Here is a 52158-nt window from a genome sequence, read left to right as displayed (position 1 = left end):
GAACCATCGACCTCACGCTTATCAGGCGTGCGCTCTAACCAGCTGAGCTATAGGCCCCTATTTTTTTGAGAAAAAGTATTCTTTGAACACTCAAAACTAAACGAATTCCCCAACATATCCTTTTTTCCTTAGAAAGGAGGTGATCCAGCCGCACCTTCCGATACGGCTACCTTGTTACGACTTCACCCCAATCATCTGTCCCACCGTGACCGGCTCCTCCCTTTCGGTTAGGTCACCGTCTTCAGGTGTTACAAACTCTCGTGGTGTGACGGGCGGTGTGTACAAGACCCGGGAACGTATTCACCGCGACATTCTGATTCGCGATTACTAGCGATTCCAGCTTCATGTAGTCGAGTTGCAGACTACAATCCGAACTGAGAATAGTTTTATGAGATTGGCTTACTTTTACAAGCTCGCTTCTCTTTGTCCCTATCCATTGTAGCACGTGTGTAGCCCAAGTCATAAGGGGCATGATGATTTGACGTCATCCCCACCTTCCTCCAGTTTGTCACTGGCAGTCTATCTAGAGTCCCCATCTTACTGCTGGCAACTAGATATAAGGGTTGCGCTCGTTGCGGGACTTAACCCAACATCTCACGACACGAGCTGACGACAACCATGCACCACCTGTATCTGTGTTGTCTCAAAGAGACAAACAACGTGATCTCTCACGCCCTCACAGTATGTCAAGACTTGGTAAGGTTCTTCGCGTTGCTTCGAATTAAACCACATGCTCCACCGCTTGTGCGGGTCCCCGTCAATTCCTTTGAGTTTCAACCTTGCGGTCGTACTCCCCAGGCGGAGTGCTTAATGCGTTTGCTGCAGCACTGATCTCTTTTGAGACCAACACTTAGCACTCATCGTTTACGGCGTGGACTACCAGGGTATCTAATCCTGTTTGCTCCCCACGCTTTCGCGCCTCAGTGTCAGTTGCAGGCCAAAAAGCCGCCTTCGCCACTGGTGTTCCTCCTAATCTCTACGCATTTCACCGCTACACTAGGAATTCCACTTTTCTCTCCTGCACTCAAGTTTATCAGTTTCCAATGACCTTCCACGGTTGAGCCGTGAGCTTTCACATCAGACTTTCTAAACCACCTGCGCGCGCTTTACGCCCAATAATTCCGGACAACGCTTGCCACCTACGTATTACCGCGGCTGCTGGCACGTAGTTAGCCGTGGCTTTCTGGTTAGGTACCGTCTGTTTTGTGTATAGTTACTACACAACCTTTCTTCCCTAACAACAGAGCTTTACGAACCGAAATCCTTCTTCACTCACGCGGCGTTGCTCCGTCAGACTTTCGTCCATTGCGGAAGATTCCCTACTGCTGCCTCCCGTAGGAGTTTGGGCCGTGTCTCAGTCCCAATGTGGCCGTTCACCCTCTCAGGTCGGCTATGCATCGTCGCCTTGGTAGGCTTTTATCCCACCAACTAGCTAATGCTCCGCAAAGCCATCTTATAGTGTCAGCATGACCGACTTTTAAATATCTCCCATGCGGAAAATACTGTTATCCGGTATTAGCTACAGTTTCCCATAGTTATCCCGGTCTATAAGGCAGGTTCTTTACGTGTTACTCACCCGTTCGCCGCTAAGAATTATCGGTGCAAGCACCAATAATTCTTCGCTCGACTTGCATGTATTAGGCACGCCGCCAGCGTTCGTCCTGAGCCAGGATCAAACTCTCCAAATATTTTCTTATTTGTTTGCTTGATTTAGCTCTTTTTAAAGTTTTATAGTTCCTTTTTGAACTGTCCTTTTTTGGAATTACGTTGACTTAATTCGTTTAGTTTTCAATGTTCAATTTGTTGCTTTAGCAACTTTTCTATCTTATCATTTTATTTCAGGTTTGTCAAGTTTTTTTCTTTTCCTTAACTTTTCCTACTTTAAAATCTTTTACTGTTCGTCTTCTTTCTTGAAGACCTTATTATTCTATCATTTACTTTTTATTATGTCAAGGTCTTTTTCTACTTTTCTTAAAAAGTTTATTTGATTTGAATATTTGTTCCGTCTTCGTGCGAAGACGTGTATTAGTTTATCATCTTTGTTTATTATTGTCAATACTTTTTTATAAAAAAATATATTTTTTCACGGTAAATTTGGCAAATAAAATGATTAAATGTCAAAATATAATTAATCAGAATAAAGAAGGGGGATTTTGCCAAGAAAACATTATATATTTTCTTTATCTAACCCCCATCTTTTTTAATGCCTACATATTATAAAAATCAAAAACAGTAACCGGTAAATTTCTCTTATGTTCTGATTTTAAATAATGTTGTTCTATTTTTTCTCTTATTTTATCTTCGAGAATTTTCCCTTCTAAATAATCATCTATATTATCATAAGTAATACCCAATGCAACTTCATCTTCCAATGCAGGACGATTTTCTTCTAAATCCGCTGTAGGTTTTTTTAAATAAAGATGCTCCGGACATCCCAATCTTTTTAACAATGCTTTCCCTTGACGTTTATTTAATCTATATAATGGAACTATATCAACGCCTCCGTCACCATATTTTGTGTAAAATCCCGTTATGGCTTCTGCAGCATGGTCTGTCCCAACCACTAATCCATTATTCATAGTAGCAATAGAATACTGTACTTTCATTCTTTCTCGTGCCTTTTCATTTCCTTTGGCAAAGTCAGTAATTTCTACCCCTGCCAATTTTAACGATTTAACACTTGCATCAACTGCATTTTTTATGTTTACAGTATATACTTTATCCGGCTTTATAAAATCCAAAGCGTCTCTACAATCTTCCTCATCAAATTGTTCTCCATAAGGTAATCTAACAGCAATAAACTGATAATCTTCGTTTGTTTCCTTACGTAATTCCTCCACAGCAAGTTGGCATAATTTTCCGCACAAAGTAGAGTCCTGCCCTCCGGAGATTCCCAACACTAAACTTTTTAAAAAACTATTTTCCTTTAAATAATCTTTCAAAAAATTTATAGTTAACCTTATTTCCTCATCAACATTTATTTCAGATTTACATCTTAATTTTTTTATTACTTCTTCTTGAAAAGTCATAAATTCACCTGTTAATTTTCTTTATTTGTTATTTTTCTCAATATATTGTTTCTATTTTCCCAACATTTTGGACTAAGGTCTACCGGATAAAATTCGGGATTTAACAACCTTTGGTACTCGTTCCATAGCAATTTTTTATTTTCTTTAAAATACTCAGCACTTTCCCAGACTGTCGGTACTTCATATACTTGCAATCCATTTTTAAAAACATCTACGTGCAAATCTCTTGCTTCAAAATTTTTCACTTCTTTTGCTAAATAAGTATGAGTTGGGTGAAATAGTTTTATAGTTTTTTCCGAATTAACATCTTCTTCTTCCAAAGCAATATAATCTCCCGCTGCCATTTCGGTTGCTTTATTAATTATTCTATAAACTCTTTTTATACCGGGTATTGTTAATTTCCCCGGGTTTTCAGAAATTTTCAATCTATCTATCATATTTCCATTTTCATCTTCTAAACATGAGAGTTTATATACTGCCCCAAGTGCCGGATTGTTATAAGCTGTTATCAGTTTTGTGCCGACTCCCCAAGCATCTATTTTGGCCCCTTGTTGTTTAAGGTGGGTTATAGTATCTTCATCTAAATCATTTGAAGCCACTACCTTGGCGTTTGGATAACCGGCATCGTCCAATATTTTTCTAGCTTCTTGTGATAAGTAAGCTATATCCCCTGAATCCAGACGTATCCCTAAAAAGTTTATTTCATCTTTCAGCTCATTTGCCACAGCTATTGCATTAGGTATTCCTGAACGCAATGTATCATAAGTATCTACTAAGAAGTAACAATCCTTATGGGCAGCCGCATATTTTTTAAAAGCAATTTTTTCATCTTGATACGCTTGAACAAATGAATGTGCATGCGTTCCGCTACACGGAATATCAAATAATTTAGCAGCCTTAACATTACTTGTTGAATCAAAACCACCAATTATAGAAGCCCGTGCTCCCCACACCGCAGCTTCAAATTCATGGGCACGTCTTGTACCAAACTCCATACAAACTTCATTAGGGCAAACATGTTTTATCCTAGCGGCTTTTGTAGCAATTAATATTTGATAATTTATTATATTTAATATCGCAGTTTCCATAAGTTGCGCTTGTATAAGTGGAGCTTCTATTCGAATCAACGGTTCATTCCCAAAAATAATCTCTCCTTCTCTTACAGAACGTATACTACCTGTGAATTTAAGATTTTTTAAATAATCTAAAAATTCTTTATCATAATACCCTAACTTATCTAAATACTCAATATCAGCTTCTGTAAATTTAAAAGAATTTACATACTCTATTATTTTGGCTAAGCCTGCAAAAACAGCATATCCTCCACCAAACGGAATTTTTCTAAAATAAGCATCAAAATAAGATTTTCTTTCATGAATTCCGTCTTTAAAATACGCATACCCCATATTAATTTGATATAAGTCTGTATGCAGAGCGTCACCTTCATATTTATTCATAATTTCCTCCAAAATTACCTTATTTCTAAAAATTTAGTTACCTATATATTAACACTTTAACACATATTTAACAAATATTATAATTATTTTCCAACAAGATAATTATTTTTATACATCGCTATAATATTATATTTAAACCCATCGGAAGATACTCCATAGCGTGTATCCGGATATTCTACTCTTTCACACGTCTTAACACATTTTATCTTAAATCCATAACTTAACGCATAATATTACCCCTTTCGCCGGTTTGTCCGATAAAAGGGGTACATATCATTCTTGATCTTCTTTATTTTTAGTATCTTCTGATTGTTTTTTGTCGTTATTTTTGTCTTCTGAGTTAGCTGTATTCTTATTTTTGTCATTAGAATTTTTACTATCAGTTTTCTCGTTATCTTTTTTATTTAATTCAGGAATTTTACTGTCATCTATTCGACCGTTTTTATCTTGTGATTTTTTTAAATCACTCTGCATAATCGAATTAATAGTAGTTTGTAAAAATTTTTCTCTTAATGGTAAATTAAAGATAATTTCTCCGTTATAACTAAGACCATACTCTTGTCTTACCATGTCACTTATAAAATATGGATCTTTTAATTTATCAATAACAATTTCATTAACTTTATTTTGTTTTTCAAGTTTTTCAATAGCTTTATTTTGTTCAGAAAGTTGTGTGTTCAACTCTTTTTTTTCACGAGTATATAAAAATGTTTGTATCAAGGTCACAACGAGCGTAAGGGTCATAATACTTAATATTAAAAACTTACGGCGCTTTCTATATTTTGCTTTTGCTTTCAGTACATCTTTACGAAATTGTTTTTCTGTACTTTGTTCCATCGTTTTATTCTTTTCTCAATGTTTCTGATAAGATTTTAAACATTTTTGTCGCATCTTCTTTTTTTGTGCTGTCTTTTAATTGCAGCACCTCATAAACAATTTCTTTTTTCGCAAAATATATGGTGATTTTATCCCCGATTTTTAAAGGACTGGACGGTTTAGCCTGCTTTCCATTTATAGAAATATGCCCACCTGCTGAAATTTCGTTAGCAACTGTCCTTCTTTTTATTATTCTCGATACTTTTAAAAATTTATCTAAACGCATATTATTACTCCTGAATTTTTTACTTATAATATTATCACATATTTATTTACTTAACGCAAATATTTATCGCTTATTCTTCATAAAAATTCGCGGTGAAATTACATCATAATAACACCGCAAACAATATTTTATTTTTTCTAAGCCCAATTTCCATCTTTAAAGATAGCTACTTCTTTTCCATCCGCAGTAAATCCTATGATATTCGTTGTGCTTTCTCCTATCATAAAATCAACGTGTACTAAGCTGTCATTAGCACCAACTTCTGCCAATTCTTCATCACTCATCTCGCTTCCGCCTTTAACGCAAGTTGGGTACGCCTTACCTAAAGCTATATGACATGCAGCGTTCTCATCAAATAATGTTTCTAAAAATAGTATCCCCGTATTTGAAATCGGTGAATCAAATGGTACTAATGCCATTTCGCCAATTTTTACCGAACCTTCATCGGTTTCTAATATATTTTTAAGAGCTTCATAGCCACGTTTAGCACCATAATCAACTACTTTACCTTTTTCAAATTTTAACCAGAAATCATCTATTAGAACACCACCATGATTTAACGGTTTTGCATTATAAACTATTCCACTGGTTTCTTCTTTATGTGGCATTGTAAATACTTCTTCCGTCGGAATATTTGCAACAAAACGCCCTGCTTTTTTCGCATAACTTCCGGCACTTTGCCAAATATGTCCCTTAGGTAGTCCCACATATAAATCTGTTCCTAAGTCATTAGTTATATGTAACTTAACTAATTCATTCTCATGTAAAAATTTCGCTTTCTCATCTAATACTCTAATGTGTTCTTCCCAATCCGCTACCGGATCTTCACCTTTCGCACGACAAGCACTAAGTATCTCATCCCATAGTTTTAAATATGCTTCTTCATCGCTTAATTCCGGAAACAGACGTTTTGCCCAACCGACTGTTGATGCACTAACAACGCACCAAGGACACTCATCACTCATTATAGCTTTCATATATTCTCTCAATGCTTTTGATCGTCCTACCATAGATGCTTTCATCTTAGCACTATCTACACCTGCTAAACCGTCCGGATCATCTCCTATAACTGATAGAAAAGCCGTCCCTTCATCTAATAATTCTTGGTAATGGTCAACATAGGATTTACTTATATTACTCAAAGTTTCTTCTGTTTGATATTTTAAATTTAACTTCGTCAACTCTTGATCACGCCATTCGACTTCAACTTTTTTTGCACCCTGTTTATAACATGCTTCCACTATTTTAGCTACAAAAGTTCTGCTTTCTGTACTGGCTCTTATCAAAACGGGTTGATCCTTTTGAACGTTAAGTCCGACCTTAACCATTAATTTAGCATAATTTTCCAATCTTTTATTTAAATCCATAGTATCGCTCCTTATTTTTATTTCCAACTTTAACAATTAAAAGTTCTTACACACTATTATACCAATGATTCAAAAGTTCTACAATAAAATTTAGTTAATAAAAAGGTTTCGAGAGAACTCAAAACCTTTTTGCTTTATTAAACTTCTCTTGTAGCTTCTTTTAACCAAGCAAGTTCATCACCCTCAAAATGCGGCGCTAAAACTTCAAACACTTTTTTGTGGTATTTGTTAAGTTCATATTTATCTTCGCTTGTTAACATTGAAACATCAACAGCTTCTAAATCCCAAGGAACGAATGTCATTACTTCAAATTCCATAAATTGACCATATTCATTTTTAACGGTGTTACGAATAATTAACTCATTTTCTAATCGAATACCGTGAGAACCTGAAATATATAATCCCGGTTCATTTGTCATAGTCATACCATGTTTGAACGGTTCACTTGAACGTTGAATTCCCCAATGGATACCTTGAGGTCCTTCATGAATATTACCTAGGTAACCTACACCATGCCCTGTTCCATGATTAAAGTTTTCATAATCATACCACAACGGAGCACGTGCAAATAAATCGACATTGGCACCTGAAATACCTTCCATAAATTTAAGTCTTGACAGGCGAAGATGACATTGTAATACACGAGTATAATCATGTTTTAATCTATCACTTATTTCTCCCATTGCCGTAGTTCTTGTTATATCCGTAGATCCTTCATCATAGTGGGCACCGGTGTCTGTTAAGAAGAATGTTCCCGCACGTAGTGGAATAGATGTTTCTTTCGTAGAAGAATAGTGAACTATAGCACCATTTTCCGCATGTCCACAGATCGGTGCAAAACTTGGGCAAATAAATCCGCCTTGTGCTTTTCTAAATTCGACAAGTTTATCAGAAGCAGAAAGTTCATCTTCTTGTTCACTGGTTCCGTTTTTAACCAGCTGTTTTAACCAATAGATAAATTTAGTATGAGCGATACCGTCTTTAACATGTGCTTGAACGGTATGTTTCAATTCTGTTTCGTTCTTAATAGCTTTCATCAACACTGTAGGATTACGTTTTTCTACTAGTGTTGTTTCTTTAGGGATATTATTAAATACAGCATAGTTTAAACGAGCAGGGTCGACTAAAACAACATCATTTTTTCCAAATTTTTTAACATCTTCATAGACGTTATTGTATGGTTTAATGTTAACATTATCTTCTTTCAGATGCCCTTTAATTTCATCAGAAAGTTTTCTTTCATCAACATATAAATCAACTTTATCTTCACATACCACCGCATAACTTAATAATAGCGGGAAGAAATCAACATCCATTCCTCGAATGTTTAACAACCATCCAATATCATCAAGAGTAGTAATTACATGAATATTCGCCCCCGCTTCTTTCATTTCACGACGAACTCTTTCCAACTTGCTGGCAACTGTTTCTCCGGCACGTTCCAAGTTCAAGTAAAATGCAGGTGCTTCTGATAAAGGTGGTCTAGCAGTCCAAATTTCATCTACTAAATCTATTTCGTATTTAACTGTAGCATTTTTTTGTTTTAATTTAGTCGCTATTTCTTTTCCTTCTCCAAACGTTACAACACGCCCGTCGAATCCTACAACACCATTTTCCGGTGTGTTTTCTATGATAAATTCTACAATTTTAGGTACCCCCGGTTCTCCCATTCTTTGCAACTCAATTACAGTATCTTCTAATTGTTTAGCACCTTGCAAGAAATATCTCCCATCAGTCCATAATCCGGCAAAATCTTTAGTTACGATTAAAGTACCTGCCGAACCTGTAAAACCGCTCACAAATGCACGTGCTTTAAAATGCTCTCCCACGTATTCACTATTGTGAAAGTCCGCCGTAGGAACCATATACACGTCAACCCCATTTTTCTCCATCAACGCTCTAAGTTGAGCTACCTTTTCGTTTACTGTCATTTTTCATACTCCTTTTTTCTATATTTTTCATAATTATAAATTTTAATTATCTTAATTTTAATGTTTCTTTAAAATTATCGGTCGCACGCACCAATGCATCCACAATCGCCGGTTCCGACGATGCATGTCCGGAAATAACAAACTCCAACTCACAATTATTTAGTCGTTTGCTTAACTCATACGCATTAATCGGACGACAATCCACATCGTAACGACCATGCACGATAAATGTTGGAATATCTTTAATCGCTTCTACGTTATTTAATAACCAGTTATCGTCACCGCCCCAAAACATATTATTCATCCAAAAATGGCACTCAATAGTTGCCACCGATATAGCGAAATTAATTTCCCCCGCACTCTCTTCAACGTTTGGTATTGGGTATAATGTCATTACACTGCCTTCCCAGATACTCCATTCACGTGCAGCTTCTTCACGTATTTTTCTATCAGCACTTGTCAAGCGTTTATAGTATGCACCTATTATATCATCACGTTCTTCTTGTGGAATAATTGATGTATAGCGTTCAAAGGCTTCCGGAAAAATCTCGCTTACGCCTCCTTTTTCATAAAGCCACTCAATATCTTCTCGACGTCCTAAGAAAATCCCTCTTAACACTAGTCCAAGCATTTTTTCAGGGTGTTTAACAGCATAACATAATGCTAATGTTGTCCCCCAACTACCACCAAAAACAAGCCATTTATCAATATTCAATACTTTACGGACTTTTTCCATATCGTCGATAATATGCCACGTATCGTTATTCTCTAAACATGCACGTGGTGTCGATTTTCCACTTCCACGTTGGTCTAAGAGAATAATTCTATACGCTGTAGGGTCGAAAAACCGTCTTCCTGTCGGCGTCGTGCCTCCGCCCGGTCCGCCATGCAAAAAGATTACCGGTATTCCCTCGGGATTACCGCTTTCTTCATAATATATCGTATGCGTATCATCCACCTTGAGCATTTTTGAAAAATTCTCTTTAATTTCTGGATATAACGTCCTTAGCTCCCCCATAATTAGAACTTCCCCCAATCTTTATATTTTTTACAATATTATTTTATCACAAAATAAAGCGTTTTTCATTATTGATTTTAATGAAATTTTATTATTTAGTTTTGTTAGTATAAATATATTTGTTTTATACCTTATTTATCACTATAATAAATTAATAATTCAGCACTTGTTTTCACACTTTCTTGGCGTTTTATACAACAAAAGTCGATAAAAAATATTTTTAATTTAATTTTTTATAGCAATAATAATGTTTAGATTTAAGGGGAAATTATAATAAGGATATTACATATATTATTTACATTTCCTTAATAACTACTATTTTAAAACTTCTCTGAATTTATCAGTAGCTCTTATCAGCGAATCAACAATAGCCGGTTCTCCTGATGAATGTCCTGATATTACTATATCTAAATTACAATTATTTAATTTTTTACTTAACTCATAAGCACCAACAACACGACAATCCATATCATAACGGCCATGAGCAATCCATGTTGGAATATCTTTAATTACATCAACATTATTTAAAATCCAATTATCATCTTCCCAGAACATATTGTTCATCCAAAAATGACATTCAATAGTTGCCATTGAAATAGAATAATTTATCTCACCAAAACTTTGTTCCAAATTAGGATCCGGATACAACGTTACCAAATTACCTTCCCACATACTCCATTCTTTTGCAGCTACTTCACGTGTTTTTTTATCATCACTTGTTAAACGTTTGTAATATGCACGGATCATGTCATGACGTTCTTCTTGCGGAATAATGCTTTCATAACGTTCAAACACTTCTGGATGAACGTTGCTGGCTCCTCCTTTTTCGTAAATCCACACTATATCTTCACGACGTCCCAAGAAAATACCACGAAGCACTAACCCTGTCACACACTCCGGATGTTTAATAGCATAACATAATGCCAGTGTAGAGCCCCAACTTCCGCCAAAAACCAACCACTTATCTATATTCAATTCTTTTCTGATTTTTTCAATATCTTCGATTATATGCCACGTATCGTTATCTTTTAAACAAGCATGCGGTGTTGATTTCCCACTTCCACGTTGGTCAAATAATATAATTCGATAAAACTCCGGATCAAAATATCGTCTACATGTAGGCGATGTCCCACAGCCGGGTCCTCCATGGAAAAATACTACCGGTACTCCGTTCGGATTCCCACTTTCTTCATAATAAATTGTATGCGTATCGTCTACTTTTAAAAATTTTGAGAAATTCTCTTTTATTTCAGGATAAAATACTCTAAGTTCAGCCATGATATAACCTCCTATGTTAATAATTTATATACACTATAATTTTAACATAAAACATAGTATTTTTCATTACTAATTTGAAATAAATTTTTTCATTTTAGTTTTTATAAAAAATATATTTATTTTTTACACATAATATACACTATAACAAAATTTATTATGAGCAGCAGTGAATTATTAGAAATAAATTATTTTAAAATTTTACTTTACTAAAACATTAATCATATTTTTAGAAACAAATATATTTGTTAATTATTTTTCACAACAAAAAAGAGCGACTCAAAAATCGTGATTTCGTTAAAAATCGATTCTACAGAGCCGCTCACACGGTTTACTAGATTTGAGAGAGTTTTTTAAAGTAAACTCCCAAATTAATAAACCGGTACGTCCAACCGCTAATATGCAAATTCTATTAGAATTTTTAGCTTTTAGTCAGTTTCTATTAAATTATTATTAATTAATCTTCTACTAAAGTTTCGCCTTCTCTTAATTCTACAAGGCTAGCAAGTTTTTTCTCAAAAACAAATATTAATACTGCAACTATTAAACAGAACGCACCAATACTTAATGATAATTTTACAGTTGGGATATCCGCGATATATTCATATAATATACCATACCCTTTAGCTGCTCCAAATGTTGCTACAATCCAAACTGCCATCATTATTGATAAGATACTCTTAGGCGAATATTTAGAAACAAATGATGCTCCTAGTGGAGAGAAGAACATTTCAGCAATACTTAGTACTACGAAGAATAAGATAACCCATAGTATGCTTGCTTTTTGGCTTTCAGGAGCCCCTACTCCACGAGTAAATTCTGTTAATGCTAAAATACCAAAAGTCGCACCTAGCAATAATAAAGCAATTGATGCTTTTTTATATAAGCTCCAGTCTCCTTGCGGACGTTTAGAAAGTTTGTACCATAACGCACCCAAAATAGGCCCCAGAATAATACAACATAGTCCATTAACAGAATCCAGCCATGAAGTAGGAACTGTGAAACTTCCTAATTTAGTATCAACAAATTTAGGCATATAATCATAAAGAATTACATAAGTTAGGTACCAGAAAGTCCAAAAGATAACTGATAGCAATGAAATAATAATAATTGAATATACGCGACGAACTTCGTATTTTTGTAACGGTCTTTTCTCTTTAGGTTTTTCCTCGTGTTTAACTTCACCTTCAGCAAAAGGACGTTTCCCTACTTCACCAAGAGATTTATATCCTAAAATAAACCAAATCGCACCTATCAGGCAAAGTAACCCTGCTATTTTAAAACATTGTAAGTATCCGTTAGCTCCCGCTGTAGCTAATTTAACATACAATATTCCTACAAACGTAGTTCCTACAAACGATCCGATATTAATAAATGAATACATCGTTGAAAACGCATCGTCTTTACGAGATTGATCACCATCAAAAATACGACCTACTAACGCTTGAATATTCCCTTTAAAGAAACCTGTACCGATTGATACCAAGACAATCATAACCCACATTGCTGAGTATGTTCCGACGTAACCTGCATATCCATAGCCAAGAGCCATTAATAATAATCCTACCGGAATCAAATATCTCGCTCCCAAAAACCTATCGGCGATAAAACCGAACAACACAGGTGCTAAATAAGTAAAGGCAACAATATTGGATTGCATTGCCGCACCTTCAACTTTACCTAACCCTAAACCGCTTTCTCCCATTCCTCCAGATATTACGGCTACGGTTACATATGTAAATAATAGCCAACGCGATGAATAGTAAGCGGCACGTTCAAATGAGAACGTAATAGAGCTCATATAAAAACTCCACGGTTTTCCTTTTTTAACCGCAACTTCAGACATAAAAAAACCCCTTCTTTCTTAAATAATTATATTACATATTATAACACAGCAGTATAAAAACTACAACTGTCTGTGTAAATGTTATCATTATTTATTGTAGTGTTACAATAGATGTGAGACATATAATAAAAAAAAGAAGAGTAAATCCTGTATAATGAAGTTACCTACAAATCAAAAAAAGGAATTTACTCTTATGAAAACTATTATAACAGAAAATATAGAAAAAACACAACGATATATACCTCATACTTTACAAACAAGAATAGCTGCAGTTAAAACTTATAGAAACGGTAACTCTATTCGTTTTGTTTGTAGGCGCTATAAAATATCAAAAGCCTCTCTTTTGCGTTGGAATAAAAAATATGACGGTACTAAAGAGTCTCTTATAGATAAGTCTCATAGACCTCATTCCATTCACCCTAACGCCCATACAGTTGAAGAATTGTCTTGGATTAAAAATCTTATTAAACGTAATCCTAATATTTCTATGATTGAATTATATGCTAAACTTAAATTCAACAAAGGTTATAAAAGACATCCTTGTTCTTTATTTAGAGTGCTTAGAAAATTAGGTTTTTATAAAGATACTAAGAAAAAAGTAATTCCTTATAAACCTAAACCCTATAATACACCTACTGAAATTGGTAAAAAATGGCAACTTGATGTGAAATATGTTCCTAAACGTTGTTATGTAGGAGAAATTCCTGATAAATTTTATCAATATACTATCATTGATGAAGCTACTAGGGAAAGATTTATTTTCCCTTTTAAAGAACAATCATCATACTCTACTGTTCAATTTGTTAAAATGGCTATTGATTATTTTGGGTATAAACCCAAGATAATTCAAACTGATAATGGTTTTGAATTTACACATTTTAAAGATACTAAACGAATACACCCTTTTGATGTATTGTGTAATAATCTTGGCATTAAACATCAACTTATTAGACCTAGAACTCCTAGACATAACGGTAAGGTTGAACGTAGTCATAGAAATGATAATGAACGTTTTTACAGGCGTTTATCTTTCTTTTCGTATGATGATCTTATATCTCAGATGAAAAAGTATCTATATCGCTCTAACCGTCTTCCTATGCAGACTTTAAATTGGCTTTCTCCTGTTGAAAAAAGAAAAGAGTTACGGAAAGAGTCTATAAAAATATGCCGGCTTTAATTCCTTGTTAGATAATAGATTTCACAACTTATTTGTCAAGGACAAGGGCTACGCCTTTTTCAAATCCTTGACAAATAAGTTTTAGAAATCTGAAATGTTCTCTAAGGAATTAAAGCTGGCAAATCTAATCAAATAATGTAATTTACGTCGGGGGCTTCATACGGTTTACATAGAAGCTAGCTTCTATGTAATTCTATTATATCCGGTATTTATTTTTTACTTTTTTTGTCTCACATCATTTACAAATGTACACTGTGTAAATGTTATCATTATTTATTTTATGGGTATTGTATTTGTATTTTAGTAGTGCTATAATAAAAATAAAGTTCAGAATATTTTAAAGGAGTTGTATAATATGAAACTTTCAAGAACTAATAAGATTCTATCTAAAATGAAAGAACAAGGCATTTCACAAGCACTTGTTAGCGATCCTTATTCTATTTTTTATCTAACAGGATTTTTAGAAAATCCGGGGGAAAGATTTTTTGCTGTTTTATTAGATGAAAATGGGGATCACAAATTGTTTTTAAATATCCTGTTCCCGCTGGATAAAGATTTAGGCTTGGATATAGTAAGCATTTCAGATACCGATGATATTATCAGTATCGTTGCCGATCATATAAAAGCCGGTACTAAATTAGGAATAGATAAAATTTTCCCTGCTCGTTTCTTATTACCGCTAATGGATAAACTTCCGGATAATAAATTTGTTGATGTATCTCTTCTTGTTGATACTACTCGTATGCTTAAAGACGAAGAAGAAAAAGAATTAATGCGAATTTCTTCTGAATTAAATGATAGAGCTTGTCAGTTTGTTATCGACAACATTACTGAAACTACTTCTGAAAAAGACATGGTTAAAAAACTGCTTGCTTATTACGAAGAAATCGGTGTTGAAGGAACATCATTCCCACCTATTATAGCTTATGGTGATAATGGAGCTAATCCGCACGGTTTGCCTGGTGACAGACTTCCAAAACCGGGGGAATCTATTATTGTCGATATTGGCGGAATTAAAGATAAATACTGCTCAGATATGACTCGTACTGTGTTCTTTAAACAACCGACACCGGAAGATAAAGAAGTATTTGAAATTGTTCTTGAAGCAGTAAAACGTGGTACAGAATTGGTTAAACCCGGAGTTAGATTATGTGACATCGACGCCGCTTGTCGTGACTATATTACTGAAAAAGGTTACGGAGAATACTTCACTCACCGTACCGGTCACCAAATCGGTCTTGAAGATCACGAATACGGCGATGTATCAAGTACAAACGAAATGGTTTGTGAACCGGGTATGATTTTCTCTATCGAACCCGGCATCTACCTACCCGGACGTATGGGAGTTCGTATCGAAGACTTAGTTCTTGTTACTGAGGACGGTGTTGAAGTCTTAAATAAATTAAACAAAGAATTTGTAGTTATTGGAGAAGATTAATTTTCAACTTGATCATCTTTCGAAAATACTTTTTATAACTACAATACTTTTGGGGCGATGTTTTTATCGCCCTTTCTTTATAAAAAGGGGCGGCTCAAAAAATTGATTTCTACCGAAATCATTATTTTTGAACCACCCCTCATAGTTTATTAAGTTTGGGAATAATTCTTCAAAACATATTCCCAAACCAATATATATATATCTAACTGTTAACTAAATAAATTATATAATAAACTTACCTTTTAAGTCAGTTTCTTTTATAATTATTAAGCGATTATTTAAAATATTTATTTAAAAATTTTTCTATTATACTCCAATACTCTTTACGATATTTGCGTTCTGCTTGGACGTGTTTTGCTCCGGCAAAACTATGAAATTCTTTTTCAGAACTGATCAAATTATACGCTTCTTTTCCATGCTCGATCGGTACAAAGCCGTCTTTTTCACCGTGCAAAATCAACGCCGGTAATTTTGTATTCTTTAAAGCCGTTGTTGCGTCGACATCTCCAAAAAAATATCCCGCTCTAATTTTTGTCACCGTATTAGCTGCCGGTATAATGGGAAAACTCGGAAGATTAAATAATTTTTTCAACTGATATGTAAATTCCTGTTTTAAATTTACATACCCGCTATCTTCGATGAACGCTTTAACATTCGTCGGCAAATTTTTGCCGATAGCATTCATTACCGTTGCAGCCCCCATGCTAATCCCAAATAATACGGTATCGGCATTATTATTTTCTGCTGAGATTTTTTTCACCCAGTTTACTAAATCATCTGAATCGTAGCCACCCATGGAGATAAAATCTCCGGCACTTTTCCCATGTGCTATTAAATCAGGAGCAAAAACATTGTATCCTTTATCGTAAAACTGTTTGATATAGGTTACCATTTTTTTAGCTTCACTAGTATAACCGTGAACGACAAAAATCCATTTAGTTGCTTTCGGATTAATAAACTTATAACCCACCAATTTGTTTTTTGTAACAGAACTCATCGTTACTTCTTGCTTATTACTTTCAAACCACTGATTCAATACAGCTTTATCTTCTTTATTGCCATCATTATCCTGACTTACTATCGCACTTTTATCTACCTTTGGGTTTAATGCAAAATTATAAAAATAATTACCTGTAAAACCAAAACCTGCAACCATAACAATAAGCACCCCAATCAATATTTTTTTAAACCGTTTTTTCATTGTTACGTTCCTTTCTTCATAATAAAACATATTGTTGATTATACTATGTTATCAAAGGAAAGTAAATAAAAAAAATCACTAATATAGACTTTAAGTATCTCTAATTAACTCAATAGTTCAACTTTTACTCGTTCTATAACTCCGAACCTACACTTCAAAACACTGAACTCTTTTTATTATTTTGTTATCAAATCTTATTAAATATTGGCTCTGTGTCAAATACGGGGCATGAGAAAAAATAAGGATAAAATGCTAAGCAATGCAGTGTTGCTTGGCATTTTTCAAAACGCCCTTAAAAGAAATATTATTTTTATACTCAGAAACAAATAACCTAGAAACAACTAAAATGCGTAATCTAAAGTTATAAAAGCTATTATAACCATAAGAAACTCTCTTTAAAACCTTTATCTTATTATTAATACCCTCCAAAGAACCATTAGAGATAGAATACCTAACACTATTAAGCATATACTCTTTATGTTTTCTCATAGTATTAATAGCCTTACTAACACCATCAGATAAATCGATAGTAGATTTTTCAATTAATTCTTTAAACTCCAACTCATTTCTATACCTTATTGCATATCTAATATCCTGAACTCTCTCATAGCTAGCCTTAAATATACAATCTAATCCTAATAAATAATCTAAAATATCACGTCTAGTAACTAAACTCCTAAAACTCCTATTAAAGAAAAACCTACCATGAGTAACATTACTTTCATCTTCTAATATTAACTTCCAATTATTTTTTAAAAGAGTATAATTAATACCTTTTTGTTTTTTGTAAATATTCATTAGCTTAACTCTAGTTCTATTAAGTTCTCTATTAACATTTTGAATAAAGTTCTCTATTAACATTTTGAATAATATGAAACCTATCTATAACAATTTCAGCATTAGGAAACTTATTTCTAATCAACTTCATATAAGGAGTATAAATATCAATACAAATAGCCTTAACATTACTTCTAGCCTCTTTAGAAAATCTGGAAAAATAATTATTTAAAATATACTCAGTTCTACCATCAACTATATCAATAATCTCATGAGTTAAAGCATCTAAAAAAATAAAACTCATACCATTTTTACTATCTTTAGTAAACTTTAACTCATCAAAGCATAAATACTCAGGTAAGGTATTATAGTTAAGAATGTCTACATGGGATTTACATTTATAAAGAGTTCTTATAACAGTATTAACCGATACATTATTCATTTTGGCTATTTGTTTAAAAGATAAAGTATCAGCTAAATCACTCATTATAGAAAACTTAACATTTTTAGAAATACTACAGTATTTATCTACAAAAGAAGTAGTAGCTACAAATTTTTTATTACAAGTTTTACACTTGAAACGTTGCTTTCTTAGTTCCAAATAAGCAGGGATACCTGATATTTTTAATAGATTAATTCTAGTAAGTTCATTAAAGCCGTTTTTAACTACAGTATAACCTTTATTAAGACAACCACAGCATTTACACTTCTTGGGTTTATATGTTAAGGTACCTTTGAATACAAAGTACTTTTGATTGTTTTTAATGATTTCTCTATGTGTTTCCTCTATAGTAATGTTTTTATCTTTTATTTGTAGTAGGTTTTTAATGAATTCTCCCTCTTTTATTTCTTTTGTTTTTGTGTTAAAATTATTCATGACAGATATCCTTTCATAGTTTATTTTTTGCACTTTAATTATATTGGATATTTGTCTTTTTGTATATTAAAGAACAATACGAGGTATGGATTTTTCCCATGCCCCGTATTTATTATACAACCTAAATATTCAACACTCATTCCATCAAAGTTTATTTTTGTATCTCTAAATTTAATTATAACTTATTTAGAGTATTTTTCAATATTACGATAAATAAAAAATTTATTAAATATTTTCTTTTATATCCATATCTATGCTTATAAATGTACCAATTATATTTTTTAACCCTTATTTTTCGTCTTTTAGCCATCTATAATTTTTTATTTGATAATTAATTTCCATATTTTAACACTTTAGAATTATTATTAATAACTTAGCATTCATTTATTATTGTTCTCTTAATTTCTGATAAATTTTTATTACAACAATCAAAAAGTTACCGGTAAGGTTCTATATTTTTTCTAAGAAAATAACATTTTTAAAATGTAAATGATAACCATTATCATTGTAAGGTAATAAATGTGTAATATTTATACATTTATTTATAAAAATATAATTGAATGCCCTATTATTTTATAACTGTTATATAGTATCTATAATTAGTATAGATCCTTTTTTACTGTTACATTGTTCTTATCGCTTATAGTTATATCAACTGTACTTTTACATAAACATACATATATTTTTCAAAACATATCGTGATTATTTATATATATAATTTAGTTTATTTTACAAGCATTTTCTAAACCTTTGTAAGTGTTTGCTTCTGGGTTGTGTATGTGCTACACTTAAATTGCAAGGATAAATATGTCGACATTCCATGCAATTGTTTCAAACGATTCCTAAGTAACTTGAGCACCTTAGATGTAAACGATGTAATTTTTGTTATATCTACTCAATTATTACACCATATTGAAACTCTGTACTGAAATATACAATTATTCAGAATCATCTAAGATTATGAAGTTACGTGATTGCACAGTTAGTATTATTGGTATTATTGATAATATACAGGAGGTAATTATTATGGTAAAAGAAAAAGAAACTGTTGTAAATCCAGAAGAAGAAGTTGATGTTCTTGTCAAGAAAGCACTAGTTGCACTTGACGAATTCATAAAAATAGAAGATCAGGAAAAAATTGACTCAATTGTTCAAGCCGCCGCTGTTGCCGCTTTAGAAGAGCACGGTCCTCTTGCTATTGCAGCAGTTGAAGAAACAGGTCGCGGTAATGTAGAAGATAAAGCTATTAAAAATTTATATGCTTCTGAATATATTACGAATAATCTTCGTGGACTAAAAACTGTCGGTGTTATTGATAGAGACGAATCGGACGGTCTTGTTGCGATTGCTGAACCGGTCGGTGTTATTTGCGGTATAGTACCTACCACCAACCCCACCTCTACCACTGTTTTCAAATCTCTTATTTGTTTGAAAACTCGTAACCCTATAATCTTTAGTTTCCACCCTGCAGCGAACGAATGTTCTAAAAAAGCTGCAAGAATCGTTTATGAAGCTGCCGTTAAAGCCGGAGCTCCTAAAGATTGTATCCAATTTATCGAAAAACCTACACTAGACGGTACAAACGCTTTAATGAAACATCCCGGCGTTTCTACTATTCTTGCTACCGGTGGTGGCGGAATGGTTAAAGCCGCTTACTCTTGTGGAAAACCTGCTCTTGGTGTTGGTCCGGGTAACGTACCTGCTTATGTTCATAAAGATGCTAAACTAAAACAAGCTGTTAACGACATAGTTTTAGGAAAAGCTTTTGATAACGGTATGATTTGTGCCAGTGAACAAGCTGCTATTGTAGACAAAGAAGTTTATGATGAGTTTATTAAACTTATAAAATCACATCGTGTTTACTTTGTTAATAAAGAAGAAAAAGCTAAATTAGAAAAATTATTATTCGGAGTTGAGGCATATTCTGAAAATGTTAATACCGCTAAATTAAATTCTGTAATCGTTGGTAAATATGCTGAAGATATTGCTAAAATGGCAGGCTTTGAAGTTCCGAAAGGAACCGTTATACTGGCTGCTGAATGTGAGGAAGTTGGGGTAAATGAACCTCTTACACGTGAAAAACTTTCACCGGTACTTGCTATTCTTAAATCAACCAGCACAGAAGACGGTATTGAAAAATCTCGTCAAATGGTTGAATTTAACGGTTTAGGACACAGTGCCGCTGTCCACACTCAAGATGCAGATGTTGCTGAAAAATTCGGTAAGGTAGTTAGAGCTTGTCGTATTATTTGGAATTCTCCAGCTTCATTCGGTGGTATCGGAGATGTGTACAACGCATTTATTCCATCACTTACATTAGGTTGTGGTAGCTTTGGCGGTAACTCTGTTTCTGGAAATATCGGCGCAGTAAATCTTCTTAACATCAAGTTAGTTGGACGTAGAAATAACAATCTTCAGTGGTATAAAATTCCACCAAAAGTTTATTTTGAACCCAATGCCATCAGATATCTAAGTGAAATGGAGGGTTTAGAAAAGGTGATGATCGTAACTGACGAATCTATGGTTAAACTTGGATTTGCAGCTCGTATCATCGATCAACTTAACAGACGTAAAAACAAAGTTCAGTATGAAATATTCGCAGGCGTTGAGCCTAACCCTGATATTACAACCGTACGTCGCGGTTTGGAAATTATGAACTCATTTAAACCTAATGCTATAATTTCTCTTGGTGGTGGTTCTGCTATTGACGCCGGTAAAATTATGTGGTTGTTCTATGAAAGACCTGATGCAGACTTTAAAGAACTTGTTCAAAAATTCATGGATATCAGAAAACGTACTGTAAAATTCCCGCATTTAGGAAATAAAGCGAAATTTATCGCTGTTGCTACTACATCAGGTACAGGTAGTGAGGTTACTCCTTTTGCTGTTATTTCAGATAAAGAACATGGTAAAAAATATCCATTAGCTGATTATGCACTTACACCGCATGTAGCAATCGTAGATCCTAATTTGGTTATGACAGTACCTGCCAGACCTACAGCATCTACAGGTATGGATGTTCTTACTCACGCAACAGAAGCCTATACTTCTATACTTGCTAATGATTATACCGACGGTATCGCTCTACAAGCAATTAAAATTGTTTTTGAAAACTTGGAAAAATCTGTTAGAGAATTTGATAAAGATGCACGTGAAAAAATGCACAACGCTTCTTGCTTAGCCGGTATGGCATTCGCTAATGCGTTCTTAGGTATCTGTCACTCTATGGCACACAAAATCGGTGGTAAATTCGGTACTATTCACGGTGAAACAAACGCTACTTTACTTCCATACGTTATTCGCTATAACGGTACTCGTCCCGGTAAAGTGTCTATTTGGCCAAAATATGAACACTATAAAGCTGCAGAAAGATTCCAAGACATTGCTCGTATGTTAGGACTTAAAGCCGATACTCCTGAAGAAGCTGTTGAATCTTATGCACAAGCAGTATTCGAATTAGGTAAACGTGTAGGTACTCCTATGAGCTTTAAAGATCACGGTGTGGATTACGAAGCATTTAAAGCTGAACTTCGTACCTTGGCACTTGATGCTTATGAAGACCAATGTACTCCAGCCAACCCAAGACTTGCTTTACTTAAAGACTTAGAGGGAATTATGGAAGCTGCATGGTTCGGATATGATAAGAAAAAATATGAAGAAAATAAATAGTTAACTATTATTTTATAGGAAAATAAATAAGTTTATAACTATAAGTTAATTCTCTTAAAATCCCGACTTACTAAATACGGTAAATCGGGATTTTATATATAACTCTACGCTAAATATAAGGCAAATTAAGAAAGAAAGAGAGTAAGATTAAATGATAAGGTAAATACTTGTCCCTATCAAAAACTCTTCCCTCAATTCCTCTAATTTTAGTCTATATAACACTTCACAGCTAGAAAATCAATCTAGCATTATTCTGATAATTTAAAATCGCAACTAAATACCTACAAAAATTTCCACAATTTTTCTTATTTTTTCTAATACTGATTCTTTCTTTTTTTCTCTTCCCCCACCTCTGCGTGAAGTTGGAGGAATTATACGGTCTAATTCATCTCCAGCATATTCCACATACCCGTTATCAATAGATTTTGTTATAAAACGCATTGCTCCCTCTTTCAGCTTTTCTTCTTCAACTAAAGATTTAATTTTATTTTCTTTTTCTTTTCTTGCAAACATATAAAACTTTTCAAGAATATCATCAGTATTCTTTAATTCTGACAATTTTGTTTTGCTGATAAACTCCATAATTAAGTTTTCTTTTGCTCTTGTATCAAGACTTGATCTGATTGCTCGACGTACTTCTGCTTTCAAATTTTCTACATCTTCGTTTTCTTTTGATTTTTCCAGTATTAAAGCCAAAATATAGTCTAAATTTATTTCATCAGTTTTCAACAAATCAATTTGAAACTCGACATTTGAAAAATCAACCTGTTCGCCTTCAGCCTTTTCACTTCGTCTTTCATTCAAAATACTTTCTCTGATATCTACATATACACTTTTCATGTCTTGCATTTGTCTATCAGAAATAATTTTTTCAAAACTTTCAAATTCATCGAAATTTCTAAGAATATTTTCAGCTTTTAACAATTCTCCAAAAAGTTGTACAAATTCTTTTTTATCTGCTTCAAAAACAATTTCAGTTGTATCCGGAAATTTGGCAATTATTTCTTCACATATATCAACATATCCCTTAAACGTCTTTCCTGTTTCCTCGTCTGTAAAACCATGTATATATTCATCATAACTCTTTTCTAAAATAACATTGACACTATTTTCATCTCCAAAAGTTTTAATTGCATCTTCTGTAGCTTTTTCCAAGTTTCTAAAACATACAATGTTTCCAAAAGTCTTTACTTTATTTAAAATACGGTTAGTTCTTGAAAATGCTTGAATTAAACCGTGATATCTTAAGTTTTTATCTACAAACAGAGTATTCAATGTTGGCGCATCAAAACCTGTTAAAAACATTCCTACTACAATTAGCAAATCAACTTCCTTATCCTTTACTTTTTGAGACAAGTTTTTATAGTAATTTTGAAATTCCTTTCCATCAGTTGAATAATTTGTTTTAAACTGTTTATTGTAATCATCAATAACCTTATTCAAAAACTCTTTTGAAGTTGAATCCATAGCAGACGGCTCAAAATTTTCTTCTGTTATTTCACCAATAGCGGAGGGTTCTTCGTTTGCAGAAAAACTATAGATTGTAGCAACTTTTAATCTCTTTTCTTCAGGTAGAAACTCTTGTTGTTTGAAACTCTTCATAATACAATTTTGCAGCCTCTACACTTTGAACAGCAAACATCGCATTAAATCCATTTAATCTTCTATGTTTTAAATCATAAAATTCATTTCGATGTGTCTTTGTATCGAACACCTTAAGAATATGTTTTGTAATTTCCGTGATTCGCTCCGGATGAAGCAACATTTTATTTTCTAATTTTGCTAATTTTTTTTCATCTTCTTCTTTTTCTGCCATCTTAAATCTAGGTATGATATTATTATAATCAACCTTGAATTTTAAAACCTTTCCATCACGAATAGCGTCTGTAATTACATAACTATGAAGCTGAGCTCCGAATATATCCGATGTTGTATTTCCACCAAGAGAATTTTGTGGAAATATCGGTGTTCCCGTAAAACCGAACTGGTAGTATTTTTTAAATGCTTTTCTTATATTTTTCTGTGCATCTCCAAACTGAGAACGATGACATTCATCAAATATAAAAACACAATGCTTATCATAAATTGGATGATTAGGATTTTTCTTTACAAATTCATTTAACTTTTGAATTGTAGTAACAACAATTCTATTGTCATCTCTTTCGATACACCTTTTCAGTTCTCTTGTATCTTTACTTCCGTTTACACTATCCGGCTGGAATCTTTGATACTCCTTCATCGTTTGGTAATCTAAATCTTTTCTATCTACCACAAAAAATACTTTATCTATATAACCTAATGTTGTAGCTAGTCGTGCCGTTTTAAAAGAAGTTAATGTTTTACCTGAACCTGTTGTATGCCAAATAAAACCTCCGGCTTCAGGTCTACCGGCTTTTTTCGACTCATAACTTGATTTTATCTTCCACAAAATGCTTTCTGTAGCTGCAATCTGATAGGGGCGCATTATTAACAAAGTATTATTAACATCAAAAACACAATATTTTGTGAGAACTTCAAGAATGACACGCTTCTCAAAAAAAGTTTTAGTAAAATCCTCTAAATCACAAATTACCTTATTTTTAGCATCTGCCCATTCACAAGTAAATTCATAATTATTTTTATTTTTTGCAGTTGTATTTGCAAAATATCTGGTATAGGTTCCGTTAGAAATTACAAAAATTTGTACAAATTTATAAAGAGAATTATCCAAATTAAAACTCTCTTTGCTATATCTGTGAATTTGGTTAAATGCCTCGTGTAAATTTACTCCACGTTTTTTTAACTCAATATGAACTAGAGGCAATCCGTTTACTAGAATAGTTACATCATAACGATTTTGATTTTTTTCTCCGCCAGTAACTTGATTTACAACCTGCAAAAAATTATTGTGAATATTTTTCTTATCAATAGTTTTTATATTTTGTAAATGTCCATCATCAAAAATAAAATCATGGATATAATCTTCTTGTACCTTTCGAGTTTTTCAATCATTCCATCATTTGGAGCATCCAGATATTCAATTAAAAATCTATTCCACTCTTCACCCGAAAAAGATACTTCATTTAGTTTTTCAATTTGAATTTTTAAATTTTTATACAACTCATCATTTGACTTTACCATTAGTCTCTCGTAACCTTGAGAAACTAAATTTTCAATCATTTGCTTTTCAAGTTCTGCCTCACTTTGATATGAAGTCTCTCTAACTTTTAAATATTTTTCGAAATTAGCCAAAATGATTCCATTTGTCATCTCGGCAATTGTAGATGTGTTATAGTTTAGTCGTTCTTCTGACATCTGAATTACTCCTTCCGTAAGTTTTAAAAACATATTCTAAAAATTCTTCCAATTTCTTTACTACTTCTTTATCCATTTTTTCAATCCATCTTTTAGGTATATTTTCGTATCTAAGTTTTGCACCAGCAATGCTTCCTTCAATCCCTGCAATTGTATCCGCATCTCCACCGTGATTTACAGCACCGATGATACAATCTTCAAAAGTTTTCTTTTCACTCCAATAAATAGCATCTTTAAAAGTATTGATAATATATCACTTAGCTCTAAAAGAACTCTCTTTTTTAGACTTATTCTCTTTCCTAAAATATGAGTTTTTATAATTTCAGTATATTCCTTTAAAATATTTCTACAAATATTATTATTTATGAGTAATATTGCCCTAAATAAAATTAAGTTCAGGCGATTTTTCTGAATTTAACGAAGTACAAGGCAGAGCTCTCATAAGACTTCCATAACACAAATCGGCATCTGTGTATCATCTGTAACTCCTCCAGTTTTTAAGTTGAGCCAACCTCCACCTATTATATCAGTCAGCTTGCCATAGTCTCTTTTTATTTCAGCCTCACTCATAAACTCGGTAGTAGCTCCCATTACATCTACGATTGAAAAACCATAGAGAACACCCTTTAATCTGTCTTTAATATTATTCATTGCACTCTCACTTTAAAACTATCTTTTAAAACTTAATAATTTTTCTCTATAATATCCATATTGTTTTTGTCTTTGTTCAATTTCTTGTGGCAACAAACCTTTTGTATCAGCCAATAAAGATTGAAATCTATCAAGAATTTCAACTATTTTGTTTTGAATTTCAATATCTGGTATAGGAATTGTCTGTGTTAACAATATACTAACGTCTACAGACGGAAAATTACCAATTTTTATATTATTACTACACCATTTATCAATTATATAAAAGTAATAATATGCATACTTTATATTTACTTCTTTTTTGTAATTATCTTTCAATGAAAAACAAGTAAATCTTTGATTCGCTAAAAATGGAACTGTTATTAAAGCATGTTCTCCTATAGTCGCAGATGTTGATAAAATAATAGAGTTTTGCTCAAATAGTTCTCCTTTTATTGCAGAATTTGAAACATAATTTTTTGCATAACTTAATATATTTCCATTTTCTCTAATATCTTCCATCTTAAACCACGGGATATCTTTACTATTCCAATACTCCTGAACAGATTTAGAAGGTGTATAACCGTTTTTCGTATTAAATACTTGAGATAATGTATAAAATGATATCTCCCCATTATTTCTAATTCCTTCTATTTTTGCAGAAATTTTATTCAAATATTCTTCGCTTAAAAGCATATCTCTATAATATTCATACTGTTTAGTTCTAGCCTGTAATTCAGTAACATAATTTGTAAATTTGTCAAGTGTTTTTACAATTTTTTCTTGTGTTTCTATTGATGGAATAGGAATTTTTATTCTTTCAACTACATTACTCATTAATTTTGGGTTCCCTGAACCCCCTTTTACATGCTTTTTTGCTTCAATTTGTAACCAATATACTATAAACTTAACCAATAATTTTTTATTATCTTTTGGCTCAATCAGTCCACAAATATTTGTTACTGAGAACTTTCCATTTCTATAGAAAACTGTCCCAGCATATGCTCCATCTGTAGTCCATGTTGCAAATTCTCCATCAAAATCATATGTGCTTATTCTTCCTATTTCTCCATTATTTCTTGTTTGAGATGAATATACAGGAAATTCCCCTTTACGTTCCTCTAAATAGATTTTGGATATAACACGACCTCTCTTAATATTACAAACTTCTCCAAGTTTTTTCCATTCTACTTTTTCGTCTTTTAGTAATTCATCTATTTTACTCATTGTCATCCCCACCTTTTGAGGCAATATTTTTTATATTATTAATTTCAAGAAGATAGTCTTTTTCTACTTGTGTTAATGTTTTTTCATTATATTTTTTATATTCTTTTTCAACTTTTTCTATCATTTGTTGTCTTGATATTTTGCCATTATCTTTTAGCAAATCTTCTCCGGTTGCTATTAATATTCTATCCACATGATTTATCCAATCTTTCATAGTCATCATAACTTTTTTTTCTGCTTGTCTTTCTGCAAAATCTAAGTATCCTGAAACTAAAGAATTTAGACTCTTTAGTTCTTTTTCATTCAAATAATTTTTTGCCACCTTTGCCTCTGTTAATGTGGGTAACTCTCCTTTGAAAATTGTAAGTCCCATAAATTCTTTTTTGCTATCAACACGGCTATGAATAATCTCACTTGTTGTGTGATTATGAATAGCATAATGAAGTTTATTTTGAACTGTCGCAAAAAAATGTTTAGCTTCTTCGCTATTAGAATTATAGTCTATACTTGTAGAGAATAAATCTAATACTTGACGATAAAATACTTTTTCGCTTGAGCGAATATCACGAATTCTTTCTAAAAGCTCTTTCCAGTATGCTCCACCACCCAAGTTTTTGAGCCTTTCATCATCCATTGTAAAGCCTTTGATAATATACTCTTTTAAACGTTCTGTCGCCCACTTTCTAAAATCAGTGGCTATTTTTGATTTTACTCTATATCCAAGTGATATTATCATATCTAAATTATAAAATGTGATTTTTCTTGAAACGTTACGATTTCCTTCTTTTCGAACTTGTCGGAAATCCCGACAGGTTGATTCTTTATTCAATTCACCCTCATCATAGATATTTCCTATGTGTTCTACAATATTTGTTCTAGAAGTTTTGAATAGCTCTGCCATTTGCTGTTGTGATAACCATACTGTCTCATCAATAAAACGAACATCTATTCTGGTACTTCCATCATCTGCGTTATATATTAATATCTCTCCGTTATCTTGTTTTATTTCTTTACTCATAACAACGCTCCTTTCCCCTTATATGAACTAACTCTATATCAGACAGAAATTATTGCATCTAAATTATAAAAATTAAATGTTTTTTTGACATCTCCATTTCCTTCTTTTTTCATTTTGGAAACAGTTGTATTTAGCTAATTAAAAAAATTTGTTGCTTGATTACTCATCTTCAAGCGCCTTTACAATTTCATTTATTGAGCTTCTTAGTTCGTCTATTTTCTTTACTGTTTCTTCAATTTCTTTGTTTAGAACTTTTATGTCAATTACTTCTCTGGTATCTTCTTTTTCAACATAAGTAGAAACAGATAGATTGTAATCATTTTCTTCTATTTCAGTTCTATCTACATATCTTGAAAAATATTCTTTGTCTGTTCTGTTTCTAAATTCATCCACTATTGCACATATATTTTTTTCTTCCAAGATATTATTATTCGTTTCTTTTTTAAATTCTTTACTTGCATCAATAAAAAGCACCTTGTTTTCAATCTTATTTTTTGCCATAACTAAGATACAGGTTGCTATTGATGTACCGAAGAATAAATTTTCAGGTAACTGTATTACACAATCTATGAAGTTATTATCTATTAAATATTTACGTATAATTTTTTCCGCACCTTTTCTATAGAAAATCCCCGGAAAACATACTATAGCAGCTCTACCACTACTTGAAAGATAACTTAATGAGTGCATAATAAAAGCATAGTCCGCATAAGATTTCGGCGCCAATTTTCCCGCAGGAGCAAAACGTTCATCATTAATTAATGTTGGGTCAGCATCTCCTACCCATTTAATTGAATAGGGTGGATTTGAAACAATTGCATCAAAAGGCTTTTCATCTTTGTGCGTTGGATTGAGTAAAGTATCTCCTCTTTTGATTGAAAAGTTATTGTAATTAATATTATGAAGAAACATGTTCATACGAGCCAAGTTAAAGTTAGTCATATTTATTTCCTGACCGAAAAAACCTTCGTCTATGATATGGTCGTCGAATTGTTTTTTCATCTGTAAAAGTAAACTTCCGCTTCCACAAGTTGGGTCATACACTTTGTTTATCTTTTCTTTTCCGTCCATTACAATTCTTGCTAAAAGTTTTGATACGGTTTGCGGAGTGAAAAACTCTCCACCTGATTTTCCTGCATTACTTGCATAATTCGAAATTAAATACTCATAAGCATCGCCAAAAGCGTCTATGTCATTATTTTGAAAGTTTTCAAAATTTATTTCCGCTATACCTATTAAAATATCAGCTAACCTTTTATTTTTTTCTGCTACTGTTCCACCTAAACGGTTGCTGGTTGTGTCAACATCTTCAAACAAACCTTTAATATCATCTTCTGATGCAAAACCTATCGCACTGCCTTCAATCGCTTTAAATATATTGGCTAAATCAGTATTAAGGTTTTCATTATCTTTAGCGAATTTAACAACATTTTTAAAAAGTTGACTCGGTAATATGAAAAATCCCTTATCTTCTACAGTATTAGGTCTGAAGTATTGTTCTGCTTCTTCATCAGAAATATCTGCATAATCGAATTCCAAGTCTCCAGCTTCTTGTTCTGCAGAATTAAAAAATTCTGTAATATTTTCAGAAATAAATCTATAAAATAAAATTCCTAAAATATACTGTTTAAAATCCCAACCATCTACCGCCCCACGAACATCATCAGCGATAGCCCAAATTTTTCTATGCAATTCTGTTCTCTGTATTGCTTCATTATTACCATTTACAAAATTTGACATTTCTTAATTACCTCACATTATTAATTAAACATTGCTTTATAACCTATTTAAGACTAACAAATATTTTTTGTTAGAAAGTGAAAAAATTACATATTTCTTGAAAATTTCAATTATTTTTATAACAACTTTTATATCGATACCGCTTTTCAAAATATATGAAAATATTATAGTTTCTCACTATACAGATTTACCTATAAATAGAAAAACACTAGCAAAATCAACACTTTATACATATCTATACAGTATAAAATTTCCATATTGTCGGACTCTTCTCTACTAATTTTGAATACGTTTGTAGATGTAAGCCACAAACTTTCATCAAGTGTTTTATTAATATTCTTAGTTCATCAAAATTTTCTCAGTACATTACATATATCTACCCCTTGTAGATAAGTTTATAAAATCATTTTACAAATATTATAACATTTTTATTATTATTTTAAAATAAGAAACTTTAAAAGAAAGTTTAAAATATCGTAACATTTCTATAGTTACAAAAAAATATAAAAAAAGAGTAAATCCCATGTAGTAAAATAGGCTTTGTCGAGCAACCATAAATCTTTAAAAGTAATTTACTCCTATAAAAACAAAGTTATAGACATATCATGTACTTTTGAACCAAGGATAATTAATACACCCACTATAGAAACATTATCTCAACAAATCTTATATATTTTTTATTAAATATTGTAATGTATTATTTACTAAACTTTTCCTTTATAGAATCCGCTACCGTCATACCTGTTAACCATGCCACCATAAGATTATAACCACCTATTTCACCATGCAAATCCAAAATTTCTCCGGCAAAATATAAATTATCTATCTTCTTATGACTACAATTTTTCGGATTAACTTCTTTTAAATCAACACCTCCTGCTGTTGTAAAAGCATATTCTAAAGCCATAGTTTTTACGCCGATTAATTCATAACGTTTAATTTTAGATATAAACTTTCTCAATTCTTTTTTGCTAATATTTTCCGGAAAATACCGAAGCATAAAATTATAAAAACTTTTTGGAAATTTTTTACTTAAAAACTTATTGTCACTCCATAATTTATTAAATAACTGTTCTTCATTTAACTCCGGATAAAAATCTAAATAAAACTTATCTTCCGGAAATCTCGCCACGAACTCTCCCATTGAAATCGCTAAAGGCCCGCTTAATCCCTTATGAGTAAAGAGCAAATCTCCTATTCTTTCATTTTTCTTATGAAACATTCTGACATTTTGCAAGGTTACACCTGACAATTCTATAAAATCATCAAATATCAATGCCACCTCACTAGGATAAATTTTTGTTTGTTTTATACCATATTTTTTTAGTATTTTATGAAGCATACCGTCGCTACCACTTTTCGGATAGCTTTTTCCACCCGTACAAACAACAATATTTTCCCCATAATAAGAATTCGTCTGAGTTTTTACCCCAATGAGTTTTTCATTATTAAAAATTAAATCTTCTACTTTTTCTTTATAATTCACCTTAATGTGGTCTATCTTAAAACAATTAACGACATCTATCGCTTTCTCACTGGCAGGATACAGTCTTCTATTCTCTAATTTTAGTGGTAAATTATGTTTGTCGAAAAATTTTTTAATATTGTATTTATGGTAAGAACTTCTTAAAAATCTACCGTTATGAACTGCATTTATAAAATCTTCAGCATTATCGTTCGACATAACATTACATCTGCCATTTCCTGTTAAAAGAAGTTTTATTCCCGCTCGCTTATTTCTCTCAAGAACTAAAACATTAAGTCCGCTATTATTTAACCTATCAGCTATCATAAGCCCTGCACTTCCAAGACCGATAATTATTACATCATATTGTTTCATTCAGTATCCTTTCTTAAATAAGTTATTTTAATATTAACTTTAATTCATTAGGTATTATATCACATTCAATTAGTGTTTTCCTGAAATTTAATATCTAAATTATAGTTTATTTTTCCACATCACTGTATCATAACATTAAAAATCACGAAACACGATCATATCAGGAATTAACAAGAATTTTAAAAAACATCTACTTATGAAATTGATATGAGTTATCAATTATAACTTTCTTTTTTAGTTAGTTTTATCAGAATTTTTATTAATATAGTTATACTTATTTAATTTTTATAATCTGTTATATAATATAATAGTTATATTTTTTAAAACAACAATAAAAACTTTTATTTATAGTGTAGATTTTTTATATAACAAAAATAAATTCTAAATATATACGACTATAAATTACCTTGTTGTCTTTTTTATGTTTTTAAACTTGGAAATGAAAAAATAATTATTTAAACTCTATATTTTAGTTATATAACAGATCTTTACTTTTTATTTTTAATATGGTAAACTGAAGTTGCAGTAAAGAAAAAAGTGTTCTAAATCAAAAAATTAGTTCGCTTGCAAATAAACTAAATAACTTATAAAGGGGTTAATTATTATGGTAAAAGAAACTATTGCGGCTGTTAACCCAGTCGAAGAAGTTAATACATTAGTTGAAAAAGCACTCGTTGCTTTAGATGAGTTTAAGAAGATAGAAGATCAAGAAAAAATTGATACTATCGTTCAAGCGGCTGCTGTCGCTGCGTTGGAAGCTCATGGACCATTAGCGGTTGCCGCTGTTAAGGAAACAGGTCGCGGTATCGTTGAAGATAAAGCTACTAAAAACCTTTATGCTTGCGAGTACATCGTTAACTATATGCGTGGCTTAAAAACAGTGGGTATAGTCAGCAAAGACGATGTGGACGGTTTAACAGCAATCGCAGAACCTGTTGGAGTTGTGTGCGGTGTAGTTCCGACTACAAACCCTACATCAACTACAGTTTTCAAATCACTTATTTGTTTGAAAACACGTAATCCGATTATCTTCAGTTTCCACCCATCTGCTAATGAATGTTCTAAACAAGCTGCAAGAATCGTAAGAGATGCCGCTGTTAAAGCAGGAGCGCCTGAAAACTGCATTCAGTTTATCGAAAAACCTTCAATGGAAGGAACTCACGCTATTATGAATCACGACGGAGTCGCTACTATTTTAGCAACCGGTGGTAATGCAATGGTTAGAGCCGCTTATTCTTGCGGTAAACCTGCTTTAGGAGTTGGTGCCGGTAACGTACCCGCTTATGTTCATAAAGATGCTAAACTAAAACAAGCTGTAAATGATATTGTTCTTAGTAAAGCATTTGATAACGGTATGATTTGTGCAAGTGAACAGGCAGCTATCGTTGATAAAGAATTGTATACTGATTTTATTAAAATTATGAAATCACACCATGTTCATTTCGTTAACAAAGAAGAAAAAGCTAAATTGGAAAACTTACTATTCGGTGTTGAAGCTAATTCTGAAAATTGTGGCGGTGCTAAACTAAACTCTGTTATAGTTGGTAAGCCTGCTACAGAAATTGCTAAAATGGCAGGTTTTGAAGTTCCTAAGGGAACAGTTATCCTAGCTGCTGAATGTAGTGAAGTTGGCGTTAATGAACCTTTAACTCGTGAAAAATTATCTCCTGTTCTTGCAGTATTAAAATCTACAAGCACCGAAGATGGTATCGAAAAATCTCGTCAAATGGTTGAATTTAACGGATTAGGACACACCGCAGCCGTTCACACACAAGATGAAGCGGTTGCCGAAGAGTTCGGTAAAGTAGTAAGAGCATGTCGTGTTGTTTGGAATTCTCCTTCAACATTCGGTGGTATCGGCGATGTTTATAATGCCTTTATCCCTTCTCTAACATTAGGTTGCGGTAGTTATGGTAGAAACTCTGTATCCGGAAATGTTAACGCAATTAACCTGTTAAATATTAAATTAATCGGTCGAAGAAATAATAATATGCAATGGTTTAAAGTACCACCTAAAATTTACTTTGAACCAAATGCGATTAAATACTTGAGTGAAATGGAGGGTTTAGAAAGAGTGATGATCGTAACTGACGAATCTATGGTTAAATTAGGATTTGTCGGACGTATCATCGATCAACTAAATCGTCGCAAAAATAAAATTCAATATGAAGTATTTGCCGGTGTTGAACCTAACCCTGATATTACAACTGTACGCCGTGGGTTAGAAGCTATGAACACATTTAAACCTAATGCAATCGTTGCACTTGGTGGTGGTTCTCCAATGGATGCCTCTAAAATTATGTGGCTGTTTTATGAAAGACCCGATGCAGACTTTACAGAACTGGTGCAAAAATTTGCCGATATTAGAAAACGTACTGTAAAATTCCCTCATCTTGGTCAAAAAGCTAAATTTATCGCAGTACCGACAACATCAGGTACCGGTAGTGAAGTAACACCGTTTGCCGTTATTTCCGATAAAGAAAATGACAAAAAATATCCATTAGCTGACTATGCTATTACCCCTCATGTTGCTATCGTTGATCCGGTAATGGTACAAACCGTACCGTCACGCCCAACAGCAGCAACAGGTATGGACGTTCTTACTCATGCGACAGAAGCATATACTTCTATTCTGGCAAATGACTATACAGACGGTTTAGCACTTCGTGCAATTAAGTTGGTATTTGAAAACCTAGAAAAATCTGTTAAAGAGTTTGACAAAGATGCACGTGAAAAAATGCACAACGCTTCTTGCCTAGCCGGTATGGCATTCGCCAATGCATTCTTAGGAATATCGCACTCTATGGCACATAAAATCGGTGGTAAGTTCCATACTGTACACGGCGAAACTAATGCAACACTTTTACCTTATGTAATAAAATACAATGGTACTCGCCCCGGTAAAGTATCACTATGGCCTAAATATGAACATTATCAAGCAGATGAAAGATTCCAAGATATAGCCAAATTATTAGGGTTAAAAGCCGACACCCCTGAACAAGCTGTCGATTCTTATGCACAAGCAGTATTTGAACTTGGAAAACGTGTCGGAACTCCTATGTGCTTTAAAGACCATGGAGTTGACTACGAAGCATTTAAAGCTGCTCTTCCTACTCTTGCGATGGATGCGTATGAAGACCAATGTACTCCTGCAAATCCTAGATTAGCTATGATTGATGATATGGCAGGCATTATGGAAGCTGCATGGTTCGGATACGATAAAAAGAAATTTGTAGAAAATAAATAATAGTTAACTCTAACATAAAGAAGAAGGGGCGAACAATAGCTCCGCCCTTTCCTCTTATCTTACTTACTAGACGTTTACATTCATAATCATAAATTCCTTTAAAATAGAGCCAACTCGTTATTCTGATTAATTTTAAACTAAAGTGTCAGTGAATTCCCAATCTTTACAATATTATTATATTAAATACTTTAGTAATTAGTTTAAAATACATCGGATAAAATACTCGGGTTGGCTCTGCTTATTATTTCTTAAAAACTTTTTCCATTTCTAACAATTTTTGCTTCAATTCCAATCCCCCGCGATACCCACAAAGATTACAGTTTTTCCCTAATACTCTATGGCAGGGTATAAATATCAACAGCGGATTTTTCCCTATTGCAGCAGCCACAGCACGGACTGCTTTCGGCTTATCCAACTGTCTTGCTATATCCGAGTATGTTCTGATTTCTCCATAAGGAATACTCCTTACCGCCGTCCAAACCAACTTTTGAAATTCGGTTCCTTCAGGAATTTTTATATTGTTTATTTCTTTTTGATTAATAAAATATTCATAAAGCTTCTGACTATATTTTTTCACTTTGTTGTAATTTTCTATTAAATTTACTTCGCCCAAAAAATTATAAATTTCATCTATATTTTTATTAGGACTGCCAACGAATACTAAATCATCGCTATTTGTTACCAAGTAGTAATAATCACCTCGTATTAAGCACCTATAATAAAACATTGTTTTTTCTCCTTATTATATTTGCAATTTTTTGCAGGATAAAGATTAATTTATAGTAATTAAATAATTTTTATATCATTAGAAAATTTTTATACCCTCATGTTTCGTTAATTACTCTTTGTTAAAATATATTTTATTTATAAGAAATAAGCACCCCGCAAGGTGCTTTTCCTATTCGTAATCAATTACTCCTAATGCTATTTTTGCATATCTTGACATTTTATCTTTCGTCCATGCAGGTTCCCAAACAATATTAACATCAACCTTTTCTATTTCATCTACCCCCATCATCGCAGTCTCTACCTGTTCAACGATGAGTGGTCCCATAGGACAGCCCATTGATGTTAAAGTCATATCTACAACGGCATGTTTATTATCCTCACTCATCTTAACATCATAAATAAGACCCAAATTCATTATATCAATCCCTAATTCCGGATCTATTACTGTTTCCAGTGCTTCTATTACTCTATCTTTTAAATCTTCCATATATTTCCTCCTATGCTATTTAAAGGTATATATCACCTTTATTTTATGATTTTGTTTTATCAATTTTCCTAAATTAACAATCTGCATCTCAGTATTTTCCTTATATTTTCCTATACTGATGTTCTTAGTTATTTTACCCGTTCTATCTTCAATTTTAAAAAAATATTTCTTTTCTTTACTTCTACTACCTATTTCTCTATCAAATATTATAGTCTTTATATTGTTCAACAATTCAAAATTAAAAATTCGATTATATATTATAAGAGCATCTTTATAGATTAATACTTTTAATTTTTCATCTACAAATCCGGCATCACTTACTAAAATATCTATATCTCTTTCAGTTTCAGGATATTCTATAAATAATTTTTCATAATTTTCTTTAGCTCTCTTAACCTTTTTTACAAAAGAAACAGTTAACCATAGCGTTGATAAACAAATAGCAGTTACTATAATAATCATTACCGTGTAATATGCAGTTCCTACCGGTACTATATAAACATCATTATAAAAGGGTCGTTCTTCTATTTTCTTTTTATATGCAGCTTTATCAACATTTGCCCCAACTTCTTTTATAACCTCAGAAGTTCTTTTCTTAATTAGATAACTCTGTTGAGCGGAATTTTCAAATTTCATCCGGAGTTCTGCTGATATATATACGGTCGTCTTCCAATCATTTTTATTCCTAGCTGTAGCCGGAATACTGTCTATACGTGCGTAGATATTTTCTTTACCGAGGTCAAGAATTTTGCCGTCTTGTAATTTCCTGCCACCGAGCATTTTATCTAATTTTTCCGCAGTTGTTCTTAACATAATATAGCCATGTTCGTGTTCAATAAGATAAAATTTTTCATTTTTTTCTAAAATTTTATCTTGTATCTTTTGTTCTTCTACTGCCAAAATTTTTATTATTGCATAGCCTGAATGTCCATCAAAAACATCGCCATTCTTATATTGTTTTTCTATACTTTGAAATCCTAAAGCGGTTATCATAGAAATACTTATAAACCACATAATAAGTGTAACCAATATAGTTCGTTTTAAACCCCTTGTATAACTTTTCCTCACAAAATACTCCTTAAAAAATTATTTTTTATTTGGATTTTCTATAACAATAGCTCCATTATCAGTACCTTTTATACATAATTTACACATATTAAGGAATAATCCATGCTCTACTACCCCAACAATATTGCTTAATTTTTCTTTTACATCATTTATATCAAAACCATACCCTAAATGTAAGTCAACAATGTAATTATGATTATCCGTTACGAGTATTTTTTCATCTTTAAGACGTAATATCGGATTTAAGCCTATTTGTTCCAATTTGCGAATTGTGTGACTATAACCAAAGGGCAAAATTTCCACCGGTAAATTAAAATTACCTAATTTTTTCACGTCTTTACTTTCATCGTAAATCCAGATAACCTTATCGGCAATATCGGCAACAATTTTTTCTCTAAACAAAGCAGCGCCGCCACCTTTAATGGCATTGAAATTTTTATCTATTTCATCTACTCCATCAACAGCAAGGTCAATATGATCTACATCTTCCAAAGCCCTGATATTTAAACCAAGACTTTTAGCTAATTCTACAGTTTGAATTGATGTTGAAACCATTTCAATGTTCAATCCGGCTTTCACCTTATCTGCTAGAGCATGAACAAAATAGAAAACTGTCGAACCGGTTCCCAGTCCTACTATCATCCCATCTTTTACATATTCGGCAGCTTTTTTACCAACAATTTCTTTTAAATTCATTTTCGTTTCTCCGTTATTTTTTAACAAGTATTCCTTCCTTTAATTAGTGTAAACAAAAAACTTATACTTTTATCACTATAAATATTTACGCTACTTATATTCAACTAATAAATAATTTTTCTTGCCTCGGCGTATAATTGTATAGTTACCTTCTAAGTGGTCTTTTTTGCTTACTGTATAATCTAAATCTGTAATTTTATCTCCGTTTATGTAGATTGCTCCGTTGTTTACATCTTCACGTGCTTGACGTTTTGATGACACTATACTGCTGTCTACTAAGAAATCTATAATATTACGTTCTTGTTTATCTAATTCACTTTTTGGCAATCCTTTTACAGCTTGTGCCAGTTCTTTTGAAGTTAGTGTTTTAATATCCCCTGAAAACAGTGCTTTTGTAATATTTAAGGCACTTTCCAATGCTTGTTCTCCATGAACAATTTTTACCATTTCTTCCGCCAATGTTTTTTGTGCAAGACGTAAGTTTGGTTCTTTTTCTACGCTCTCACTTAATTTATCTATTACTTCTTTTTCTAAAAATGTGAATTTTTTAAGTGCAGGAATAACTTCTGTATCTGCCGTATTAAACCAAAATTGATAAAATTCATATGGTGTTGTTTGTTCCGGATCTAACCATACCGCTCCACCTGTTGATTTCCCGAATTTTGTTCCATCAGCTTTTAACATTAACGGAATTGTAAACCCGTACGCCTCTACATCACCACGAAGTTTTCTCATAATTTCCAATCCTGTTGTAATGTTTCCCCATTGATCAGAACCACCAATTTGCATTTTTACATTATGATGTTCATTCAAATGGGCATAATCAATACCTTGTAGGACTGTATAACTAAATTCCGTGAATGATAGACCGTTTTCCAATCGACTTGAAATTGAATCCTTTGCAAGCAGGTAGTTAATATTGACTAATTTTCCATAATCACGTAGAAATTCTATCATTGAAATATCACTAAGCCAATCGTAATTATTAACAAATAATATATTATCATCTCCACGAAAAATATTACGTAATTGTGCTTCTAATTTTTTAGCATTTTCTTTGATAACGTCTAAACTTTGCAATTGACGTTCTTCGCTTCGTCCCGACGGATCTCCGATAATACCCGTACCGCCGCCAATTAGAACAACCGGTCTATGTCCATGTTGCTGAAATCTTTTTAATGTTAAAAACGGTAATAAGTGACCTATATGTAGTGAATTACCGGTCGGATCTGTTCCGCAGTAAATTGATACTTGTTCTCTTTCTAATAATTTTTTAATACCTTCTTCATCAGTTTGTTGGTATACCAAATCTCTATACTTTAAATCTTCTAGCAACTTACTCATACATTAACCTCCTAAATACGTTTATATTATTAATACTTATGTTACATTATACCATAATTTAAAACTTTTTTTATTACTTTATTTGATTAATAATAATAATTTTTCACATGTTTTTATTTTTTTTGTTAACTTATGGTATAATAAATATGATAAATTCATCAAGGAGATTTTAATGAAACAAAAAAAATACAAAGGAAAAATATTACTTGGGTTAGCACTTCTTTTTAGCCTCGGTGTCGGTGTAGTATTCGGCTTTATCGGTGGATTGGTCAAATCACAACCACTATTATCTTTTGAAGAAATGCACGAACAAATTAATGATATTAGCGAAAATAGTGATGTTTATTTCGGTAGCGGTGAAAAACTCGGAACAATTAACTCCGAATTAATTCGAAAGTCTATCAGTTTTGATGAGATGGGTGACAATGTTAAAAATGCGATTATTGCCAGTGAAGATGCCAACTTTTATTCAAATAGCGGCATTGAAGTATTATCAATAGCTAGAGCATTATATAGCGAAATGTCCGGCAAATCAAATACCGGCGGCAGTACCATTACTCAACAACTTGTCAAAAATCAGTTGCTTGATAACACGCATTCTTATGAAAGAAAAGCTAAAGAGATACTACTTTCACTTAGAGTTACTAATAGTTTTACAAAACGTGAAATACTTGAAACTTACTTAAATGTTGCCTCATTTGGAAAAAATAGTCTCGGGCAAAATATTAGCGGTATTGAATCAGCTTCACAAGGGGTATTCGGTAAACATGCTAAAGAATTAAATATTGCTCAAGCCGCTTATCTTATCGGCTTTGTTCAATCTCCATTCAAATACACACCGTTTGATGAAAAAGGAAATATAAAATCTGATTCAGAACTACAATTAGGCTTTGCTCGTCAACAATATGTACTAAAACGCATGGTAAAATTAGGTTATATTTCAAAAGATGATTACAACGAAGCGTTACGTTTTGATATTAAAGGGGCGTTCATTAAACAAAAAAGCACAGAATATACAAACTACCCATATATACGCGACGAAATAACCACATCTGCCGCAGAAATTTTGGCAGAACAGACAGCGAAGAAAAATAATGAATTTGAAAAATTTAAAAACGACAGCACATATCGTGAAGAGCTTATAGAAAAAAGTCGTATTAAGTTTATTACCGGCGGGTACAAAGTAAAAACCACCATTGATAAAAATCTGTATGATACACTAAATAATGCTAAAAATACTTTTAAATCGTATCCAAGTGCGAGAAACGGAGGTGTTACTTATCCAATGGAAATAGGGGCTTCTGTTATCGAGAACAATACAGGAAAAATCTTAGCATTTATCGGCGGGGTAGATTATAATAAGCAACAACTTAATCACGCTACAAGAACATTTCGTTCTCCCGGTTCTTCTATTAAGCCTTTACTTGTTTATGGCCCTGCCATTGATAAAGGATATATCACTCCTAACTCAACAGTACTGGACAAAAGATTTAATTATAATGGCTGGAAACCTGAAAACTTCAGCAGAACAGAGTACGGTTATATCCCTGCTAAAGAAGCATTAGCACGTTCTCTCAACTTATCAACTGTACGACTATACTCTGCTTTTGTTAATGAGAATCCTGTTGAACAATATTTAGAAAGAATGAATTTTAAAAAAATGGATGAGGGTGATAAAAAGAATCTCGCCGCTGCAATAGGCGGTTTATCACATGGGGTTTCAGTTACAGAAAATACAAATGCTTTCGCCACTTTCGCCAATAACGGAAAATATAAGAAAGCCTATATTATTGATGAAATTCGCAACAATAAAGATGAGTTAGTTTATTCTTCAAATTTTGCACCGGTAAAAATATATGAAGAATCAACAAGTTATTTAATAGTGAAAATGTTAAACAACGTTATTAATGCCAGCTATGGTACATCAGTCGATATTGGTAAAAATCTGAAATTTAATAATAAAAACCTTTTTGTTAAAACGGGTACTTCAGAATATTATAATGACCTTTGGGTAGTAGGCGGCACTAAAAACATCACAGTCGGATTATGGGCAGGTTATGACAAACCGACAACAGTTCCGTCGTATGACTATGCACATAAAGCGTGGACACATGTCATGAATGCTATATACGACTATAGTAATAAATTAGTTTCTCCTGATACGGAATTTGAAAAACCTTCTTCTGTCATAGACTCGGATATTAATCCATATAACAATTCTAAAGGTACTATTTCGGATATGATACCAAAAGACTTTAAAGAATTAGATAAGGAAAAAACTTTATTAAAATTCGGTTTTAATATTGATAAAACTTTAACTTTTCGAACTCCATCTAAACCTAAAGAAAAGGACAAAGATGATGACAAAGATAAAGAAGATAAGGACAATCAAACATCTGATGCAGTAGAACCGCAAAACCCGTCTTCAAGAGACGATGACGATCACGAATAACTTAATTAAAGAAAATGGGAGTGACTTAAAATTATGATTTTAAAAAATCAAATTTTGTTAAGCCACTCCCTAAAAATTTTCCGGATGAAAAAACTCATATTTTATTATTCATCAAAAACATCATAGAACGGAGGCAAATCATGGGCTTTAGCGATTTCTACCCAACCGCTAAAATCTTCAAATTCCTTAGCATGAACAACTAGATAAATCGCTTTCGTCAAAGTATAAAATTCCTGAAGCGGTTTAAGGAGATTTTTCAAACTTTTTGCAGTTTCATTGTTCAGCACCTTCTCATACAAACTCGTTGCATTTTTACTTTCATTATTTTTAATTATATCATCCGAAATAATACCCGAATGTGCCAAATAAAGCATATAATTATAAAGAGCTTTAAAAGTTTTGTATGAATTTGCAATATTATTATTTTTATCTGTAGTATCTTTATTTTTTCGCCGTGTTATTGAATTTAGTTGATTTTGAATAGGATTTTTAATTTCTTCTACTACCAAACTTACAAACTCATCAGCAATCTCTTTCGGCATATCTTTCACCATATCTGACGTAATACCTTTAGTTTTCAATCTGTTGTAAAATTTTTCAAATAATCTATCAAGCTCATAAGTATCCTCTTGGGTCAAATACTCTTCAGGTGCTATAAATACTTTCAATAATGGAGGATACTCTATATCCTTACCTACTCTAAAAGTTCCTACAGTCATATTAAGTGATTCTACAAAATCGTTTCTTCTCACAAAATTATAAATATGATGTGCTTTCTTTTTATAATAATTGGCTGTAAATTCTTGAAGTTTATTAGTTTCCGCAAGATTTTTTTCTAAAAAATATTCACGAAGTTTTTTATCATATTTCTTATCATATTTTCTGAGTTGTTTCAGTTGAGGTAGTGCGGTATTATAGGTATAAACACGTTGAAAAATGCCTTTTAACAACTCCAATGAAATCGCCAAATGTCCCCCTAAAGAATGCCCGGCTGCCACTTTATAGCATAAATCAAAATTTGGAATGCTATGTTTAAGAAATTTAATAAAAGCAAATGCGGAATCAAGTTGACTGGTATTTGCACCGGATACAATACCCGTATAATTATAAAACCAATCACTTATATCATCACGTTCACTTCCTCTAAAAATAATAAGTATTTCTTCATATTCAGGCACATATATCGCTGTTGCTTGAAATCCGTTTTTACTTAATTTAGGCGTTGATAATCCACTATTAAACACCTTAATATCATCAATTTCTTCTTCGGTGACCTCTTTTATTATCCGTTTAATTTTATATTCAATTGTTGATTGACGTTTATTATTTTTTATTAAATACTCGTAATATGTCAGTTTTGCTATTAAGAGCGGTCTATGAAAAAAACGCAACATAACATTTCACCTCTTTGTACATAATTATAACATACCTCTATAAAATATAAGAAATCCTACGGTTTTCTTCGTAGGATAATTACATTATTTAATTATTGATTTACTTTTTAAATTTTGTACTCTATACGTTGAATCTAAACAGCATAATATCGCCATCTTTTACTTCATATTCTTTTCCTTCAAGACGTACTCGTCCCGCTTCTTTTGCCTTTTGCATACTTCCATACTCAACTAAATCATCATAACTTACCGTTTCAGCACGAATAAAACCACGTTCAAAATCAGAGTGAATAATTCCTGCACATTCCGGTGCTAGCATTCCTTTTTTAAACGTCCACGCTCTTACTTCCTGAACACCTGCTGTAAAGTATGTCGCCAGTCCTAATAAACTATAACTTTCTTTAATCAGTTTATCCAATCCGCTCTCATCAATACCTAATTCTTCTAAGAACATAGCCTTTTCCTCATCTTCCAATGATGCCATTTCTTCTTCAATTTTCGCACAGACAACAATTACTTGACTGCCTTCTTCTCCTGCAAATTCACGAACTTTTTTTACATGATCGTTCCCATCAATATTAGGTAAATCTTCTTCACTTACATTTGCAACATAAAGCATTGGTTTCATCGTTAGTAAATGTAAATTTTTAGCAATTTTTTGTTCTTCTTTATCTAATTCCAGTAATCGTGCAGGTTTTTCTTCTTTTAAAATATCTCTCACCTTAGATAATACACTAAATTCTGCTACTGCATCTTTATCTTTTTGTTTAGCTTGTTTTTCAACACGCCCGATTCGTTTTTCAACGCTTTCAAGATCAGCTAAAATAAGTTCTAAGTTAATTACTTCGATGTCATACAGTGGATCTACACCTCCGGCAACATGTGTAATATTCTCATCTTCAAAACAACGAACCACTTGACAAATCGCATCTACTTCACGAATATGACTAAGAAATTTATTCCCCAGTCCCTCTCCTTTTGATGCTCCTTTTACAATACCGGCTATATCTGTAAATTCAAATGATGTTGGTACTGTTTTTTTAGGTTCTACTAATTCTGTTAGTTTAATTAATCTTTTATCAGGTACTTCAACAATTCCCACATTTGGATCAATTGTCGCAAATGGGTAGTTTGCCGCTAATGCTCCTGCCTTAGTTATTGCGTTAAAAAGGGTACTTTTCCCCACATTCGGTAATCCAACTATCCCGGCTGTCAATGCCATATTGGTACTCACTCCTTTTGATTATTTTCGTTTCGGTTCCTTACCGTATTCAACTTTATTATTATATCATAAAAAACACTACTTGACATTCAATATAATAATAATTTAGAATAAATACTTAAAATTTTTAATCTTATATCTATGATTGAATTAATTTTTTAATAATTATATTTACTTAAACAATATAAATCCATTCAAAAAGATACTATGGAACAAAAAAGTACCTACTTGCTAAAAAATATTGTACCTTGTAAAATATACTATATATTATTTTACAAATATTTCAGCAATGGTTAGCGGTGGTATGGACGCCTACAACTAATTCACTGCGTGAATGGATTTTTCGACTAGAATTTTAACCAAGGTCTAAAATTCTCAAAGTAAAATGCTAAAAGTATTTTACTATTACCACTACAAACATTGTTATTAGTCTCGTTGCTGTTCAAAAGTTAATCCTTAAGGTTGCCACACTACTATAAAATCAGCAACAAAAAATATTTTGTATATAAATATATATATAATAAATTAATAAATATAATTGAGGTGAAAATTTATGAAAAAATATAATTCTGGCATCGTACTTGGTACGATCACATTAAATGTTAATAATTTAGATAGTCAACTTAACTTCTATACACATACAATGGGTATGCACATTATTTCTCACAATGAAACATCTGCTACATTAGGTACAATTGATAATAAACCGCTTTTAATATTGAATAAGGTTCATACTAAATTTATTCGTTCGTATGGCTTATATCATGTTGCTTACCTTGTACCGAGCGAGCAGGATTTAGCCAATATCCTAAACCATTTTGTCTCAACTAAAGTTTTATTAGAAGGAGGGGCAGACCACGGTTATAGCAACGCTATATATCTTTCAGACCCTGAAGGTAACGGTATTGAAGTCTATTATGATAAAGATGAAAAATTTTGGGATAAACGTGAAGACGGGCGTATTATTGGTATAACAGAAGCACTTGACGCCGAACATCTTCTTAATATTTCGCAACCAAGATCCCCTTATCAATTGCCTGTCGGTACATCAGTCGGTCATGTTCACCTAAGTGTTAAAAATTCTAAAGAATCAAGTAACTTCTTCCAACACATTCTAGGGTTCAAAGACAAATTTACCGTTCCTAGTGCAAGTTGGATTGCTTATGGAAGTTATCATCATCATCTTGCCGTTAACAACTGGGCAGGCCCTAATTTAAACCTACGTAAAAAAGGAACACCGGGTTTAGAGAAATTTGATATTCATTTTATTGATAGTGATACTTATAACTCAGTTTTACAACATATTAAAAGTCATAATGTAAATATATTAAAAGAAACCGGTGATAGTATTACTATTAGTGACCCGAACGGTATTATAATAAACTTGATAAATGGTATAAAATAATTATAAAAAGACAGGTAACAATACTCAACTTCTAAAGCTATTCTACTTTTAAAGTTAGTATAAAAAACCTGTCTTTTAATATATTTTATTTATCTTCTTTTGATGAAAATAGCGATACAATCGAATCTAATGTTGTTTTATTTGCAGCTTTATCTTCAGTCACATCTTTATCTTCTGTTTTTTCCTGTGATCTTTCTTCAATCAAACGACCCAGTTCAATTTTAGCATCTTCTACTTCCTGTTCCAATTTCGAAGTTTCCTCTTGTTCATCACCAATAACTTCTTCTATTGTTGTATCTTCTTGAAGATCTTCTGATGTTTCTTCACTAACGACTTCATCAACTTCTTCGCTTTTTTCGATTTCTTCTTTTAAATCTTCTGCAGTTTCCGTTAGTGGTTCTTCTTCTACAATTTCAACCTGCTCGATTGGTTTTTCATCTGTTTTCAGTTCAACAAACGGTTCAGCTTTTTCTTCTTTATTATACGCAGCTGTCAATTTATCCAGACGTTCTTTCGCTATATCTTCTCCGGTACGATCCACACCATCTCTTTTACAACAACAGTCACCATTAATAAAATCGTTCACCTTATTCAAACCTAATTTTACATTTTCTTTTAATAATTCTTTATGTTTTTCTAATTCTTTTGGATTTTTATAATAGTATGCTCCCACCGCTGAAGCAACACCTAAAAATAACCCTTTAGTTAATTTACCCATTTGAATTTCCTCCTAATATATACTACATAAGATTTTATCAGAAATATATCTTAAAGTAAAGATTTATAATGATACTATTTCATTACATTTTGTATATTTTCTATACATAATAATTATAAATAATAAGTTTTTGTCAATTTTAAAAAATAGAAATTTATAAAAGTATATATTCACCATCTCAATTTCGTCAGCTATCCTTGGAATATATAACAAAAAACGGTTGTATAAAATTAAAGAAAACAGACTTGATATAGTGAATTATCAAGTCTGTTTTTTGTTTAAAATCTAAACTTTGTCCTTAGATTTTATTTTTCTTCTTGACGTTTTCTTACTGCTAATGCAATACCCGCTAACAACACTCCGAATCCTGCCGTACTACCTGTTGTGTCAAGACCGGTTTTTGGTAATACCGGTGTTGGCGGTGTTGGCGGTGTTGGTGGTGTTGGTGGTGTCGGTGGTGTCGGTGGTGTTACTTTGTTATTAAACTCAGTATCTTTCGGTAATTTAGAAGTTGCTGTCAATACTTTACCTTCTTTAGTAACAGTTACAATCACTGTCGCTACCATTCTATCATATTCTATACCTACTTCTGTTCCACGCACTTCTTCTACTGTGTATTTGTAAGTACCTTCTTGACCTTTTTTGTACTCAACTTTGAATTTAACTTTTCCGTCAGCATCATTTTTCACAGTTTCGATTACATTACCTTTTTCATCTTTTAGTACGAAGCTAAATTCACCTTGTTTTAACTCACGTCCTTCAAGTTTCTTAGTAAAGTCAAACTCCAGCTCTACCGGAATATTATTTACACGTTTTTGAGTTGGTTTTTCAGGTTTTTCTACGTTCTTACTAACTGGGTTGTATTGATGTACTGTTTGTTTTGCTGTGTTCTCAATATCTACTCCATCAGGAGTGTCCGCTTTAATTGTCGCAACGATGTCAAATTTGTAATAACGCCCGAATGAAAATTGTGTTAAATCTAATACATTATCTTTGATTAAACTTTCTTTAGAGGTTGCTGTAATCTTACCGTTTTCAACAGTAATATCGAATAAATCTGTTACGTCATTACCGGTTTTACTATCATATACTTTAATACCTGTTTTTTCAACCGTTAAATAAGCACTATCGTATTCATCTGTAATGCCTACTTGTTGAATCTTATGAGCGGCTTCAAATTTATTTGTATCTAACCATACTTGATAAACAATTTTTTGTCCACGTTTTAGAGTCTTAGTATTTAAGTTTTCCGCTTCGTTATTGTCAGTTTTGTCTGTATATGGATCTTTATTTGTATCTCCATACTTGTCAGTCAATTCTTTATCATCATCTAGAAGTTTTTCACCGGTAATGTCAAATTTTTCACGATCTACAACATATTTCTCCGATTGGAATTCCGGTTTTGGCGGTTTTGCAGTATTATTAAATTCTGTATCTTTTGGAGGTGTTGTCACAACTGTTAAGACATGACTTTCATCTTTAGAAACAGTTACTGTCACTTCCGCTTTCATCGGATCATAACCCGTTTCTTTATCATCAACTTTTTGTACTTCTTCTACTGTATATGTAAATGTTTTACCGGCATCGGCTTTTTTATACATTGGCTTTTTACCATCCACAAATGTGAATGTAATCTTACCGGTTGTATCGTTCGTACCGTTCGCAATAATTGTTCCGTCTTTATCTTTCATCGTGAATGAAAACTCTCTATCTTTTAACGGACGACCATCAAGAACTTTTGTGAATTCAACAGAAAAGTCCAGTTCTTTTGGAGCTACATAATAGTTGTCAAATTTCCCGTTTGAGTTTGCATCGTTTGCATACGAATATTTAGGTTTCTCTACAGTTAATTTACCATCTTTTTCTACAACCGTTACGACAGCTGTTACTGTCATTGCATCGTAGTCAACATCTGTGTCCGTACCAACTTTTTCAGTAATCGTATATGTGTATGTCCCAGCTTTATAGAATGATATTTTATCAAATTTTACAGTTCCATCTGTTGCATTTGTTTTATCCTGATTTAAAGCAGGGGTTTTATCATCAGCATTTTTAATGTTGAAAGTAAATTCATTTTCTTTCAATTTACGATTGTTCAACACTTTTGTAACACCTAATTCTACTTCAGCCGGTTCATTTTTAACATAGTAATACACTGTTGGTTTATAAGGCGCCAACGAATTTCTTAAGAAAACATTTGTCCCTATAGCTCCGTTATTTTGTACTCCATTCACCAATTGATCATTTTGTGAATTATGTCCAATTTTATCTCCTAGGAATGGTATAAAATAGTTATCCGGGCCTCCTAAGTGTCCCGTGCTTGTGTGACCTTTAACAGTAATTCCATTCGGATGTGCTACACCATTTTTATCTGTAAAAGCTATTGTTTGGACTTCCTTATCCGGAAGACTTACAGTATTTTTCCCACCCGGAGGTATCTCACCTGTTTCAGCCATCAAAATATAACCATCAGTTTCTAATGTACCATCTGAACGTTTTTCTTGTTGACGTGGATCTAATACATAAACTCGAATACCCACTGTCCCATCTTCTTTAACCACTTCTTTTATACGTTTAATTCCATTTGCATTAGCATCCAAGAATTTGGTACCTACAACATATGGACGCGATACATAACCACTTAGTGAATCTGCAGCTGCTGATTGATATAGTCGATAACCCTCAAACTGTCTTACACCTGAAGCAGTGAAATTTTGCCCTTCCATTGTTTTTAGTGTATAGCTCGCCAAATCAGTCTCTTTCCCATTTGGAACATAATCCTGAACAGAAGTATCAGTTTTATCCGACTTATAAGTTTGGTTAGCCTTATCAACTACCCTATAATAAGTTGTTTTTCCTAAAACACTAGGAATAATAACATCTGAGTGTGTAATTTCACGCCCATTATATGTAGGTTCTACTGCGTTAAAAATATCATTCATTGAACGAGTGTTCATTACCTTAGTATATTTAGCTTTTTTCTCTTTTTCATCTTGTGTATTCCCTGACATCTCCGCATAAGAAAGAATAGTAGGATTGATATCCCATTCAATATGTAAGAAAGGTAATTTTTCTTTAGTTGCACTAGCTCCTTCAACACTACTGATAGTTAATGTCATATCTTTATTTGAAGCTTCCGTAGTTTTGGTAAATGATTGCTTAGCCCCGCCTTGAGCTATATTGATAGTTTCAATAACTTTATTCGTTGTTTTATCAACTAACTCGACAGTAGCATTTTTAGAATTATCATAGTTTTTGTATGCTCGAATATAATAATTTACATTATAATTTTTATTAAAACGAGTAAGATTAATCACTTCAAAAGTATATTTAGTTGTATCTTCTACTTTCTTATAACTGCTGTCAGGAATCTCCTGTGATTTTACAGAAGCTCCATTCGGATTGCTCATTTCGGGAGTAACCTTTTCTCCATCTTTCAATATAGTTTCAACAGAAATAGGATTACTAGCATAATTATCTGTTGCATCTCGTTTTGTACGTTTTTTTGGTGCTTCGGCTTCAGATTTCACTGTTTCTTCTGCTTTTTTTGTTTCCTCAGCTTTTACCGTTGCAGTTTTTTCCGCTTTAGTTTCTGTCGCTACCGCAGTAGTAGTATTTGCTACTTTTGCCGTAGTTTCGGTTTTTTCTTCCGCCTTTGCTACTTCACTTGTAGTTGGAGTTTCGGCTTTTTCATTAGCATCAGAAGCTTGTGCCTCTCCAGAACTGGCTAAGACAAAACTAAGACCTAAACCTAAAAATACAGATGCGACACCAACCTTATATTTTCTTAAAGAAAATCGTTATTGTTCTTTTTTTATCATAATTGTTTGTTCTCCTTAAAACTTTAAATCAAATTTTTAATTATATGAAGTAGCATTTTGGCATACTATCTTACTATAATGATAACTAATTATATCACAGATATATACAACAGGAAAATAAAGACTGAAATAATTAATTTACTATTTATTAACTTTTTTAGTATAGATTTTGAATATTTTTTATCGTTTCTCTGTATAAAAACAAAAATTTCATTTCTTTTGTTTTCTTTCTTTTTATTATCCAATCTCTTTACTTCATATCTATTTTATCTTTTTACTAAACTTACGTAAAAAAAGATATTCTCTTAAGAAAAAAATATTAATAGATCTGCACATCTCTCTGTTATATTATTGTAACGAAAATTACAAAATAAAATGGAAATGTTTAATTAGCTATAGATATATAAATACCGAATAATATAAAAAATACCCCAGTTATCTAAGAATTAGTATATACAATTAAAATTCTTTCTTTATTATAATATTATTTTAATGGCAATTAAAAAAATGCCAAGTAACATTTTGTTGCTTAGCATTTTATCCTTATTTTTTCTTATGCCCCGTATTTGACACAGAAGCCTTAGTTTTTACTGTAATTACTTCTAAATTATTTATTTCATATGTTTTACACGAGCTACAATTTCTTTATGACGCCCTTTTATCATCGGACGTGCTTGAGGATTTCCTAAATAACCACAAGTTCTTTTAACAACGTCACAACTTTTTGGATCATTATTACCGCACTCCGGACACTTAAAGCCTTTTTTTGTCGGTTCAAATTCTCCCTCATAATTACATTTGTAACAACGGTCAATCGGTGTATTTGTTCCTAAATAACCCACACGTGTATAAGCAAAATCCCATACAGCTTCTAATGCTTTCGGGTTTTGTTTTAATACCGGGTATTCGCAGTAATGAATAAACCCGCCACTTGCATAATATGGATAGTCTTTTTCAAATTCCAATTTTTCAAACGGTGTTGGATTTTTTCTAACATCATAGTGATATGAATTAGTATAATATTCTTTATCTGTAACATCTTTTATAATTCCGAATTTTTCAGTATCCATTCGACAAAATCTATCTGTCAACGATTCACTCGGTGTTGAATAAATACTATACCAATAATCACCATCTCGTGTCCATTTATCAACATTATCTTTCATATGTTTCATAATTTCTAACGTAAATGCCTTAGCTTCGGGATTTTTTTCCCAATCTCCGCCATAAAATACACTTGCTACTTCATACAATCCGATGTACCCTAATGATAACGTTGCACGTTGTTTATCGAAAAGTTGTTTAACCTTATCTTCAGGTTGTAGTCTTTTCCCAAACGCTCCATGCATATATAATATAGGTGCATTTTTCGGTTTTGCTTCTCCGCAACGTTTTGCACGATAGTCTAATGCTTCTTTGCAAATGTCTAAACGTTCATTAAAAATATTCCAGAATAATTCTTTATTTCCTTTTGATTCTATAGCGATACGTGGTAAATTCAGTGTCACCACCCCTAAATTCATACGACCACTTTCTACCAACTCACCATTTTCATCACGCCATGCCGGTAAGAATGATCGACAACCCATCGGTGTTTTACAACTACCTGTGATCTTCACTAAAGTATCATACATTAAAATATCCGGATACATACGTTGTGTT

At 32.4% G+C, this 52158-nt stretch carries 36 protein-coding genes, 1 tRNA gene, 1 rRNA gene and 2 pseudogenes (2 of these 40 only partly in view); 6 read left to right on the top strand and 34 right to left on the bottom strand.

Translation table 11 applies throughout. The annotated features are described in order from the left end of the window. From BQ7358_RS00740 to BQ7358_RS00690, 11 genes are all read right to left on the bottom strand, one after another. Positions 1-57: transfer RNA gene (locus BQ7358_RS00740), tRNA-Ile, on the bottom strand (it extends 20 nt beyond the left edge of the window). 75 nt (positions 58-132) lie between these two features. Then, positions 133-1688 (bottom strand): 16S ribosomal RNA (locus tag BQ7358_RS00735). Between the two features lie 519 nt (positions 1689-2207). Next, positions 2208-3029: an ammonia-dependent NAD(+) synthetase gene (nadE, locus tag BQ7358_RS00730; RefSeq protein WP_062172714.1), complete on the bottom strand. Its 822-nt coding sequence runs from the start codon at positions 3027-3029 to the stop codon at positions 2208-2210. Between the two features lie 11 nt (positions 3030-3040). Next, a complete protein-coding gene (locus BQ7358_RS00725; RefSeq protein ID WP_062172712.1) occupies positions 3041-4486 on the bottom strand; it encodes a nicotinate phosphoribosyltransferase in 1446 nt (481 codons plus the stop codon). Positions 4487-4759: 273 nt separating this feature from the next. Further along, positions 4760-5323: an FtsB family cell division protein gene (locus BQ7358_RS00720; protein ID WP_062172710.1), complete on the bottom strand. Its 564-nt coding sequence runs from the start codon at positions 5321-5323 to the stop codon at positions 4760-4762. Positions 5324-5327: 4 nt separating this feature from the next. Then, the gene (locus BQ7358_RS00715; RefSeq protein WP_062172708.1) at positions 5328-5588 is read right to left on the bottom strand and encodes an RNA-binding S4 domain-containing protein; all 261 of its coding nucleotides are present in this window, start codon (positions 5586-5588) and stop codon (positions 5328-5330) included. Between the two features lie 137 nt (positions 5589-5725). Next, positions 5726-6955 carry an aminopeptidase gene (locus tag BQ7358_RS00710; protein WP_062172706.1) on the bottom strand — a complete coding sequence of 410 codons (1230 nt, stop codon included), beginning with the start codon at positions 6953-6955 and terminating at the stop codon, positions 5726-5728. A gap of 137 nt (positions 6956-7092) precedes the next feature. Continuing rightward, a complete protein-coding gene (locus tag BQ7358_RS00705; RefSeq protein WP_062172704.1) occupies positions 7093-8886 on the bottom strand; it encodes an aminopeptidase P family N-terminal domain-containing protein in 1794 nt (597 codons plus the stop codon). A 46-nt stretch (positions 8887-8932) separates the two neighbouring features. After that, positions 8933-9904, bottom strand: coding sequence for a prolyl aminopeptidase (pip, locus tag BQ7358_RS00700; RefSeq protein WP_062172702.1), 972 nt, complete (start codon positions 9902-9904; stop codon positions 8933-8935). 315 nt (positions 9905-10219) lie between these two features. Beyond that, complete coding sequence (gene pip / locus BQ7358_RS00695) at positions 10220-11182, bottom strand: prolyl aminopeptidase (protein ID WP_062172700.1); 963 nt, start codon at positions 11180-11182, stop codon at positions 10220-10222. A gap of 454 nt (positions 11183-11636) precedes the next feature. Beyond that, on the bottom strand, positions 11637-13025 hold the full coding sequence (locus BQ7358_RS00690) for a peptide MFS transporter (protein ID WP_062172698.1): 1389 nt from the start codon (positions 13023-13025) through the stop codon (positions 11637-11639). A 193-nt stretch (positions 13026-13218) separates the two neighbouring features. On the opposite strand from BQ7358_RS00690, the gene BQ7358_RS00685 reads away from it, so the two are divergent. Together BQ7358_RS00685 and BQ7358_RS00680 are read left to right on the top strand one after the other, a co-directional pair. Then, positions 13219-14202 carry a DDE-type integrase/transposase/recombinase gene (locus BQ7358_RS00685; protein WP_072520185.1) on the top strand — a complete coding sequence of 328 codons (984 nt, stop codon included), beginning with the start codon at positions 13219-13221 and terminating at the stop codon, positions 14200-14202. A gap of 355 nt (positions 14203-14557) precedes the next feature. Beyond that, positions 14558-15640: a M24 family metallopeptidase gene (locus BQ7358_RS00680; protein WP_021752304.1), complete on the top strand. Its 1083-nt coding sequence runs from the start codon at positions 14558-14560 to the stop codon at positions 15638-15640. A gap of 274 nt (positions 15641-15914) precedes the next feature. Here the strand turns inward: BQ7358_RS00680 and BQ7358_RS00675 are convergent, their stop codons facing one another. The 3 genes from BQ7358_RS00675 to BQ7358_RS09105 all read right to left on the bottom strand — a co-directional run bounded on the left by BQ7358_RS00675 (position 15915) and on the right by BQ7358_RS09105 (position 18495). After that, on the bottom strand, positions 15915-16841 hold the full coding sequence (locus BQ7358_RS00675) for an alpha/beta hydrolase (RefSeq protein WP_062172697.1): 927 nt from the start codon (positions 16839-16841) through the stop codon (positions 15915-15917). Between the two features lie 252 nt (positions 16842-17093). After that, a complete protein-coding gene (locus BQ7358_RS09110; RefSeq protein WP_234971554.1) occupies positions 17094-17702 on the bottom strand; it encodes a transposase in 609 nt (202 codons plus the stop codon). Next, positions 17671-18495, bottom strand: coding sequence for an ISL3 family transposase (locus tag BQ7358_RS09105; protein ID WP_234971555.1), 825 nt, complete (start codon positions 18493-18495; stop codon positions 17671-17673). The genes BQ7358_RS09110 and BQ7358_RS09105 overlap by 32 nt, the downstream gene beginning before the upstream one ends. 1026 nt (positions 18496-19521) lie before the next feature. On the opposite strand from BQ7358_RS09105, the gene adhE (BQ7358_RS00665) reads away from it, so the two are divergent. Then, on the top strand, positions 19522-22164 hold the full coding sequence (adhE, locus tag BQ7358_RS00665) for a bifunctional acetaldehyde-CoA/alcohol dehydrogenase (RefSeq protein ID WP_062172695.1): 2643 nt from the start codon (positions 19522-19524) through the stop codon (positions 22162-22164). A 273-nt stretch (positions 22165-22437) separates the two neighbouring features. On the opposite strand, the gene BQ7358_RS08855 is transcribed toward adhE (BQ7358_RS00665), so the two are convergent. The 9 genes and pseudogenes from BQ7358_RS08855 to BQ7358_RS00635 form a co-directional block, all read right to left on the bottom strand. Further along, positions 22438-23766: a type I restriction endonuclease subunit R, EcoR124 family gene (locus tag BQ7358_RS08855; protein WP_231723791.1), complete on the bottom strand. Its 1329-nt coding sequence runs from the start codon at positions 23764-23766 to the stop codon at positions 22438-22440. Then, complete coding sequence (locus tag BQ7358_RS08850) at positions 23732-25081, bottom strand: type I restriction endonuclease subunit R (protein WP_231723813.1); 1350 nt, start codon at positions 25079-25081, stop codon at positions 23732-23734. The genes BQ7358_RS08855 and BQ7358_RS08850 overlap by 35 nt, the downstream gene beginning before the upstream one ends. Beyond that, positions 25078-25458: a hypothetical protein gene (locus BQ7358_RS08845; protein WP_231723790.1), complete on the bottom strand. Its 381-nt coding sequence runs from the start codon at positions 25456-25458 to the stop codon at positions 25078-25080. Before BQ7358_RS08845 ends, BQ7358_RS08850 begins: the two co-directional genes overlap by 4 nt. Before the next feature lie 100 nt (positions 25459-25558). Beyond that, positions 25559-25684, bottom strand: a pseudogene (locus BQ7358_RS09250) (ADP-ribosylglycohydrolase family protein); the annotation flags it as partial. Between the two features lie 212 nt (positions 25685-25896). Continuing rightward, entirely contained in the window at positions 25897-26109 is a 213-nt protein-coding gene (locus BQ7358_RS08720) for an ADP-ribosylglycohydrolase family protein (protein WP_197415953.1), read from the bottom strand. A gap of 18 nt (positions 26110-26127) precedes the next feature. Further along, positions 26128-27315: a restriction endonuclease subunit S gene (locus BQ7358_RS00650; protein WP_062172694.1), complete on the bottom strand. Its 1188-nt coding sequence runs from the start codon at positions 27313-27315 to the stop codon at positions 26128-26130. Further along, positions 27308-28333 carry a virulence RhuM family protein gene (locus BQ7358_RS00645; protein WP_072520103.1) on the bottom strand — a complete coding sequence of 342 codons (1026 nt, stop codon included), beginning with the start codon at positions 28331-28333 and terminating at the stop codon, positions 27308-27310. Before BQ7358_RS00645 ends, BQ7358_RS00650 begins: the two co-directional genes overlap by 8 nt. A gap of 159 nt (positions 28334-28492) precedes the next feature. After that, the gene (locus BQ7358_RS00640) at positions 28493-30073 is read right to left on the bottom strand and encodes a type I restriction-modification system subunit M (RefSeq protein WP_062172692.1); all 1581 of its coding nucleotides are present in this window, start codon (positions 30071-30073) and stop codon (positions 28493-28495) included. Positions 30074-30770: 697 nt separating this feature from the next. Continuing rightward, positions 30771-31913, bottom strand: coding sequence for a BaiN/RdsA family NAD(P)/FAD-dependent oxidoreductase (locus BQ7358_RS00635; protein WP_062172691.1), 1143 nt, complete (start codon positions 31911-31913; stop codon positions 30771-30773). A 604-nt stretch (positions 31914-32517) separates the two neighbouring features. On the opposite strand from BQ7358_RS00635, the gene adhE (BQ7358_RS00630) reads away from it, so the two are divergent. Then, the gene (gene adhE / locus BQ7358_RS00630; protein ID WP_072520102.1) at positions 32518-35160 is read left to right on the top strand and encodes a bifunctional acetaldehyde-CoA/alcohol dehydrogenase; all 2643 of its coding nucleotides are present in this window, start codon (positions 32518-32520) and stop codon (positions 35158-35160) included. Between the two features lie 241 nt (positions 35161-35401). On the opposite strand, the gene BQ7358_RS00625 is transcribed toward adhE (BQ7358_RS00630), so the two are convergent. The 5 genes from BQ7358_RS00625 to tyrS form a co-directional block, all read right to left on the bottom strand. Continuing rightward, positions 35402-35887 carry a methylated-DNA--[protein]-cysteine S-methyltransferase gene (locus BQ7358_RS00625; RefSeq protein ID WP_062172687.1) on the bottom strand — a complete coding sequence of 162 codons (486 nt, stop codon included), beginning with the start codon at positions 35885-35887 and terminating at the stop codon, positions 35402-35404. Between the two features lie 171 nt (positions 35888-36058). Next, the gene (locus BQ7358_RS00620) at positions 36059-36376 is read right to left on the bottom strand and encodes a metal-sulfur cluster assembly factor (protein WP_021752550.1); all 318 of its coding nucleotides are present in this window, start codon (positions 36374-36376) and stop codon (positions 36059-36061) included. A gap of 15 nt (positions 36377-36391) precedes the next feature. Further along, positions 36392-37444, bottom strand: a complete 1053-nt coding sequence (locus tag BQ7358_RS00615; protein ID WP_072520101.1) for a hypothetical protein — start codon at positions 37442-37444, stop codon at positions 36392-36394. A gap of 18 nt (positions 37445-37462) precedes the next feature. Continuing rightward, complete coding sequence (gene rpiA, locus BQ7358_RS00610; protein ID WP_062174652.1) at positions 37463-38140, bottom strand: ribose-5-phosphate isomerase RpiA; 678 nt, start codon at positions 38138-38140, stop codon at positions 37463-37465. Positions 38141-38230: 90 nt separating this feature from the next. Further along, a complete protein-coding gene (gene tyrS, locus BQ7358_RS00605; RefSeq protein ID WP_062172682.1) occupies positions 38231-39484 on the bottom strand; it encodes a tyrosine--tRNA ligase in 1254 nt (417 codons plus the stop codon). Positions 39485-39656: 172 nt separating this feature from the next. On the opposite strand from tyrS, the gene BQ7358_RS00600 reads away from it, so the two are divergent. After that, positions 39657-41936: a transglycosylase domain-containing protein gene (locus tag BQ7358_RS00600; RefSeq protein WP_062172680.1), complete on the top strand. Its 2280-nt coding sequence runs from the start codon at positions 39657-39659 to the stop codon at positions 41934-41936. A 104-nt stretch (positions 41937-42040) separates the two neighbouring features. Here the strand turns inward: BQ7358_RS00600 and BQ7358_RS00595 are convergent, their stop codons facing one another. Both BQ7358_RS00595 and ychF read right to left on the bottom strand, forming a co-directional pair. Next, entirely contained in the window at positions 42041-43330 is a 1290-nt protein-coding gene (locus BQ7358_RS00595) for a DUF6792 domain-containing protein (protein ID WP_062172678.1), read from the bottom strand. Positions 43331-43451: 121 nt separating this feature from the next. Next, positions 43452-44552 carry a redox-regulated ATPase YchF gene (ychF, locus tag BQ7358_RS00590; protein WP_062172675.1) on the bottom strand — a complete coding sequence of 367 codons (1101 nt, stop codon included), beginning with the start codon at positions 44550-44552 and terminating at the stop codon, positions 43452-43454. 553 nt (positions 44553-45105) lie between these two features. Here ychF and BQ7358_RS00585 point away from each other — a divergent pair. Next, the gene (locus BQ7358_RS00585) at positions 45106-45957 is read left to right on the top strand and encodes a VOC family protein (RefSeq protein ID WP_062172673.1); all 852 of its coding nucleotides are present in this window, start codon (positions 45106-45108) and stop codon (positions 45955-45957) included. An 85-nt stretch (positions 45958-46042) separates the two neighbouring features. On the opposite strand, the gene BQ7358_RS00580 is transcribed toward BQ7358_RS00585, so the two are convergent. The 4 genes and pseudogenes from BQ7358_RS00580 to nrdD form a co-directional block, all read right to left on the bottom strand. Further along, positions 46043-46675, bottom strand: coding sequence for a hypothetical protein (locus BQ7358_RS00580; protein ID WP_062172262.1), 633 nt, complete (start codon positions 46673-46675; stop codon positions 46043-46045). A 305-nt stretch (positions 46676-46980) separates the two neighbouring features. Then, a complete protein-coding gene (locus BQ7358_RS08715; protein WP_072520100.1) occupies positions 46981-50205 on the bottom strand; it encodes a Spy0128 family protein in 3225 nt (1074 codons plus the stop codon). Between the two features lie 180 nt (positions 50206-50385). After that, a pseudogene (locus tag BQ7358_RS09245) lies at positions 50386-50475 on the bottom strand (YSIRK-type signal peptide-containing protein); the annotation flags it as partial. Positions 50476-51107: 632 nt separating this feature from the next. Next, positions 51108-52158 carry the 3' portion of an anaerobic ribonucleoside-triphosphate reductase gene (gene nrdD / locus BQ7358_RS00570; RefSeq protein ID WP_062172258.1) on the bottom strand. 1133 nt of this gene lie beyond the right edge of the window, so 1051 of the gene's 2184 nt are visible here — the last part of the coding sequence; its start codon lies off the right edge, out of view; its stop codon occupies positions 51108-51110.

Origin of the sequence: Gemella massiliensis (genome assembly GCF_900120125.1) — a bacterium.
Taxonomy (GTDB): domain Bacteria; phylum Bacillota; class Bacilli; order Staphylococcales; family Gemellaceae; genus Gemella; species Gemella massiliensis.
Note: the sequence above shows the minus strand (reverse complement) of the source record. Positions and strands in the feature narration are given on the sequence as shown.

Coding starts and splice junctions, on each gene's coding strand:
- nadE (WP_062172714.1), bottom strand. CDS start 3,029: ATGACTTTTCAAGAAGAAGTAATAAAAAAATTAAGATGTAAATCTGAA.
- BQ7358_RS00725 (WP_062172712.1), bottom strand. CDS start 4,486: ATGAATAAATATGAAGGTGACGCTCTGCATACAGACTTATATCAAATT.
- BQ7358_RS00720 (WP_062172710.1), bottom strand. CDS start 5,323: ATGGAACAAAGTACAGAAAAACAATTTCGTAAAGATGTACTGAAAGCA.
- BQ7358_RS00715 (WP_062172708.1), bottom strand. CDS start 5,588: ATGCGTTTAGATAAATTTTTAAAAGTATCGAGAATAATAAAAAGAAGG.
- BQ7358_RS00710 (WP_062172706.1), bottom strand. CDS start 6,955: ATGGATTTAAATAAAAGATTGGAAAATTATGCTAAATTAATGGTTAAG.
- BQ7358_RS00705 (WP_062172704.1), bottom strand. CDS start 8,886: ATGACAGTAAACGAAAAGGTAGCTCAACTTAGAGCGTTGATGGAGAAA.
- pip (WP_062172702.1), bottom strand. CDS start 9,904: ATGGGGGAGCTAAGGACGTTATATCCAGAAATTAAAGAGAATTTTTCA.
- pip (WP_062172700.1), bottom strand. CDS start 11,182: ATGGCTGAACTTAGAGTATTTTATCCTGAAATAAAAGAGAATTTCTCA.
- BQ7358_RS00690 (WP_062172698.1), bottom strand. CDS start 13,025: ATGTCTGAAGTTGCGGTTAAAAAAGGAAAACCGTGGAGTTTTTATATG.
- BQ7358_RS00685 (WP_072520185.1), top strand. CDS start 13,219: ATGAAAACTATTATAACAGAAAATATAGAAAAAACACAACGATATATA.
- BQ7358_RS00680 (WP_021752304.1), top strand. CDS start 14,558: ATGAAACTTTCAAGAACTAATAAGATTCTATCTAAAATGAAAGAACAA.
- BQ7358_RS00675 (WP_062172697.1), bottom strand. CDS start 16,841: ATGAAAAAACGGTTTAAAAAAATATTGATTGGGGTGCTTATTGTTATG.
- BQ7358_RS09110 (WP_234971554.1), bottom strand. CDS start 17,702: ATGTTAATAGAGAACTTTATTCAAAATGTTAATAGAGAACTTAATAGA.
- BQ7358_RS09105 (WP_234971555.1), bottom strand. CDS start 18,495: ATGAATAATTTTAACACAAAAACAAAAGAAATAAAAGAGGGAGAATTC.
- adhE (WP_062172695.1), top strand. CDS start 19,522: ATGGTAAAAGAAAAAGAAACTGTTGTAAATCCAGAAGAAGAAGTTGAT.
- BQ7358_RS08855 (WP_231723791.1), bottom strand. CDS start 23,766: ATGAAGAGTTTCAAACAACAAGAGTTTCTACCTGAAGAAAAGAGATTA.
- BQ7358_RS08845 (WP_231723790.1), bottom strand. CDS start 25,458: ATGTCAGAAGAACGACTAAACTATAACACATCTACAATTGCCGAGATG.
- BQ7358_RS08720 (WP_197415953.1), bottom strand. CDS start 26,109: ATGAATAATATTAAAGACAGATTAAAGGGTGTTCTCTATGGTTTTTCA.
- BQ7358_RS00650 (WP_062172694.1), bottom strand. CDS start 27,315: ATGAGTAAAATAGATGAATTACTAAAAGACGAAAAAGTAGAATGGAAA.
- BQ7358_RS00645 (WP_072520103.1), bottom strand. CDS start 28,333: ATGAGTAAAGAAATAAAACAAGATAACGGAGAGATATTAATATATAAC.
- BQ7358_RS00640 (WP_062172692.1), bottom strand. CDS start 30,073: ATGTCAAATTTTGTAAATGGTAATAATGAAGCAATACAGAGAACAGAA.
- BQ7358_RS00635 (WP_062172691.1), bottom strand. CDS start 31,913: ATGAAACAATATGATGTAATAATTATCGGTCTTGGAAGTGCAGGGCTT.
- adhE (WP_072520102.1), top strand. CDS start 32,518: ATGGTAAAAGAAACTATTGCGGCTGTTAACCCAGTCGAAGAAGTTAAT.
- BQ7358_RS00625 (WP_062172687.1), bottom strand. CDS start 35,887: ATGTTTTATTATAGGTGCTTAATACGAGGTGATTATTACTACTTGGTA.
- BQ7358_RS00620 (WP_021752550.1), bottom strand. CDS start 36,376: ATGGAAGATTTAAAAGATAGAGTAATAGAAGCACTGGAAACAGTAATA.
- rpiA (WP_062174652.1), bottom strand. CDS start 38,140: ATGAATTTAAAAGAAATTGTTGGTAAAAAAGCTGCCGAATATGTAAAA.
- tyrS (WP_062172682.1), bottom strand. CDS start 39,484: ATGAGTAAGTTGCTAGAAGATTTAAAGTATAGAGATTTGGTATACCAA.
- BQ7358_RS00600 (WP_062172680.1), top strand. CDS start 39,657: ATGAAACAAAAAAAATACAAAGGAAAAATATTACTTGGGTTAGCACTT.
- BQ7358_RS00595 (WP_062172678.1), bottom strand. CDS start 43,330: ATGTTGCGTTTTTTTCATAGACCGCTCTTAATAGCAAAACTGACATAT.
- ychF (WP_062172675.1), bottom strand. CDS start 44,552: ATGGCATTGACAGCCGGGATAGTTGGATTACCGAATGTGGGGAAAAGT.
- BQ7358_RS00585 (WP_062172673.1), top strand. CDS start 45,106: ATGAAAAAATATAATTCTGGCATCGTACTTGGTACGATCACATTAAAT.
- BQ7358_RS00580 (WP_062172262.1), bottom strand. CDS start 46,675: ATGGGTAAATTAACTAAAGGGTTATTTTTAGGTGTTGCTTCAGCGGTG.